The sequence below is a fragment of the Microbulbifer variabilis genome (genome assembly GCF_056232115.1).
Genome location: NZ_CP174325.1, coordinates 4564029 through 4621699 on the forward strand (window position 1 = coordinate 4564029; position 57671 = coordinate 4621699).

53 protein-coding genes, 3 tRNA genes and 1 pseudogene (2 of these 57 cut by a window edge) are annotated in these 57671 nt (G+C 51.1%); 26 read left to right on the plus strand and 31 right to left on the minus strand.

Going from position 1 to position 57671, the window contains the following annotated elements; all coding sequences use genetic code 11:
* A protein-coding gene (locus ACJJI7_RS20535; RefSeq protein ID WP_444901325.1) for a D-Ala-D-Ala carboxypeptidase family metallohydrolase crosses the window boundary here: on the minus strand, positions 1-368 show its 5' portion. The gene continues 10 nt to the left of window position 1, outside the view; only the first 368 of its 378 coding nucleotides appear in the window; its start codon is at positions 366-368; its stop codon lies off the left edge, out of view.
* A gap of 330 nt (positions 369-698) precedes the next feature.
* Here ACJJI7_RS20535 and ACJJI7_RS20540 point away from each other — a divergent pair, with 330 nt between their 5' ends.
* Positions 699-1238 (plus strand): hypothetical protein, encoded by a 540-nt coding sequence (locus ACJJI7_RS20540; RefSeq protein WP_444901324.1) that lies wholly within the window; start codon positions 699-701, stop codon positions 1236-1238.
* 45 nt (positions 1239-1283) lie between these two features.
* Here the strand turns inward: ACJJI7_RS20540 and ACJJI7_RS20545 are convergent, their stop codons facing one another.
* From ACJJI7_RS20545 to ACJJI7_RS20555, 3 genes are read right to left on the minus strand one after another with little or no spacing between them, the layout of a single operon-like run.
* Positions 1284-1673 (minus strand): hypothetical protein, encoded by a 390-nt coding sequence (locus ACJJI7_RS20545; RefSeq protein ID WP_444901323.1) that lies wholly within the window; start codon positions 1671-1673, stop codon positions 1284-1286.
* 50 nt (positions 1674-1723) lie between these two features.
* Entirely contained in the window at positions 1724-1969 is a 246-nt protein-coding gene (locus tag ACJJI7_RS20550; protein ID WP_020413144.1) for a hypothetical protein, read from the minus strand.
* 26 nt (positions 1970-1995) lie between these two features.
* The gene (locus tag ACJJI7_RS20555; RefSeq protein ID WP_444901322.1) at positions 1996-2715 is read right to left on the minus strand and encodes a helix-turn-helix domain-containing protein; all 720 of its coding nucleotides are present in this window, start codon (positions 2713-2715) and stop codon (positions 1996-1998) included.
* Positions 2716-3044: 329 nt separating this feature from the next.
* On the opposite strand from ACJJI7_RS20555, the gene ACJJI7_RS20560 reads away from it, so the two are divergent.
* The 11 genes from ACJJI7_RS20560 (at position 3045) to ACJJI7_RS20610 (ending at position 8262) form a co-directional block, all read left to right on the plus strand.
* Entirely contained in the window at positions 3045-3707 is a 663-nt protein-coding gene (locus tag ACJJI7_RS20560) for a LexA family protein (protein WP_444901321.1), read from the plus strand.
* A 267-nt stretch (positions 3708-3974) separates the two neighbouring features.
* A complete protein-coding gene (locus ACJJI7_RS20565; RefSeq protein WP_444901320.1) occupies positions 3975-4316 on the plus strand; it encodes a response regulator transcription factor in 342 nt (113 codons plus the stop codon).
* Positions 4313-4504 carry a hypothetical protein gene (locus ACJJI7_RS20570; protein ID WP_444901319.1) on the plus strand — a complete coding sequence of 64 codons (192 nt, stop codon included), beginning with the start codon at positions 4313-4315 and terminating at the stop codon, positions 4502-4504. Before ACJJI7_RS20565 ends, ACJJI7_RS20570 begins: the two co-directional genes overlap by 4 nt.
* Positions 4501-4803 (plus strand): DUF7673 family protein, encoded by a 303-nt coding sequence (locus ACJJI7_RS20575; protein WP_444901318.1) that lies wholly within the window; start codon positions 4501-4503, stop codon positions 4801-4803. The genes ACJJI7_RS20570 and ACJJI7_RS20575 overlap by 4 nt, the downstream gene beginning before the upstream one ends.
* Positions 4804-4971: 168 nt before the next feature.
* Positions 4972-5136, plus strand: a complete 165-nt coding sequence (locus tag ACJJI7_RS20580) for a hypothetical protein (protein WP_282953187.1) — start codon at positions 4972-4974, stop codon at positions 5134-5136.
* Positions 5133-5420, plus strand: coding sequence for a phage antirepressor KilAC domain-containing protein (locus tag ACJJI7_RS20585; protein WP_282953186.1), 288 nt, complete (start codon positions 5133-5135; stop codon positions 5418-5420). The genes ACJJI7_RS20580 and ACJJI7_RS20585 overlap by 4 nt, the downstream gene beginning before the upstream one ends.
* Before the next feature lie 88 nt (positions 5421-5508).
* On the plus strand, positions 5509-5733 hold the full coding sequence (locus ACJJI7_RS20590) for a hypothetical protein (protein WP_444901317.1): 225 nt from the start codon (positions 5509-5511) through the stop codon (positions 5731-5733).
* Between the two features lie 78 nt (positions 5734-5811).
* Positions 5812-6051 carry a hypothetical protein gene (locus ACJJI7_RS20595; RefSeq protein ID WP_444901316.1) on the plus strand — a complete coding sequence of 80 codons (240 nt, stop codon included), beginning with the start codon at positions 5812-5814 and terminating at the stop codon, positions 6049-6051.
* The gene (locus tag ACJJI7_RS20600; RefSeq protein ID WP_444901315.1) at positions 6051-7088 is read left to right on the plus strand and encodes a tyrosine-type recombinase/integrase; all 1038 of its coding nucleotides are present in this window, start codon (positions 6051-6053) and stop codon (positions 7086-7088) included. The genes ACJJI7_RS20595 and ACJJI7_RS20600 overlap by 1 nt, the downstream gene beginning before the upstream one ends.
* Before the next feature lie 114 nt (positions 7089-7202).
* The gene (locus tag ACJJI7_RS20605; protein ID WP_444901314.1) at positions 7203-7955 is read left to right on the plus strand and encodes a hypothetical protein; all 753 of its coding nucleotides are present in this window, start codon (positions 7203-7205) and stop codon (positions 7953-7955) included.
* 136 nt (positions 7956-8091) lie between these two features.
* Positions 8092-8262 carry a site-specific integrase gene (locus ACJJI7_RS20610; RefSeq protein WP_444901313.1) on the plus strand — a complete coding sequence of 57 codons (171 nt, stop codon included), beginning with the start codon at positions 8092-8094 and terminating at the stop codon, positions 8260-8262.
* A gap of 1 nt (position 8263) precedes the next feature.
* Here the strand turns inward: ACJJI7_RS20610 and ACJJI7_RS20615 are convergent, their stop codons facing one another.
* From ACJJI7_RS20615 to ACJJI7_RS20630, 4 genes are all read right to left on the minus strand, one after another.
* Positions 8264-9211 (minus strand): hypothetical protein, encoded by a 948-nt coding sequence (locus ACJJI7_RS20615; protein ID WP_444901312.1) that lies wholly within the window; start codon positions 9209-9211, stop codon positions 8264-8266.
* A 150-nt stretch (positions 9212-9361) separates the two neighbouring features.
* Positions 9362-9437, minus strand: a tRNA-His gene (locus ACJJI7_RS20620).
* Between the two features lie 115 nt (positions 9438-9552).
* Positions 9553-9629, minus strand: a tRNA-Arg gene (locus ACJJI7_RS20625).
* 18 nt (positions 9630-9647) lie between these two features.
* A tRNA-Pro gene (locus ACJJI7_RS20630) sits at positions 9648-9724 on the minus strand.
* 340 nt (positions 9725-10064) lie between these two features.
* On the opposite strand from ACJJI7_RS20630, the gene folD reads away from it, so the two are divergent.
* From folD to ACJJI7_RS20645, 3 genes are read left to right on the plus strand one after another with little or no spacing between them, the layout of a single operon-like run.
* Entirely contained in the window at positions 10065-10910 is an 846-nt protein-coding gene (gene folD / locus ACJJI7_RS20635; protein ID WP_020413159.1) for a bifunctional methylenetetrahydrofolate dehydrogenase/methenyltetrahydrofolate cyclohydrolase FolD, read from the plus strand.
* Positions 10903-11607 carry a 16S rRNA pseudouridine(516) synthase RsuA gene (gene rsuA / locus ACJJI7_RS20640; RefSeq protein ID WP_020413160.1) on the plus strand — a complete coding sequence of 235 codons (705 nt, stop codon included), beginning with the start codon at positions 10903-10905 and terminating at the stop codon, positions 11605-11607. Before folD ends, rsuA begins: the two co-directional genes overlap by 8 nt.
* A 5-nt stretch (positions 11608-11612) precedes the next feature.
* Complete coding sequence (locus tag ACJJI7_RS20645; protein WP_020413161.1) at positions 11613-12626, plus strand: class I SAM-dependent methyltransferase; 1014 nt, start codon at positions 11613-11615, stop codon at positions 12624-12626.
* Between the two features lie 54 nt (positions 12627-12680).
* Here the strand turns inward: ACJJI7_RS20645 and ACJJI7_RS20650 are convergent, their stop codons facing one another.
* From ACJJI7_RS20650 to ACJJI7_RS20700, 11 genes are all read right to left on the minus strand, one after another.
* Positions 12681-13136, minus strand: coding sequence for a hypothetical protein (locus tag ACJJI7_RS20650; protein WP_020413162.1), 456 nt, complete (start codon positions 13134-13136; stop codon positions 12681-12683).
* Between the two features lie 170 nt (positions 13137-13306).
* Complete coding sequence (locus tag ACJJI7_RS20655; RefSeq protein WP_444901311.1) at positions 13307-14053, minus strand: methyltransferase domain-containing protein; 747 nt, start codon at positions 14051-14053, stop codon at positions 13307-13309.
* Positions 14053-14523: a free L-methionine (R)-S-oxide reductase MsrC gene (msrC, locus tag ACJJI7_RS20660; protein ID WP_020413164.1), complete on the minus strand. Its 471-nt coding sequence runs from the start codon at positions 14521-14523 to the stop codon at positions 14053-14055. The genes ACJJI7_RS20655 and msrC overlap by 1 nt, the downstream gene beginning before the upstream one ends.
* A 140-nt stretch (positions 14524-14663) precedes the next feature.
* Positions 14664-15116: a hypothetical protein gene (locus ACJJI7_RS20665; protein ID WP_282953147.1), complete on the minus strand. Its 453-nt coding sequence runs from the start codon at positions 15114-15116 to the stop codon at positions 14664-14666.
* Positions 15117-15284: 168 nt separating this feature from the next.
* Positions 15285-16487, minus strand: coding sequence for a Wadjet anti-phage system protein JetD domain-containing protein (locus ACJJI7_RS20670; RefSeq protein ID WP_444901310.1), 1203 nt, complete (start codon positions 16485-16487; stop codon positions 15285-15287).
* 42 nt (positions 16488-16529) lie between these two features.
* Complete coding sequence (locus tag ACJJI7_RS20675) at positions 16530-20177, minus strand: ATP-binding protein (RefSeq protein ID WP_444901309.1); 3648 nt, start codon at positions 20175-20177, stop codon at positions 16530-16532.
* Positions 20178-20332: 155 nt separating this feature from the next.
* On the minus strand, positions 20333-21097 hold the full coding sequence (locus ACJJI7_RS20680) for a DUF4194 domain-containing protein (protein ID WP_444901308.1): 765 nt from the start codon (positions 21095-21097) through the stop codon (positions 20333-20335).
* Positions 21090-22517: a Wadjet anti-phage system protein JetA family protein gene (locus ACJJI7_RS20685; RefSeq protein WP_444901307.1), complete on the minus strand. Its 1428-nt coding sequence runs from the start codon at positions 22515-22517 to the stop codon at positions 21090-21092. The genes ACJJI7_RS20680 and ACJJI7_RS20685 overlap by 8 nt, the downstream gene beginning before the upstream one ends.
* A gap of 15 nt (positions 22518-22532) precedes the next feature.
* Positions 22533-22721 carry a DUF3012 domain-containing protein gene (locus ACJJI7_RS20690; RefSeq protein WP_020413170.1) on the minus strand — a complete coding sequence of 63 codons (189 nt, stop codon included), beginning with the start codon at positions 22719-22721 and terminating at the stop codon, positions 22533-22535.
* A gap of 104 nt (positions 22722-22825) precedes the next feature.
* Positions 22826-24202: a cysteine--tRNA ligase gene (gene cysS / locus ACJJI7_RS20695; RefSeq protein WP_026305071.1), complete on the minus strand. Its 1377-nt coding sequence runs from the start codon at positions 24200-24202 to the stop codon at positions 22826-22828.
* Between the two features lie 91 nt (positions 24203-24293).
* Positions 24294-25967 (minus strand): glutamine--tRNA ligase/YqeY domain fusion protein, encoded by a 1674-nt coding sequence (locus tag ACJJI7_RS20700; protein ID WP_282953142.1) that lies wholly within the window; start codon positions 25965-25967, stop codon positions 24294-24296.
* A gap of 208 nt (positions 25968-26175) precedes the next feature.
* Here ACJJI7_RS20700 and ACJJI7_RS20705 point away from each other — a divergent pair, with 208 nt between their 5' ends.
* Both ACJJI7_RS20705 and ACJJI7_RS20710 read left to right on the plus strand, forming a co-directional pair.
* Positions 26176-26685 (plus strand): peptidylprolyl isomerase, encoded by a 510-nt coding sequence (locus ACJJI7_RS20705; protein WP_282953141.1) that lies wholly within the window; start codon positions 26176-26178, stop codon positions 26683-26685.
* Between the two features lie 35 nt (positions 26686-26720).
* Positions 26721-27446, plus strand: coding sequence for a UDP-2,3-diacylglucosamine diphosphatase (locus ACJJI7_RS20710; protein WP_282953140.1), 726 nt, complete (start codon positions 26721-26723; stop codon positions 27444-27446).
* Here ACJJI7_RS20710 and ACJJI7_RS20715 read toward each other — a convergent pair whose 3' ends face one another.
* The 3 genes from ACJJI7_RS20715 to ACJJI7_RS20725 all read right to left on the minus strand — a co-directional run bounded on the left by ACJJI7_RS20715 (position 27447) and on the right by ACJJI7_RS20725 (position 30565).
* Positions 27447-28373: an NAD-dependent epimerase/dehydratase family protein gene (locus ACJJI7_RS20715; RefSeq protein WP_444901306.1), complete on the minus strand. Its 927-nt coding sequence runs from the start codon at positions 28371-28373 to the stop codon at positions 27447-27449.
* Positions 28370-29200: a glycosyltransferase gene (locus ACJJI7_RS20720; RefSeq protein WP_444901305.1), complete on the minus strand. Its 831-nt coding sequence runs from the start codon at positions 29198-29200 to the stop codon at positions 28370-28372. The genes ACJJI7_RS20715 and ACJJI7_RS20720 overlap by 4 nt, the downstream gene beginning before the upstream one ends.
* Before the next feature lie 63 nt (positions 29201-29263).
* On the minus strand, positions 29264-30565 hold the full coding sequence (locus ACJJI7_RS20725; protein ID WP_444901304.1) for a condensation domain-containing protein: 1302 nt from the start codon (positions 30563-30565) through the stop codon (positions 29264-29266).
* Between the two features lie 368 nt (positions 30566-30933).
* Between ACJJI7_RS20725 and ACJJI7_RS20730 the strand changes: the two genes are divergently transcribed.
* Positions 30934-32085, plus strand: coding sequence for a saccharopine dehydrogenase family protein (locus ACJJI7_RS20730; RefSeq protein WP_282953134.1), 1152 nt, complete (start codon positions 30934-30936; stop codon positions 32083-32085).
* 95 nt (positions 32086-32180) lie between these two features.
* Here the strand turns inward: ACJJI7_RS20730 and ACJJI7_RS20735 are convergent, their stop codons facing one another.
* Positions 32181-33473, minus strand: coding sequence for a condensation domain-containing protein (locus ACJJI7_RS20735; protein ID WP_444901303.1), 1293 nt, complete (start codon positions 33471-33473; stop codon positions 32181-32183).
* Between the two features lie 350 nt (positions 33474-33823).
* Between ACJJI7_RS20735 and ACJJI7_RS20740 the strand changes: the two genes are divergently transcribed.
* From ACJJI7_RS20740 to adiC, 4 genes are all read left to right on the plus strand, one after another.
* Complete coding sequence (locus ACJJI7_RS20740) at positions 33824-35503, plus strand: FMN-binding glutamate synthase family protein (protein ID WP_020413180.1); 1680 nt, start codon at positions 33824-33826, stop codon at positions 35501-35503.
* Between the two features lie 38 nt (positions 35504-35541).
* Positions 35542-37254: a thiamine pyrophosphate-dependent enzyme gene (locus ACJJI7_RS20745; RefSeq protein WP_444901302.1), complete on the plus strand. Its 1713-nt coding sequence runs from the start codon at positions 35542-35544 to the stop codon at positions 37252-37254.
* A 90-nt stretch (positions 37255-37344) separates the two neighbouring features.
* Positions 37345-39651: an Orn/Lys/Arg family decarboxylase gene (locus ACJJI7_RS20750; RefSeq protein ID WP_444901301.1), complete on the plus strand. Its 2307-nt coding sequence runs from the start codon at positions 37345-37347 to the stop codon at positions 39649-39651.
* A 68-nt stretch (positions 39652-39719) separates the two neighbouring features.
* Positions 39720-41153 (plus strand): arginine/agmatine antiporter, encoded by a 1434-nt coding sequence (adiC, locus tag ACJJI7_RS20755; protein WP_475717149.1) that lies wholly within the window; start codon positions 39720-39722, stop codon positions 41151-41153.
* A 1-nt stretch (position 41154) separates the two neighbouring features.
* Here adiC and ACJJI7_RS20760 read toward each other — a convergent pair whose 3' ends face one another.
* Both ACJJI7_RS20760 and ACJJI7_RS20765 read right to left on the minus strand, forming a co-directional pair.
* Positions 41155-41616, minus strand: coding sequence for a YpsA SLOG family protein (locus ACJJI7_RS20760; protein ID WP_353376735.1), 462 nt, complete (start codon positions 41614-41616; stop codon positions 41155-41157).
* Positions 41617-41799: 183 nt separating this feature from the next.
* Positions 41800-42099: a hypothetical protein gene (locus tag ACJJI7_RS20765; protein WP_282953130.1), complete on the minus strand. Its 300-nt coding sequence runs from the start codon at positions 42097-42099 to the stop codon at positions 41800-41802.
* 608 nt (positions 42100-42707) lie between these two features.
* Between ACJJI7_RS20765 and ACJJI7_RS20770 the strand changes: the two genes are divergently transcribed.
* Positions 42708-43163, plus strand: coding sequence for a DUF2269 domain-containing protein (locus tag ACJJI7_RS20770; RefSeq protein ID WP_282953129.1), 456 nt, complete (start codon positions 42708-42710; stop codon positions 43161-43163).
* Between the two features lies 1 nt (position 43164).
* On the opposite strand, the gene ACJJI7_RS20775 is transcribed toward ACJJI7_RS20770, so the two are convergent.
* Positions 43165-43626 carry a DUF3429 domain-containing protein gene (locus ACJJI7_RS20775; protein ID WP_282953128.1) on the minus strand — a complete coding sequence of 154 codons (462 nt, stop codon included), beginning with the start codon at positions 43624-43626 and terminating at the stop codon, positions 43165-43167.
* Positions 43627-43703: 77 nt separating this feature from the next.
* Between ACJJI7_RS20775 and ACJJI7_RS20780 the strand changes: the two genes are divergently transcribed.
* On the plus strand, positions 43704-43964 hold the full coding sequence (locus ACJJI7_RS20780; protein ID WP_020413187.1) for a DUF3081 family protein: 261 nt from the start codon (positions 43704-43706) through the stop codon (positions 43962-43964).
* 3 nt (positions 43965-43967) lie between these two features.
* Here ACJJI7_RS20780 and ACJJI7_RS20785 read toward each other — a convergent pair whose 3' ends face one another.
* Positions 43968-44585 carry a MiaE family protein gene (locus ACJJI7_RS20785; RefSeq protein ID WP_282953127.1) on the minus strand — a complete coding sequence of 206 codons (618 nt, stop codon included), beginning with the start codon at positions 44583-44585 and terminating at the stop codon, positions 43968-43970.
* Positions 44586-44810: 225 nt separating this feature from the next.
* On the opposite strand from ACJJI7_RS20785, the gene ACJJI7_RS20790 reads away from it, so the two are divergent.
* Positions 44811-45746, plus strand: coding sequence for a hypothetical protein (locus tag ACJJI7_RS20790; protein ID WP_444901300.1), 936 nt, complete (start codon positions 44811-44813; stop codon positions 45744-45746).
* A gap of 134 nt (positions 45747-45880) precedes the next feature.
* Here the strand turns inward: ACJJI7_RS20790 and ACJJI7_RS20795 are convergent, their stop codons facing one another.
* Entirely contained in the window at positions 45881-46336 is a 456-nt protein-coding gene (locus tag ACJJI7_RS20795; RefSeq protein ID WP_282953125.1) for a DUF1289 domain-containing protein, read from the minus strand.
* 310 nt (positions 46337-46646) lie between these two features.
* Between ACJJI7_RS20795 and acnB the strand changes: the two genes are divergently transcribed.
* Positions 46647-49262 carry a bifunctional aconitate hydratase 2/2-methylisocitrate dehydratase gene (gene acnB / locus ACJJI7_RS20800; RefSeq protein ID WP_282953570.1) on the plus strand — a complete coding sequence of 872 codons (2616 nt, stop codon included), beginning with the start codon at positions 46647-46649 and terminating at the stop codon, positions 49260-49262.
* A 329-nt stretch (positions 49263-49591) separates the two neighbouring features.
* Here acnB and ACJJI7_RS20805 read toward each other — a convergent pair.
* The 3 genes and pseudogenes from ACJJI7_RS20805 to ACJJI7_RS20815 all read right to left on the minus strand — a co-directional run.
* A pseudogene (locus tag ACJJI7_RS20805) lies at positions 49592-50761 on the minus strand (MFS transporter); the annotation flags it as partial.
* A gap of 980 nt (positions 50762-51741) precedes the next feature.
* A complete protein-coding gene (locus tag ACJJI7_RS20810; RefSeq protein WP_444901299.1) occupies positions 51742-52089 on the minus strand; it encodes a hypothetical protein in 348 nt (115 codons plus the stop codon).
* 836 nt (positions 52090-52925) lie between these two features.
* A protein-coding gene (locus ACJJI7_RS20815; protein WP_444901298.1) for an OmpA family protein crosses the window boundary here: on the minus strand, positions 52926-57671 show its 3' portion. The gene runs 465 nt beyond the window's last position; the window shows 4746 of its 5211 coding nt (coding positions 466-5211); its start codon lies beyond the right edge, outside the window; it ends in the stop codon at positions 52926-52928.

Sequence of the window (57671 nt, forward strand, 5' to 3'; positions counted from 1 at the left end):
CATACCGTAGGGCGCACACGCTCGCCAGGAATTGAATCAAGGTCATCCAAATGGATAAACCGCTTTTTGATCGGCCCCTTCTGCTTCACCCCTATACCGCTGAAACCCTCTTCTAAGGCAACTTTCATAAGCTCATGTGCTCTGTCTACAGCCACAGAAATATCAACAGCCTGCCCGGTGGTATGGGTCATGGTGGCATTTAATCGAGCATTATGAGCTGGGCAGCGGTAACCGGAGTTAACAATCATCGATTTGCCATAGCGCTCTCTAACTTGGATCAGGCGCCTAAGCGTTTCATCTTTGAAATGATTTTTGCCACAACATCGGCAGGCCAATTCCGACTCTGTGAAATAGTCGTTTTTAAACATGAGGCCTCAGTTTATTCAGGCACAAAAAAACCGGCTCAGAGGCCGGTTTTAGGGGAATTCCTTATTCGCTGCATGAGAACTTGACAGCTTGCCAGAGATTACTTATTTCATGGCTAGCTGTCAACACGTGCAATTTCTGATAAAAACCCCACTTCCAAATATCCACAAATATTTTTTACTAAAACTTACGTGCCACATCTGTAATAGTTTGTACTGAGAGCCAATTGAGCATAAGGGTAGCGTTCTATAATATGCCGATTGGTGCCGTTTTAGCTTGGTGCCAAATTGAACTTCCTATTTATACAAACAATAATTAATAGGCATAAAATCATGAGAATTAATAAGTATTTCCAATGCTTGGCAGTCTTAACCCTTATTTTAGGTTTTGCTCAATTCAGCCACGCAATACCTCAAGGTCCTGGCGATTGCTATATTCAATTACAATGTCCAAATGACTCTACGATTGTCAGTTGTTCAGGAGAAACTTCCTCATGCCATGTAGGTTCCGACTATGTAAGCTGTAATGGCCAACGCCATGAATGCCCAGTTATTATTGTTGATCCGGAACCCTGTGTTGCCCCTCCTGTCATGGATATTGTAGAAAGTATTCCAACTTATTACCCACCTATGCATCCTTATGGTCGATACTATTTAAGTGGAAATTCAGTAGACAATTATAGTTATGCTTGGTCAGTCAATTATGGCGAAATTTTGAGTGGTAGTACTAGCGGATCTGCAGTTATAAAATCGCACTCCTTGGGCTGGTTCACTATTACTATTACTGCAACCTCAAAGGTTCCAGGCTGCACTAAAACCACGCAGTTTTCAGAAAATTTTTATGTTGATGAAGATTTTCGAGCGATTAAGTAGGTGACCTATCTGCCTCCTTTTAGTAGAGGAGGCAGAATTCAATTTCTATTTCGCCCTCTCCCACATACTGAATGCTATCTCAATACTCGACTCAATAATCTGACAAAGAGTTTTAATACTGGCCACCGACTTCTTAACCACTCTAGAAACATCCCGCAGCTCCCATCTTCGAAAATAGCGGAGCCAAAATACCTCTAACTCAGCCTCTACTTTACTCTGGCTCTTCCGCCCCTTGACTGCCCGAAGATACATACCTACAACCTGATCAGTTTCTTCTGCTCGTGCCTCATTCACCGGTATAAGGCTCTCCCTATGACCCGATACCATCTCCCTCGCAAAAGCGGACTTACGCGGCCAGGATATGGAATCCCCTGCTCTCTCCGGGTAGGCTCGGGACCACTCCCACAACAGTTCACGTATGCCTAATTCAGACATCGCCCCTCCCCCTTCAAATCTCTAAAACCAAAAACCAGCCAAGCACCCCATCACGCCGCCTGCGGCATGCTCTCGTAGTAATCCTGAAATCGCCTTTCGGCTGCGTGCAGATTGTCTCGGTGATACGTGCCCAGGTAATTTATATGGCCCTGGTTTATCCAGAATTGGGTAACCACCGTATTCGCGAACACAACCTCCACGAGGTGAGCGTACTTGGTGCGGAATACGGCCAGCGGACTGCTGGGGTTGGTGGTGGAAATCCTTTCGATGGCTTCTGGGATGGTGACTGTGCACATGGTGAGCTCTCCTTGGTGATTGGGTTTTACCAGTTGGTATCCGTTGCGATTTCTACTGCGCTGAGGTTTCGCGTTAGCCGCTGCCCTGACCCCCGAGGCTGGGGTGCAAAGTACTTCTCGCGTTTAAGCCAGTTGCGCCAGGTGGCGAGCCAATCGAGTTTTACGCCCCGCTGGCCGGGCTGGGATATCCAGTAATCGCGGAAGCTTTCGGCAATGTCGTGGATTCGGGAGATCAGGTCTGGGCGGAGGCGCTGGGCTTCGGTGCGGAATTTGTCCGTGAGAACCCAGTTTCCAGGCAAGCGAGTGCCGCGTTTGGGGTTGGCGCGATTTGGAACTGTGCCTCTCTCTACTGGTTTCTTATTGGTTCTTACTGGTTCTATAGAGAAGGACGTGTTGTCATTTTCACCGGTTGGGTGCACAGATTTCACCGGTTCGTGTTTTATTTTCACCGGTGAAGATTTTTCACCGGTGAAATCATTGCACCGGTTTACGTGTAAAAAGAGGTCATAATTGGTTCTGCGCCCGTTGGATTTTTCGGCACTCAAGTAGCCCAATTCTTCCAACTCTTCGATGGCATTAATCACCGAACGCTTTGTACATTGCGCAACGTCGGCCAGGTAGGCATTACCCGGATCACACTGCCCCGTGTCACTGTTATGGCAATCGGCCAACGCAATCAAAACCAGCTTTGCTGTTGGTGTTCTAGTCCTGCGTTTAATGGCCCATGCCGCAGCTTCAAAGCTCACCACCCACCTCCTGTATAAATTTCCATATAGCGCACCGGATTACCGCCCTACTCCACAAGCAGCAGAATTACCAAGTCACAACAGAGGAATTTGAAAATGATCGTTCTTCAGGCATCTCATCTAAGTTACCCAAAGGTGGAATTCTGATGCCTGGCTAGAACTTCTCTAAGACCGCCTTCCACGGGTAAATACAGGCAAGTTGCACGCTTTCCCAGGCAAGAGGCGGCTAAAGCCTCAGTATCCATGCGAACAAACGATAGCAAACGCTATTATCGATAGCAATAGCAAAGTGCAATTTACTTTTTGCTAATGTTTGAGACGATTACTGGATGGATATAAGAGAAGTCAGGCGTGAGAATCTCCGCCAAATAGTTGAAGGGTATGCCTCTAAGGCTGAATTTGGCCGCGTGTTTGGTGTAGACCCTACATACATCTCGCAGCTCTTAAATGGGCATCGAAATCTTGGAGAGAAAGCTGCCAGGAAGCTTGAGAATACTCTCGGGCTTGATCAGGGCACCCTAGATAACACCGACTCCTCACCGGCAACACCATCTAAATCCCACGCTAACGTACTTCCTGGCCCAAAGATTCATGGCCGCGTACCTCTAATCAGCTGGGTTCAGGCAGGTGAATTCTGTGAAGCAGTGGACCTATTCGAGCCTGGAGATGCAGAGGACTGGCTACCCTGCCCCTGCAATCACTCAGATAGCAGCTTTGCCCTTAGAATACAGGGTGATTCAATGACAAGTCCCTATCCGGGACAACGGTCATATCCTCCAGGAACAATTATTTTTGTTGACCCAAATGTCACCCCAACAAATGGCTGCAGAGTGATTGCTAAATTGGATGGCGAAGTGACATTTAAATCTTATCAGGAAGATATGGGGCGGAGATACTTACGCCCAATCAACCCAAGTTATGAATCTAAGGATATCACTGATCTTGCAGTTACTATTTGCGGGGTAATAATTGGATCATTCCTTCCTGAGTAATTACTGCCGGCCGCAGTTCCTTAGCTGAAAACATAACCTCAGAGGCCTAATTTAAATTCCCATTTTAGGCCTCCTCGGCGTGCACAGAAAAGGCACACCGAAGATTGATCCCCCCAAATCACCTCACTACAGATATTCAAAGCTTACCTTCCACTACTAAATTACTGTCACCAAAATCTACTTGTTCTTCAATTTTATTAGCATTTGCTATTGCAATTAGGCGATAGCTATTGCTATCGTGTTTGTATCGGCACAGGGAGAACGCCAATGCATATCGTCAGCACCTTAAAACCTCTGGCCCCACGCCAGGCAGAAGCATTAGCGCATCGCGCCCGCGGCCTCTCCAACAAAGAGACCGCCGAAGCTATGCAGTGCTCAGTGGCAAATGTCACCAACCTGCTGGCGGAATGCTTTTACAAGCTGCATGCCCGTAACAGCACTGAGGCGGTGGCCAAAGCGGTAAAGCACGGATTAATTCAGTTCGCCCTGATCGCTTCAGTTCTCAGCAGTATTGGTACGGATGCACAGGAGCAATTACGCACCCGCATCCAACGCCGCCCCACTATTAGAACACTCCGCATCCGCAATAATCGAGAGGGCATCGTATGACCGTCAAAGTCTATGTACTCCCAACAGCTCAAACTCAACGCGATATCAAACACCCCAGCGGTTATAGCGGGCCAATCGTTGCTGCAAATCATAAAGGCAGCAACACGATATCCGCGCAACCAAAACCTGCTTTGGTTCGACCTGTGCAGGGCGATGATTGCCCTTCGTTTGGAGGTGATGCGGCATGAACACTTTCAGCCCAAAACAGAGCGTGGAAACTCTTCTCACAGTGGCCAATGGCTATTCCGGCGCTAGTGCCATTGCCGCCCAGGTATTGCTTTCCGCCTGGAATAGCAGTGATTTCGCGGTCCCTATCGCCGAACTCGCGTTACTCGATGGTGACAACTATCAGCACGCACTTAACGTAATCACGCTTCGCTACCAGGGCAAAGAACCCCACAGCGTCATTGCTCATGGAGAGCAAAAATTTCGCGCCCTTAGCGTCGAGTGGTCTCACCTTGAAACGCAGAGGAAAGGTGCAGTGTGAAACAGATTCAGCAGCTCCCAAGAGTACGTTGCGTGCGCTGCAGAAAACCCGCAGAGCCAGTATTTAACGGGAAGCTGTTATTGCGCGGCTGGAGCTGCCAATCATGCAAATACTGGGAGCCGGCAATAGGTAGAGAAAGAAAGTTCAAGAAGCTGATAGGAACAAACCATGAATGAATTCTCCCAGCTGCTGCACATCACTCAAGACCTAATGGCCACGGTAGAAGCCCAACAATTACAAATAAACGGCATGCGTGAACAAATCGCGGCACTCTCCGAAGCCATCCAAGGCCAGCCACCAGAACAAAAATTGAAGGACCAGGAGGCAGCGTGAAAAAGGAAAAACTCTTCACCATTACCCAGGCCGCCCGCACGCTAGAAATGGGCAGGAATAGCCTACTCAAATTGCTACGCAACAATGGCCTGTTACATAGCCGAGAACCCATGCGCAATTCGCCGACAAAGTTCGCTGCGACACAGGGCCTACTAGTAGCGGAAAATGCAGAGTTTGAGCGTGGTCCGGTTAAGGTGCCGTACATCATCACCAAGGTTACATCGAGAGGCATGGTCTGGATTCGCGATCTTATTGAAGATAAAAGCGCATCCAAGGCCAGCTAGTAGTTTTACGCGCCCCGGCGCAATCAGTCAGTAGTACCTCTCTGGGGCTGCCTGTAAGGAGCCCATTTTTAAAGTTAAGGAGAATCCAATGAATAGATATGCACTATTTTGCGGCACGTACAACCTGATGATGGGTGGAGTAAAAGATTTTCAGGAGTCTGCCGAAACCCTTGAAGAAGCAAAGGAAAAGGCCGCCCAAATAGCCAAAGAGGAACTCTTTAAATATTGGGTTCAAATCTTCGACAAGGAAACCGACCAATTCACCACTTACAGCATTATCGACGGCCAACTAAAGGAAAGAGATGACGAGTAGTCACCCTCCCCTAAACCACTTCATAGCCCGCCTAGTGCGGGCTTTTTGGGTAGAAGACAACAACGCGAGGGATGTGCGATGGGTAACTTGCTGACCAAGCATGAAATAGCCCGCCTAACCGGTGCTGCCGCCGAAAATACCGAAGAGCAAAAGCGTATTCTTGATGCCAACCGGATTCCCTACGTGCTGAAAAAAGACAGATCCCCCGCGCTAACCTGGGAAATGGTCAACCAAGCCACCCTGGCCCGCGGAGCCACAAAATCAGGCTCGCCAGGTGTTAACCTACCCCCAGGCTTTAATCTTGGAGCAGCAAGCTGATGGGCAGGAGGCGCAACCCCGAAAATGCATGGATGCCACCGCATGTTGAGCGGTACAAGAATGGCTTCCGAGTAAACCGAAGGGGCTATCCAACCAAGCATTTAGCTAAACAGGATGCCAGCAAAGCAGAAGTTTGGACCGCATACGAGCGCTACCTTGCTGGCTTGGTCGAGAAGGAATTCACCCTTAAAGACCTTGTTGAGCTGTACTTCGCATCACCTCAGTACACCAAGCATATCAAACCACAAACTCAAAAAGACTACTACCGCTACAGCCAACGTATATTGACAGTGTTTGGAGAGATGACACCTGATTCAATCACTTCACCACTGGTACAGATGTTTTTGGATGCCCGCGGGGCAGAACACCCTACCGCAGCAAACCGAGAAAAAACCTTTCTAGGCATTGTGATGAAGTGGGGTAAGGCCAGAGGGTTTGTAAAAATCGAAGATCCTACAGTGGTAGTTAAAGCACTCAAGGAAAAAGCTGGCGGTCGCTATTTGGAAGACTGGGAGTATGAAGCCTTTTGGCAATGGCTTGGTGAACGCGGCCACATCATGCACCAGTGCGCCATGGAAATTAGCTATCTGTGTGCCGCCAGGCAACAGGATGTACTCGCCCTCACCCGTTCAGATATCCAAGAAGACGGCCTACTGATTGTGCAAGCCAAAACAGGCAAAGCCCAACTAAAGCTATGGAGCTCAGCCCTCAGAGAGGCAGTTGATCGCGCAGCAGCCACCAACACCGAAGCACAAATTCAAACCACCCACATTATTCGCAGCCGTACCGGGCGCCCCTTCACCCGCATGGGCTTTAATGCTACCTGGTTAAGAGAGCAGCGGGCTGCGCTGGAAGCGGGGGTTATTAAGGATCGTTTTCGCTTTCATGATTTAAAGATTAAAGCTGCCAGTGATTTTGAAGGGGATGTTCAAAAATTCACCGGGCATAAGACGCGGTCTATGGCTGAGCGGTATAACCGTACTGCTGACCGAGTAGCTATCTTAGAAAAAAATAGAAATACGGATAAAAAATCTTAAAACGGGCAAAACTTTCTCAACTTGATTTATGAAGGAAGTCAATTTACATTTCGCACTCATTCTGAGACATTGAGTCAAATCACACACCAACCCCTAACCCACACCGGGATACGAATGACAATTGCAGACCCAAAGGTTTGGACAGCGATAATTGCCCTAACCGCCCTAATTCTCTCACAGTTACCACCCATTAGTGTAATGATAAAAAAACCCAAGCTTGAGCTGGAGATCCATCAGCGCATATTCCTGACACACTACATAGGAAACCCCACCTTACAAATCCATCTAATTATTCATAATATCGGAGGCAAACCTATAAAAGTAAAAAAAATAGATGCAAAAATTAAAAGAGATGAAGAAGAAATATTAAACCTTCCAGCACAAACATACGTAGCGGACCCGAAGGACGGAAAGTTAATTAATTTAACCCGCTTCATCATCAAGCCAGATGAAGAGTGGAACCACAACACTGCATTTATAAACAACCTTAGCAGAACAGCGGAAAAAGAGTTTTGGGAAAATGAGCTATCTTTAAAGAATGAAATTGATAAAATAAGGGCGCAAAAGGAAGAAGAATTTGGCGGTAAAATGAATGAAATAATTGAAGCTCCAGATGAATTTGTTGCCCCATTTCTTGACCTCTTCAACAACCTCTTCGTATGGACGCCTGGGGAATATACCTTAGATCTAGCCATTAGAACAAACACACCAAAAGCCGATATAGTAAAGTCTTTTCGATTTACTATTTTTGAAACACACACAGAATCACTTAAAAAATATGCTGATGACTACAAGAGTGGAGCTGGTATCTATTGGATCAATTCTCAGCATAGAGGGATTTGGTTAGAGACACTAGAAATAGCTTAAAGCAAACATCCAGCCCTGAGCTACCCCAAAGGATAAACACATACTTTTGGGCAATGTTGATGTACAGATTAATACTCGAATGGACTTTAATGTTACCCAACTTATAGGGCGGCCAGTCGCCCTGAATACGGGAGTTATGAAGGAACGTTTTCGGTTTCACGATTTGAAAATTAAAGCCGCCAGTGATTTTGACGGCGATGTGCAGAAATTTACCGGACATAAAACCCGCTCGATGGCAGAGCGATACAATCGAACAGCAGATAAAGTTGTCAGCCTAGACCGGAAGCGCCCAAAAAAAGGCAAATAATTTAGTTTGCCTTTTGCTCAACCTCCTCTTTGGTTTCTACAACACCAATACGAGCACTACTTTCAAGCTCAAGTCTCAGTACAGCTCTCAAGTCTTCGATTGATTCAGGCGATAAAGTGACCTGCCCACCTTTTGCTTTAGCTATCTCGACTGAAATTGCGTGAGTTAGGTTATATATTGATTTATCAGAGACTACTCTAAGGTCTTCAATTGATTCAGGCGATAAAGTTACAATCTCGCCTTTTGTTTTTGTAAGCACAACTGCAATCGAGCGAGTTAGGCTATTGATAGAATCATCGGAAAGAGTGATCGGCTGTAAATCTACAGGGGAGTTTAGATTTACTGAAACAGCATTATTTTGGGAGTAAATTTGGTAACAAAGAGCAAGGGCCGCGATTAAAGCAGAGCCCGCAGCAACCCAAACCCCCCATCTAGTATGCACTGCACCTGTACGAGCAATTTCAGCACTAGCCTCTGCTGCTGTAGCACTTTTTTTTGCAGCTTTTGTACTTTCAGCGGCAACCCTCACGCCCTCTTTGGCCGCCTCAACACCAGTTTCAGCAGTATCAACGCCCCGTTTAGCTACATATAGATTCTTCCGGTCAAGTTGAGTGCGACGCAGCCACTCCAACGTCTCAAGCGTGAACTCCAACAGCGGCCGCAGATCACTAAAAGCCTGCTTTTTCTCCTTAGCCATCTCTCTCATTTGCGAGAGGAGGTCACTGCTATGCCCAGCAGCCGATTCCTCGACTTTTATTATTAGCTCATCAATAAGATCAGGGTTACTATCAAACTTCAGCTTCAAAGCGATGAGTTTGGCACAGATAACATCCAAATCAGAGCCAGCTTTTACCTCTGAACTAACTAACCCGATCTCCTTAAGGAGCTCATCCCGAGTCTCAATAGATCGAAGCGCCTCAACGGAAGTCACTGACTGGATTTCACTCACACCAAATTCCTTGTGGTATCAATCACTAAAACCCAAACCTCAACATAGATTAGGGCCAAAATTACCACACCAAATTACCACACTGAGGCCCAAAACGAAAAAACCCCGCACTAGGCGAGGTTTCAAGTCCTTGATAAACAAGGAAGAATCTGGGGTGGCCGACGGGGATCGAACCCGCGACCTCAGGAGCCACAATCCTGTGCTCTACCAACTGAGCTACGGCCACCATAGTAGTGATATACTTCAGCACCTTGTGGCAGTACTGAGTTCCGGATATCTCTTGCAGCCAATCTGGCTTCAGACTGAGTCCTTTTTGCCAAACCAGCACCATCTAGTGAAGATGGCACGCCCGGCAGGACTCGAACCTGCGACCATCCGCTTAGAAGGCGGATGCTCTATCCAGCTGAGCTACGGGCGCAAGGTGAACCCGGAAAATTGGTCGGGGCAGAGGGATTCGAACCCCCGACATCCTGCTCCCAAAGCAGGCGCGCTACCAGACTGCGCTATGCCCCGTTTTTCCAATCATTCGCACTTCTTTGATCTTGCTTACCGCCCTTGGGGTGGTTGTTTAGATCGCTGCATTTGCGAAGTGCGCGCATAGTACTGATACCCCAGGCCTGTGTCAACGCTTCTAAGCTATTATTTTTTAAGAAGTTTATCCTTTTGCCTCTCAAGGGCCTGAAGTGGCGAAATTATTTCCAACCTGTGCGAAAATGGCGCACTTCGCGAATCCGACCGGATAAAAAGTAAGCAGCTCGAAAGCCGCCTGCTTCCGCCCTTCTATATAAAGTAGGTGCTGGAGCAGACTCCGGTCTATTTAGCACTCGATTTTTTATTGTTAGAGATAGCATCTATGTCTGCATTGGTTCTGGACGGCAAGGCCCTGGCACAGAAAACTGAAGAGGAACTTTCGGCTCGGGTAGCCGCACTGAAGGAGAAGAGTGGTGGCCAAACGCCAATCCTGGCTACCATCCTGGTGGGTGATGACCCCGCTTCCGCCACTTACGTAAAGATGAAAGGCAATGCCTGCCGCCGTATCGGCATGGATTCCATGCAGGTGGAACTGCCCTCCTCCACCACTACTGAGCAGCTGCTCGCCAAGATCGAAGAACTGAACACCAACCCCAACGTCCACGGCATTCTGTTGCAGCACCCGGTACCGGCACAGATCGACGAGCGCGCCTGCTTCGACGCTATCAGCCTGGATAAGGATGTTGATGGCGTAACTTGTCTGGGCTTTGGTCGTATGGCCATGGGCGAAGAAGCCTATGGCTGTGCAACTCCAAAAGGCATTATGCGCTTGCTGGAAGCCTACAATATTGAACTGGAAGGCAAGCATGCCGTGGTTGTAGGTCGCAGCCCCATCTTAGGCAAGCCAATGGCGGCCATGCTGCTAAACGCCAACGCTACCGTCACCATCTGTCATTCGCGCACCAAAGATCTGGCCGATCATATCCGTCGCGCAGATATCGTAGTGGGCGCCGTAGGCAAGCCGGAATTTATCAAGGCTGAGTGGATTAAGGACGGCGCAGTGGTTGTCGATGCCGGCTACCATCCAGGCGGTGTGGGCGATATAGAGCTTGGCCCGTTGATTGATCGTGCTGCCGCCTACACCCCGGTGCCCGGCGGTGTTGGCCCTATGACCATCAATACCCTTATCTACCAATCTGTCGATTCCGGTGAACGTAAGATTGGCTAGTTTTATACGATTGGATAAGGCGGTCAGCCAGGTGACTGACCTCTCCCGCTCCGACGTCAAGCGCGCCGCCAAAGCGGAGCGCATCAGTGTGAATGGCGAGATAGTCACCGACCCAGCCGCCAAGGTACAGGCCGGCGATGCACTGTACCTGGATGGCGAGCCCCTGCACGAGCCGGGGCCACGCTACATTATGTTGAACAAACCTCTGGGCTATGTGAGCGCAACCAAAGATGGCGAACACCCTACGGTACTGGACCTGATTGACGAGCCCAATAAATCCAAACTGCATATTGCCGGGCGCCTGGATATCGATACCACCGGGCTGGTCCTGCTCACCGACGATGGCCAGTGGTCCCATAAAGTGACCTCACCAAACCATCATTGTGATAAAACCTACTACGCCATGCTGGCAGAGAGGATTGAGGAGGATGCGGTGGCAAAGTTTGCCAAGGGCATCTGGCTCAACAACGAAAAGAAGAGAACCAAACCGGCCAAGCTTGAGATTCTCTATGCTAACGAGGTCCGCCTCACCATTGGTGAGGGCCGCTATCATCAGGTAAAACGTATGTTCGCCGCTTTGGGTAACCGGGTACTAGAGCTACACCGGGAGAGAATCGGCGACATCTCCCTCGATGAAGAACTCCAAGAAGGCGAATATCGCCTCCTAACCCCTGAAGAAATCGCCTCGGTACAATAAACAATATGTCTGCCCTTCTCCTACAGGAACTCCTCCAGGCACCCAGAGAAACCCTGTGGATCGCCGATGAAAACAGTAAATCCCTGCTGCAGCCGGGATTTCACTTTGATGGTGACCTGCTCAGTAATCGCTGGGATATTGCTGAGCAGGCAGAGGGCAAAGTGGCCCGCAGCTTCTTTAACGACTTCCACTTTGGGGAACTGGACCGCAACTATCGCCGCATCGTTTATTCGGTCTCCAAAGAAAAGGCGGTAGTTCATCACATCATCAACCAGGCTCCACACTTTCTCGGTGAAGGCGGCGAGCTGGTATTGCTTGGGGGAAAACAGAGCGGCATCAAAAGCTATGCGGCTAAAGTAGCTGAGCGCCTTGGCACTGCTAAACAACTGCAAAAACACGGCAATGACTATTCCAGTACTAACCGAGTGGATCACCCAAGTGCAGAGGAGCTAGTTGGCGAACTGGATTACCCACAACTACGCAGTCTGCCGGAGCTCAACGGCCTGTACAGCAAACCTGGCCTGTTCGGCTGGAACAAGATCGACAAAGGTAGCGCGCTGCTGGCCCAACAATTCACCACCGAACTGCCGAAACCTGGCGCCCGCGTCGTGGACCTGGGGTGCGGCTACGGCTATCTCAGTGCCCAGCTGGCCCCCTTAGGCGAATTCCACTTTACCGGCACCGATAACAATGCCGCTGCTCTACTGGCCTGCGAAAAGAATTTCCGCGAGCTGGGTATAAAGGGCGTGGTATTGCCTTCAGATGCCGGTTCTGAGTTGGAAGGCGGAATCGCAGATTTGGTGCTCTGTAATCCGCCCTTTCACCAAGGGTTCCAGGTTGAAGGCGACCTCACTGACCGTTTCCTACAGCACAGCGCGCGGATACTTAAAATTACCGGCTCAGCACTTTTTGTGGTGAATGAGTTTATTCCTTTGGCAAAGAAGGGACCGCACTACTTCTCTGATGTGCGGCTAATCACCAAAGAGAAAGGGTTCTGCGTGTACCGCCTCCGCCCTTAGAGCGCAGGCGATACGGATAACAGGAAAAGCAGTCGCCAGGGCAGGATTGCGATCCTAATAATCGCGTAAATTGAAGAGGTTCATCGAAAGCGTGTGTTCCTCGAGCTCCTCAAGCTGGCGCAAACGTTCGAAAGCTTCCCGTGCCGAGGGCGTTTCTGCACCCTGCGCCAAGTCACGATATTGATCCGCCAGGTAAATCTCGATATCCATAGCCAATTTGGCAATGTCGTCGAGGTTTTCAATATCGATACTTCGCAGTCGCTGCAGGAATTCTTTCTCGCGCCCTTCGGGAGCAAATTGCACCCAAGTATGCAGAGCACCTGGGGGAAGATCTGCATGGAAGTTCTCCAGCGAGTGCTTCATGGAGTCTTCCCGTCGTCGAAGCTGATCCAAAAGTAGCTCGACCCGTTTATTGGTGGCGAGCTGCTCATACTCTTCATATTGCAGCGCCAGCTTGGCATGAAAGTCCCTTCCTTCCTGGATCACTTCCTCAACAGTTTTGTACCGCATCGACCGGTCCCAAAAAAACTACGTCGCTGACTTAAGTATAGGCAGCCGGTGTCAAAGGGCGCCAATCAATATCAGTATTGAGGTGACAGCGTTTTAGGTGACTGGTAAGTATTCCCATATTTGTCACCCTAGTGCCGGAATTGAGTCCTAAGGCGGGCAAAAATTAGTTGTCAACGCAGCCGGCTCATCTTGAAATTGAGGCGTCGGTTGGGGTTGGTTGGATTAATCTTATCTGGTGCGCGGCACTGCAGATCCGCCAAAGGCAAAGCTTTGCGACTGACTGCCAAAATATGATTCTCATACTGAGGCATATACGCCATCCAGGCACCTTTTAATCTCTGGCGCATAGACTGCTGGCGCCAAGCACTGCCCTGCAATTCGTGTTTGTCACCAAAGTTACTCACCAGCACGCCATCCCGGTGTAACAGGCACATCAGGCTGGAGCACCATTGTCTATTTGCGGGCACCGCGCGCTGCGCCACTCCCTGAGTGTGGCCAAATAAGTCATCGATAACCAGATCAAATGGTTCATTGGAAGGATCATTTAGGTGATCCGCCACATACTCAGTGGCGTCGGCACACACCAGATCGACATTACTCACACGGAAGAAACGCCGGGCAATCTCTAAATGCACAGGGTCCAGATCAACCCCAATAATACGCTTTGCCGAGGTATAAGCCTGCAGTAAGCGAATCAGGGCGCCACCTCCTACACCAAGCAGCAGCACCGAGTTCAAGCGCTTTTCATCAATGAAAAATGCCGGCAGCAGAAGCAGCTCCCAAAGGGAGCCCTTGAGAGGGTCTCGGGGGTTCCACTGGGAGTGAAAAACCCCATTACTGTAAAGGCGCACACTGGCACCATGGTTACGCACCTGATAACAGGTACCCCCTACCTGCTTCTGCCACAGTAATGCCATCAGCTTGGCAAATCGGAGGATTTCAGCAGCACCTGTGCAAAGGACTGCAAACCTGTCAGGTCTTCTCGCGTAAAGCGGGCAACGGTGGGGCTATCAATATCCAACACACCGAGACAATGGCCATTATTATCGTAAAGCGGAATGACCACTTCAGAGGCAGAAACCGCATCGCAAGCGATATGCCCGGGAAACTGGTGCACATCTTCAACCAATTGGGATTCGCCAGTGGAAACTGCAGTGCCGCAGACACCGGCACCTACCGGGATGCGAGTACATGCCGGTTTGCCCTGGAAGGGCCCCAAGCGCAGCTCTTCGCCATGCAGAAAGTAGAAGCCCGCCCAGTTGATATCTTCCAGCTCCATAAAAAGCAATGCACTGGCATTGGCAGTATTGGCCAGCCAGTCTCTTTCAGCTGACAGCAGGCCTTCCAGCTGTCCACTCAGAGATGCATAAAATTTATCTAACGACATTGGCCGTATCGCCTCTCACAAACCGTGGCTACATATTGAGTCTGCTACAAACAGCAAACCTGCGAAATACCTAGCGCTATGCGCGCCAAGACGCAGGTATTTTGCGGGCTTTCAATCTGGAATCAATAGCTGAGAACAAATTACTGGTAAGGGTCCAGTACCTCCTGCCCCCCGGATTCCTCCTGATATTGGTCTGCATCTATGGTCGGGCGGGACCACTCGCTGCCCTGCTCTGCATTACCATTATTAGATTGGATGGCGGGTGGTGCTGTAGTGACATCGGAGGTAATCAAGCCGCTGGACTTTCTTTCATATCGTTTTTCCACCACAGGCTTAGGCGGCGTGGAAGGTGTGCTCTCTCGGCGGATACGACTGGCCATAGTTCTCAGATTCGGGCGGCGACGCTCGGCAAGCTTCACTGCCTCCAGCTCGCTGTTAAGTCGATTGACCTCCGCTTGCAAGTCGCCCATCTGCGCCTGTAGCTCAGTAATCTGGGTCAGGACGCCTTTTACTTTACGACTTTCCTTCTCGTACAAAACAGCGGCGCCGCCAAAGGCCAAAACGAAAATGACCAAAATGGAAAACTGACGCATAAAATCTCCAGAAACATCCCTTCTTATTTTAGAAGGGCATTTTTACAGCAAATTTTCTGTATCTTCCGAGATATTGCGCATAAAAAACAAGTTCAAAAGCCTGCCAAAGCCTTGATAGTCACCATTCCATAAAAACGAGCAATTAAAATTTATCGGATAGCGACATATTCACACCAATGTCCCGGCCAGCTCCCCAATCTCAACCGCCTCCTGATCCACATAGCGATTGCTGTCTGAAATTGCTGGCAACAGCGTGCTATCTGCGTATTGGCAACCAATCGCTTGCACCAGCTTTTGCCCCACCTTTTCTGCCTGCTCCGGAGCATGGGCTTTTCCCGTGCGCAGAAAATACAGTAACAGATCGTAGCCCGGGCGCCAGCACTGCAAGTCGGGAAAGCTCTTTCTCAGCGCTGCGGCAATCCGCAATCCCTCATAGTCCAGATCCCCCCAGAAAAATGTTGGAACCGTTCGGGACTCCCCATCGTGCCACCAGTTAAGGAATTGCTGCCGGATATTTTCACCAACCACATTGATAGTGCTGAAGCGCACCCTCTCCCCATTGCGAATCCGTTCTGCGCCGCCCTGGTAGCCCTCGCTATAAACCAGCGCTGCACGACTGGGTTGCAGCTCCGCCAGGCTAATAAAAGTGTCCTGGTTTTCGATAAAAATGACCTGCTCAAATTGCCTGGGCAGGTAGGCGTGGAGTAAAAGCTGGCGCTCCTGGATTTTACGGCTCAGGTCAGGATAGAGATTGCGCACCAGAGATTGACGGCTGGGTAATTCCAGGTATTTGGAATCCCCTCTAAAGCAGCGCGCGGCCAATTGTCGCCAGGAAATTTTATCGGCAAAGATCAGCTCTTTGCCGACAGACACCCAGCAAGCAATAATTTCTTCGACGGACTCAAACCCCGGTTGGAGTTCCAACCCTTCGAGGGGAAAAGCAGAGGGATTCTCAAAGCGATCGACATAGGGTTCCAGCAGGCTGGTCCAGGCGGACTGGCGAACGGTGGGGGATGGGCGATTGAGCCACAGGCGCAGCTGTTCCTCGCTGGCATCCCGAAAAATTAATTGGGCCCCCTGCCACTCGGCAACACCCGGCCGCCTTTTCGGATTCGGTTTCACCGTAAAACACTGGTATTCCCGCGCAAAGTGCTGTAATTCATTCCACAGCTCCTGCTCGTCTTGGTCGGGGTCCCTGAGGGGCTCCAACACTTCCAGCCAACGCTTACTGCCAGCGCGCAAATCCAGCCTGAAACTAATGCGGGCTTCCTTGCCGCGTTCCAGCTGGCTGTCCCGCCGATCCAGAATAAAATTCAGGATGCCGATTAACAGCGGGTTTTCCTCTACCCAATAGGGCAATGCCTTTTCCATTGCTTGCCTCCCTGCCAATGGAGGGGTTTCCCCCGAAAATACCTATCCCTCTACTTCTACCAGGTCCATAAAATCCAGCGACGCCTGTTGGCGAATCGTGCGGCGGTGGTTGGCCCAGAGTTCGGCGATACGCTCCTGGTTGCACACCTTGCGATCGACATACACCCGGGTATTCAGCTGGCCGATGGGCTTGGCACTGGGGCACTTGCTGAATACAAACTGATTCGAGATCAGGTCCATAAAAGGCCCCGATTTACTGCTGGGCATAATAAACAGCAGCTGTAACCCCAGGGTTTCGGTCAGGTAACGGATCACTTCCTTGGAGCGGGACTCATCCATTTTGGAGAAGGCCTCATCCACCAGCACCATCTGCAAATGGCTGCCACTCTCACCAAAGCGGAAGGCCGAAGTGACCGCTGCGGAGCGGATAATATAAGCCGGCGTTTCCAGCTGGCCGCCGGAACCGGTGCCGTACTGACTGAGCGCAATCGGCTCCTTGCCCTCCGGTTCCTTATAAATCTCATAGCTGCGGTAGTTGCGATAGTCGCTGATTCGATCCAGCTCGCGCCGCGCTACCTGCTCGTCCTCACTCAGTAGCATACTCAGCAGGCGATCCCGCACCTTGCGGTGCTTGGGCGCCAAGTCTGTGTCGAACAGGCTCTGCTCTTCGCCCAAGTTCGGCAGTTCGATTACCGCCTTAAAGAAACTCCAATATTCCTTGAATTCCGCTACCCACTGGTAGTCGAAACGGAAGCGCTCGCGATCCGCACCAAAGCGGTGGTGCTCCAGCTCTTTGTTCAGATCATCCAACACGCGCTTACCATCGTTAATGGACTGGTAAATAGCGTGGCACAAGTGGGTTACAAAAGTGGTGTTAAAGGATTTTTTCAATCCCAGCAGTTGATCGTGGCGCTCCACCAGCAGGTTGTTCTTCAGGCGGTTGCGCAGGGTCTCTACCTGATCGCCGAGACCGCTGATCAACTTGAACAGGCCATCTTTATGGCTGCCACTCAAGTCGGGCTCAAATACCAGGGTATCGACGCTGGCACAGGTAGCGTTGTACTCCATCACCGCGCGATCGAGCTGGCGACTGTATTTCTCCAGCTGCCCCTGCCAACTTTCGATATCCGCTGAAAAGTCGAAGTTGTCGGCGGCGCGCTCCACCTGCTCATCGGCAGTAACCAGCACTTGCTCGGCATCGAAAGTGGGATCGATGGCGGTAATACGCCTTACCATTTCCTCGCTGTCACTGGCGGCATCGTCCAGGGACTCCAGCTCGCCAGACAGCGCGTATAAGAGTTTTTCGTTGCTTCTTAGCTTGGTCTCCAGAGAGCCATGCTTGCGCTGGAGGTCCGACAGCTGCTTCTGCTGGTCTTTAAGCTGGGCCTTGAGTTCATCGACCTGCTGCTCGAACTGCTCGAAGTCCTTCAGGTCCAGGTTTTCCAGAGCCCGCTCGGCGCTGCGCCATTCCCGCTGGGCCGCCAGGGCGGAATCCACAATGGACAACAGCTTGATATTCGCCAGTCCGCGCACCGCGTTGGTAACGCGGCGGTAGAGCTGGTGGCGCTCGTTGACGTGGGCGGCCTCTTCCAGCAACTGCTCCATAGCGCGCTGCTGCGCCGCCAGTGCGCGGGCGCGGGCGCCCTGGCCGAAGACCAACTCGGCATCGTCCATATCGCAGCGCCACATGCTGTAGTTGCCACTGGCCATACCGTCGGCAGTCAGGCCCCGGCGGGTGCCGCGCAGCTCGTGTTCATCCTCCACCTGAACCACTGCACCGTAAGAGGCGCGCAGATAGTGCTCGGCAGTTTTATGGGTGAACTCCATCAGCTCGATAATAGAGCCCGACGGCGTATCCAGGCGCTCCGCATCGCGGCGGGCTTTATCTCCCTGGATCACGCGGGCGCGGTTGTTGCGCCCGGGCAGGCTGCGCACGATACGAATCGCGCGGGCTTCATGTTCCGGCTCCACAATAATCGAGAAGCGCGCGCCGCCCAGATAGCCTTCAATCGCCATCTGCCAGCGCTCATCCAGCACTTCCACATAATCACACAGGACGCGGGGCTCCGCCTCAGGGCACTGCTCGCGAATTGCGGCCAGGGCCACTTCCACCGATTGGGGGTAGCGCACGCGATTGGCCTGGAGATGCTGAATGCGACTCTCCTGGGTGCGCAGCTGCTTTTGCAGTTGCTGCACTTTTTGCTCCCAGCGGGAGGCCTGCTGGGCAATCTGCTCTTTGGGGGAAACCTCATCACTGGCGCCAGCTTTACCACTGCTATCCAGCAGGTCGTAGAGGCGGTTCTGTAGAGCTTCGCTGCTGGCAGCGCGCTCGCGCAGTGGCTCCAATGCAGCCAGGTCGATCCAGTCCTTGCCCAATAACTTATGCAGATCCGGCAGGTCTTCCTCGCGGGCTACCTGCTTGATCGCCTGCACCAGTGCTTTATCGGAGAAAGCGGCAATTTCCAGCTCGGCAGAGGTGGAGTTGAGCAGGTTTAATAATTCTTCGGCGGCCTCACGGTTCTCGCGCCAGCGGGCCTCTTCGGCAGACATGGGAGTGTGCTGCTGGGACAGAAGGCTCAGGGCATTGTTAATACGCTGTTCCAGTTCGTCCTTATTGCGCAGCGCATCGATACCCAGGCGCTGGGCTTGTAGCTCTACCAGCTGACCGTTGAGCTGCTCGACACGCTCGGAAGCGACGCGCACTTCCCGCTCATTGTTGTCCAGATCGCTGCGCAGTTTTTTCTGGTCGTTCTTGCCACTCAGATAACTCTTTTGCACCCGCTGCTGGCGGTGGCGCGCGCACAAATATTCCTGCACCCGCAACTGCAACCACTGCTCCCGATAGAGCTCTACCGACTGGGCGATGGCCTCCAGGGAACTGACCCGCTCCACAATCTGGCGGGCTTCCTGCTCCATGCTGTGAATGGTTTTCATCAGCTCGGAGACGGAGCGGATGGCATCACCCAGATCGCGTTTTTCCAACACCTCTTGCGCGACAAAATCGTTGATGCTTTTTACTGGCTTGTAGGCCATAAAATTGGCAAAGGTGCGCGCGGCGTGCATAGCCTCTCGATCGGAGACCGCATCGCGGCGTCCGCGCAGGGCACCGTAAAGGCGGCGCAGGTAGGCCTTTTTCTTGTCGTACTGCTCTACTTTTTCGAACTGCTTGCTCAGGACCTGGTTGAATTTATCCAGCGGCAGCAGGTGTTTGCCATCGGTGTAATCCCGGACAAAATCCCCCATCACCAACTGCTCGCCGGGGAATACGAAAAAGCGCAAATCACTTTGGCGGGCCTGGGCGGGTTTGCTGCTGTTATCCAGGTGTGCGCGAATACCCATCACTGCAGTAAAAGGCTCAGCATCGTCTTCACCGCTGGTGGGGTGAAAAATACCGGCAATGTAACAGTCGGTGGGCTCGACACGGGCGTAACTGCCGTCGTCACAACCCAGCACATAAGAAGCTAGTGTCCGCACCTGCTTGCCACCACGCCCGCGCTGGGTGGTTTCATCCTGCCCCGGGTTAAAGGTAAACAGGGTGTCGTGGGCGGCAGTCATCAATGTTTGGATAGCATCGGCCGCCGTGGTTTTACCGGAACCGTTGCCACCGGAAAACAGGTTGATCGGGCCGAAATCATATTCCAACTGCGGGATATTGCCCCAGTTAATCAGGATCAGTTTTTTTAGGAACATAGTCTTTTCAAAAAAACGGTCTTTTCAAAAGCAGGGTCTTTTTACAGGCGGGAAGCCGACACCCCTCTCCGAGGCTACCGGGCGCGATTTACACAAACCCGGGCGGTCGAATGTTTTCGATTTTTTATAGCCGCTACTGCGGCCTCTATTTTCATCTAGGAAGCGGCTTCACTCTCAAACAGGCTGCTATCTTCGACTTCTGGAGTGATGCGTTCGAGCGCTTGCTCTTGTTCCGCCTCTTCAACCTCATCAATTTCATCAGCTTGAGTGGCCTCGCTCTCCACTGCGTGCGGGGCTTCGCTGTCGATCAGCTGGTGCAATACCGACTCGCTGACAAAGTGGGCGATGGTCGGGCGCACGCGCAGCCAGACTTCCGCACTGGTCTCCACTTCTTCACTGCTGAACTGCACCAAACGCAGCTGGCGCAATTTCTTCAGCAGGTTTTTACGCTCGGCGTGCTTATCTGGCAGGGACATTTTCAGCAGGTTGCGCATGCCCAGTTCCAGGGCTTCCATCGATAGCGCGGCGCAACCACTCTCATCCACCTGCCCTTCCCGCAGCGCTTTATCGTATTCCACTCGTAAGGCGAGAATCGCGGCCACTTCCTGCTGACTGAGGCGGGCGCGGAAGCCGCCGTGGTGCGGCTCTTCCTGATCCGGCAAACCCGGCACTTCGGCGCCGGGCGGATACACGCGGATAAACTGGAAACGGCTGTCGTGCTGCAAACGCAACCCCAGCGGGGCCAACCACTCTCGCACCAGCTGCTCGCAGCGCTGGAAGCGATCGTAAAGCGTGGTCTCAATTACGCTTTCATCCCGGCAGATAACGCCGTAATCCAACAGGCGCACCAGCAGCTCGGAAAATTCGCTGCGGTTCAGGCGACACTGCGCCAGGGCCTCTTCCAAAGCCTGTTCAATCACTGTTTTTCAGCTCCAGGATATATTCGTCAAATTCGGTGAAATAGTCATTGCTGGCGATTTCACCGGTAAATTTCACCTGCAGGTCGGCGGCGCCGCTCTGGTTCACCGCCGCTGCTTCGATCACATGGCTCATAGCGAGCAGATCACGCGCATCGCGCAATGGCAGGTTGCGGCTGTTGATCTGGCGGCCGGTGCCGAGGGCATCACTCAGATAATCGCGCAGGTTACTGTTGTTGAAATTAAACGCCTGGTCGAGCAATTGTTGCAGCTCGATCTCGCGGCGGTTCTCTTCACCGATGGGAGTTTCATCTTCGACCCGGGTATTTACCGGTTGGCGGCGATTGCGCTGCCACAGCTGGGTTTGTTTGGGGTCAAACAGGCGCAGCTGGAAGCCGCCTAACTGTTCGCCCAGCTGCTCGAGAATTTGTGTTTTTTGCTGGCTTTCACCGAGTCGCTGGCACAGGTCGGCAAATTCACCTTCGGCCTGGCTGTGCAGGTAGCTGAGCTGGCGAATAATAATATCCGCGCGCTTGGTAAAACCCTGTAACGCGCGGCGCAACGCGGGCAACTTCACCTCGCAGGCGCGGCGCATACGGTCCTCGATGGTATCGAGCATCAGCCACAACAGGGATTGGCCGGGCTGCATTAACTCCGGCAGCAGCTGGCGCAGGCGCTTCTCCCACTCCGCTTTCTGCACATCCTCCTTGCAGCGAATGCAGTCAATCACCCGATTGATGGAATCGCGATGTTTTTCCACGCTATCCGCAGACAAACGGATAGCCAGGTCCGGCTGGAAGCGGCTCTCCATAAAGGAGAAAAACTCATCGGTGGCCTGCTGCACCAGCAATTGGGCCTCTACTTCCCGCACCATTTCCCGCTTGCGCTCTTCCAGCTCGGCGATCATATCGGTGAAATCCGCCACGATACGCTCGGAGTATTCCCAGGCATCGATCAAGTCGTGGATTTCACCTCGGCTGGCAAAAGCTTCCAGGGCATTTAAGGTGTTGCGGGTATTGCGGTGGCGGGTGCGCACGCGAGTGCCGTTCACTTCAACCAGCGGCTGAGTAAAAAGGCGGCCCCGGCGGCTAAACGGATAGGTGGCGGTGAGCGTGGCGCTGTCCACCTGCTTCTCCAACCAACCGAACTCCACCAGGCTGTTCAGTACCCAGACGGCCTGATCGCGCAGGTTGCGGAAGCGGCCCTCGGGGTCCTGTACGCCATCTTCACTATCGAGTTGGGGCGCGCGGGTCAGGGCCTCGGCAAAAATTTCCAGGATCTGCTCGCGCAGCAAAGACTCACCGTAGTCAGCCTTGGCGGTGTACAGACGCTCATACAAAAGACGCAAGCACTCAACCACCTGCTCGCGGTACTTACCGGTCAGCGGGCGGAAGAAGTGCTGGTAGGAATCGACGAAGAACAACGACTATAGGCCCGCTTATTCCTCTTCCGGCTTTTGGTTGAAGACACAGTACTTGGTGTAGTCGCCCGCATCATTCATGGTCCACTGTCCCTTAGGCACACTGTCCATTTTTTTACACCAAGCATCGGAGCCACGCTTGGGTTCACAAGCTGTCAGGGTTACCACTGCAACAATAGAGATGATCAAGACAAATACTTTTTTCATAGTTTGCTTCTACAAATGAAATTCGGATGTTACCCCAACCCCAATTACCTATTTGAAATGAGGGCGGGAAAGAGCTTGAGTGTTCCTATTGATTAAGAGGCACCTTACTCTCGGCGCCACTTGGTACCTTCTCGACTATCCTCTAGTACTACACCCTTAGATTTTAACTCCTCCCGAATCTCATCGGCACGGGCAAAGTCTCGATTTTTCTTGCTCTGTACACGCTCTTCAATCAGCGCTTCAATTTCCTCAGCAGAAACAGACTCCTCTCCACCACGGGCCTGCTTGAACCAGGCTTCCGGGTCCTGCTGCAAAATACCGAGCATTTCACCGGCAGCCAGCAGTAAACTTTTTAAGCGCGCTTTGTCAGCATCTTCAGCCTTGTTCAGGTCACGAGCGATCTGATGCAGTTCACTGATGGCGATGGGCGTATTCAGATCATCTTCCAGCGCTTTGATAAAGGCGCTGCCACCCAAATCTGCAGCTCCAGCCTCAACGGCTTCGGTTTCACGCAGGGCACCGTAGAGGGTGTCCAAGGTTCGCCAAGCTTGATCGAGTAAGTCAGCACTGAAGTTCAGTTCAGAGCGATAATGAGCGGACAGCAACGCAAAACGCAGAACTTCACCGGGGTACAACTCAAGCAAATCTTTAACCATACGGAAGTTGCCCAAAGACTTGGACATTTTCTCGCCGTCGATATTGACGTAGCCGTTGTGCATCCAGTAGCGCACAAAGTCGACACCATTGGCGCAGCAGCTTTGGGCGCGCTCGTTTTCATGGTGAGGGAAAGTCAGGTCGCGACCACCGCCATGGATATCGATGGTATCACCCAGATGCTTCTTGATCATGGCCGAGCACTCCAGGTGCCAACCCGGACGACCACGCCCCCAGGGGCTGTCCCAACCGGGCTCTTCATCTGAGGAAGGCTTCCACAGTACGAAGTCACCGGCGTATTTTTTGTAAGGTGCCACTTCCACACGCGCACCGGCGAGCATATCGTCAAGGGAGCGCTTGGAAAGCTGGCCGTATTCCTGCATGGACTCCACTGCGAACAGCACATGCCCCTCTGCAGCGTAGGCATGGCCTTTCTCCAGCAGGCTTTCGATCATCGCGATCATTTCCGGCAAGTGCTGGGTGGCGTAGGGGACAATATCCGGCTCCAGGTTATTGAGCGCGGCCATATCCTCGTAGTAAGCCTGGGCATAGCGCGCCGACAGCACGCCGATTTCCTCGCCATTATCCCGCGCGGTTTTCATGATTTTGTCGTCAATATCGGTGATATTGCGCGCGTAAATCACATCGCTGAAGTTTCTTTTCAGCACCCGGTACAGGGTGTCGAACACCACCACAGGGCGGGCATTGCCAATATGCACACGGTTGTACACGGTGGGGCCACACACATACATGCGCACCTGATCTTCCACCAATGGTACGAAGGGTTCTTTCTTCCCGGAAAACGTGTTGTAGACCTGTAGAGACATCTTTTCTCTCGAATTCTTTTTGCTGCCTGGGGCGGGCCGCTCACTGACCCACCCAACGAAACTGCCGTTTAGACAGTTACTGGTTTTGCTACTACTTGCTTTGTTCTTTCGCCCAGCTGTCGCGCAGGCCAATGGTGCGGTTAAATACCGGTGCTTCCGCACTGCCATATTTGCTGTCGCGACAGAAATAGCCGTTGCGCTCGAACTGGTAGCCCTGCTCCGGCTCCGCCTTGGCCAGGCCGATCTCTGCCTTACAGCCTTTTAGGATTTGCAGGTTGTCCGGGTTTACGCAGTCGAGGAAATTCTTACCGCCGGCATCCGGCGATGCATCATTGAACAGGCGATCGTAGAGACGCACTTCGCAATCGACATTGTTATCGGCAGATACCCAGTGAATAACGCCCTTTGGCTTAACACCGTCGGCCGGGTCTTTACCCAAGGTATCGAGATCAACTGAGCAGATCACCTCAACAATTTCACCGGCATCATTCTTCACGACTTCTTCGGCAAAGATCACATAGGCGTTACGCAAACGTACCTTTTTGCCCAACACCAGGCGCTTGTACTTCTTGTTGGCCTCTTCGCGGAAGTCGTCTTTCTCGATATAGAGGGTGCGCCCAAACGGAAGCTCACGAGCCGGCAGGTCATCGCGTACCGGGTGGCCGGGTGCTGACAGCATCTCTTCCTGGCCTTCCGGGTAATTTTTCAGGGTGACCTTCAAAGGCTCCATCACACACATGGCGCGCGGTGCATTTTTATCCAGATCGTCGCGAATGCTGTATTCCAACATGCTCACATCTACGACGGAATCAGAGCGGGTTACGCCGATCATCTCGCAGAAATTACGGATTGAAGCTGGCGTAAAGCCGCGACGGCGCATACCGGAAAGTGTCGGCATACGGGGATCATCCCAGCCGTCTACATGCCCTTCGTCTACCAGCTGCTTGAGTTTGCGCTTGGATACCACCGTGTAGTTGAGGTGCAGGCGTGCAAATTCATACTGGCGCGGGCGTGAAGGCACCGGCAGATTCTCGATCAACCAGTCGTATAGCGGCTTGTGATCTTCAAACTCCAGGGTACAGATAGAGTGACTGATGCCCTCAATCGCATCACATTGGCCGTGGGCAAAATCGTAGCTGGGATAAATGCACCACTTGTCACCGGTCTGGTGGTGGGCCATTTTCTTTATACGATAAATGATCGGGTCGCGCAGATTAATATTGGGCGCTGCCATATCGATCTTGGCGCGCAGGCTGCACTGGCCCTCTTCCATTTCACCATTGCGCATCTTTTCAAACAGCGCCAAATTATCTTCCACAGAGCGATCGCGGTAGGGACTATTTTTACCCGGCTCCTTGAGCGTGCCACGGTAGTGGCGAGCCTCTTCAGCAGACAAGTCACAGACATAGGCCTTGCCTTCTTTAATCAGGTGCAGGGCCCATTCATATAATTGGTCAAAATTATCCGAAGAGTATTTAGCTTTACCGTTCCATTCGAAGCCCAGCCAGGAAACATCGCGCTTGATTGCGTCGACAAACTCTTCCTCTTCCTTGGCAGGGTTAGTGTCGTCAAAGCGTAGATTACAGGTACCGCCAAACTCCTGTGCCAGACCAAAATTCAAACAAATAGATTTGGCGTGGCCAATGTGCAGATAGCCGTTCGGCTCAGGTGGAAAGCGGGTTGCCACTTGAGTCACCCGACCCTCGGCCAGGTCTTCGCGGATAAGGTTCTGTAAAAAGTGAGCGGGCTTGCTCTCGGATGTCATAGGTTTCTCGTTACAGCTGTGCGAATGTAAACGGCCGATTATAGCCTAGTTGGGCCACAGAATATCGAATTTGAAAAGGCTGCTACCAATCAATTGGTTGGCGGCGTTCACTTTTTAGGCAATCGGCACCGATCTGCTATCGCAGCATTTTACAGCTACGGACTACAAGGTATCATGCCGCCCCAAATCAACCCTTATAGGACACTTTATGATCACCCTGCACACTACCCACGGAGATATCTCTATCGAACTGGATTTCGACAAGGCCCCAAAGACTGCTGCCAACTTCCTGCAGTACTGTCGTGATGACTTTTATACTGGGACCATTTTCCACCGGGTGATCGACAACTTCATGATCCAGGGCGGCGGTATGACCCCCGAAATGGAGCAGAAGGAAACCCGCGAGTCCATCGAGAACGAAGCCGACAACGGCCTGAAAAATGATACTGGCACCCTGGCCATGGCACGCACTATGGATCCACATTCCGCCAGCTCACAGTTCTTTATTAATGTTAAAGACAATGATTTCCTGAATTTCCGCAGCAAAGATGCACAGGGCTGGGGCTACTGCGTTTTCGGCAAGGTGACCGATGGTATGGACGTTGTAAACAAGATCAAGAGCGTGAAAACCGGCAGCAAAGGCTTCCATCAGGATGTACCCATGGAAACCATTGAGATCACTGGTGTCAGCATTTCTGACGACTACGCCGGCAAGTAATTTCTCGGGTCCATTCAGACTCTAAGGCGGGGACATTGTCTACTTATTTAATTTCTGATTTGCACCTCGACGAGGGACGCCCAGATATTACCAGGGCTTTCTTTGATTTCCTGCGCGGTCCAGCCGCCGGTGCCGAAGCACTGTATATTCTCGGCGACTTCTTCGAGGCCTGGATTGGCGATGACGACGATGCCCCGCTGATTGATGAGGTTGTCCGGGAACTCAGCCACTACACTGATACCGGTGTAGAATTGTACTTGATGCACGGCAACCGCGATTTCCTGCTAGGTACTGATTTCGCCCAGCGTGTTGGTGCAGTGCTTTTACAAGACCCTACCGCTCTCTCCCTTGCCGGCCACCAGGCTCTACTGATGCATGGCGATAGCCTGTGCACTTTAGACGAGGAATATATGGCGTTTCGCCGCCAGGCCCGCGACAGTAACTGGCAGCAGGCGCTGCTGGCCAAGCCTCTTGAAGAGCGTCGTGCTATTGCCGCACAGATCCGCGCCGCCTCCAAGGCGATGAACAGCCGCAAAGCGGAAGACATCATGGACGTAACTCCTGAGGAGGTGGAAAGGGTAATGCGCGAGCACAATGTGGACACCCTGATCCACGGCCATACTCACAGGCCCGGGCGCCACAGCCTTGACGTTGACGGAACTCCGGCAGAGCGCATCGTACTTGGGGACTGGGACCGCAATGGCTGGTGCTTGAAAGCGGGCAAGGACTCGCTGGAGTTGATCCACTGGCCTATAGGCTGATCAGCACTGCTTGAGGCTATGCTCTTCCCGCACGGCCTCAACCAGCTCCCGCAGGCTCTCCCACAAACGCTTCTCTCCCCCGAAGCGAAATCCCTTGCATCTTAAATAGGCACAATCCAACACTGCCGGCTCCATCCCCTGTGCTGCTGATGGCAGTGGCCCACGCGCGCCCGAAATCGACTGGATAATTTCCGCCACTTCGCGATTGCTTATTATTCGGTCGCTGCAGTTTATCGCATGGCCGCGAGCATCTTTCGCCTCCAGTAATAATTCCACTGCCCTGGCTACGTCTGTGCCGTGCACCTCGGTGGCATTCCTTCCCTGGGAATAGCGCTTCTCTCTGATAATTGCACAAGCAATGTCATACCACTTACTGCGCACTAACGGATTTACCACACCGTAAACACCAGTCAGGCGCAAGGACACCGCGTGCCAATCTCTTTGCCCGGCCCAAGCAGATACCATAGCTTCTACAGCAGACTTATATGCCCCATAGAAAGTTTCCGGCTGGGTTGCACCATCCTCGCATAGGTCGCCACGTAACTGTCCTGTGGCATAGACTGCACGACTGGAAAGAAATATGAATTTTTTTACCCCGGCATCGTAGGCCATCTGCATCAATACCAGAGTACGATTCAAATTCGACTCCAGGAAGCCGGTAAGGTTGCCCCCCTCCCCACCACGATATCGCCCCGGCAAATGCTCGAAAGCCCCATGGACCACCGCATCGAGCCCTTCGACAAACCCGGAAAGTACCTGATCGCTCGACATAGTACCGCAGGTCCATTCAAGCCTGCTGTCACCGCCGAAAATCTCAGATTTCCATAAGGAGCGTGACAATCCTCTCACCTGGCACTCTCTCCGCAGGAAATGCCTGACAATAAATTGCCCCACATATCCACTGGCGCCGGTGATACCAATTCTCACGAGATTCCTCCATTAGGCTGAAGCTGTTGCGCACGACTCAATTGATCCAATTGACCGCTGATATCCCGTCCCTCATAAACCGCCCACCACAAATCAATCAGTGGTTTGAGCTGCTTAGCTTTAGGGTGTGCTTGTTGCCAAGGCTTCTCGTACTGGTAGTGAATCACATGGATACTGCTCCACTGCCATAGTTGTGGCAGATTCAGGTACAAATACTGCAGGGCATTGTAGATGTAAGGCAGTCCATGCCATCTGGAAAAGAAAGTCTCAAGAAAGGTTTGATCTGTGCGCCGCCAAAAAACACCGGGGCGATCCAGCTCTGCCAACATTCTCTGATAGGTTGCCTCACTCGGTACGGCAGTGAATGAACCTGAGTTCATTCGGTGGAAGCCATCCAACCCCTCATAGAGGTTGGGGGCCGCGCAAAACTCCGGGAATGTCATCAGGTGGTCGATATTACGCAACAACAAAATATCTGCATCGAGAAAAAAAACTTTTTCGTATTCAGTCAACCCCCACAGTGCCAGCTTGCAGAAATTATTCAAGGGATTATGAAACTCGGGCTTTTTCCCTTTATTAAAAGGAGCGCGCCTATGTAAGGCCTCACGTCCATGCTGAAGGGTAAATTCATCAGAAAGTGAAGGAGGGCGCACCTCCCTTACAATACAGCCCGCCTGCTCAAGAGGACGACTGTCACAACTGCCAGCAACCACCATGCATACCAGGGGATGAACACTGCCAACCCGATCCAGGGAGCGCTTCAAGGCAGTGGCGCCGATTACATAATCTGGACTGTTTACAAGGGTAACAAAGGCACATCGTGACATAACAACAACTGTCAAAACTTGAGGCAGTACGACTATTACGAGTACAGCTTGGGCACAAGCCAATTAAAGTGGGGGCATCCTATCCCCATCTCCACAGATCACACGGGCATGCCAACGATCCACGAAGCTTTCCATTTGCTCTTGGGTGAAGCAATTAACATTGTAGATAAAACTGGAGCGCAACCGTCCGCCATAGGCAGCCATAGACAGGTATATGCCATAAGGTGTCAGGCGTGTCGGTAGAGGTATTGTGTGTATTTTTAAGTCATCGCTGAGATCTACCCAGTCTGAATTCTCACCGGTATAAACACCGGTAAAACCCTCCTGATGCTCTTCTGCCTGCAGAAAGGTAATCAGATAGGCACGGGAAGCATTCAGGCTATGACCCAAAGAACCATGGGGACCAATAGAGTCGGCGGCATATACTGTACGAACCGCACGCTTTATTTCCAGGGAAAGCCGACTCAGTTTTTCATTCCAGGATTCATCTCTACGCACTCTCAAGCATGCATAGCGACACATTGGACCGAATACCTCTCTGTGTTCTCTTTTGAGGCGCAGGGATAAGTTCGTACTCATCCAGAAATCAAAATGCAGGAATTCACAGAGTGTCTGCTGGTAAGCGGCACATAAATAAGTAAAAAGGCTGACATTTGCCGAATTCGCCTGCTCCTTAATTCGGACTAAGTCCTCCCCTTCAATCATGTCACACACATCATCACAACTAAGCGAGACAATCTCTTGATGAGATGCCCGCTCAACAGCTTCTTGTTCCTCGCTAAGCATATTTAGCCAGTAGTAGCGCGCCTTCTGCCCCCGTTCGGAATCCAGATAGGCCTCCTCAAAATTGATGTAGTCGGCAAAATCCGTATCTTCCACTCTGGGATTAAACCCTTTTCCAGTAGCAAGGCTTAAGTAATTTTTCAGAGACTCTGCCCAAAGAAGCGACAAGCTAATTCCATCCGTAATGATATGGTGGCTTTTGGTCAGGAAAATATACTCGTCTTCACCTGTACGGAACAGACTAAGCCCCAGTAACTGGTCTGCATTGAGATCCATCGGAGAGCTGCTGAATTGACGTAAAAAACTGGTTATATGTGTTTCGCTCATATGGCGAATGTCTAAATAATCCAGTTCTATGTTTTTAAAGCTGCGAGTGGGGGATGAATCATATCGACAGCGAAAGATAGGGTAGGAATTAGCAACTCCTGGAATTGCCTTCTCGAACAGCTCAATATCGACGTCCCCTTTCACATACATCGCACGTGTAATCAGGTCCGCTAATGATTTGCGATGGTTCAAATCGTAGATGCGCTGCTCAGTTATCGAAAGCGGCACACTGAATGAGGAACTCCAGCCAGCCACGGTACTCTCCTGGCCTGTTCTTGTTTCGGAGCAACCAGCTGGCCCTTGGGCCGCAATCCGGACGCCCAGTACATTGATGACCGCTCACAAACATCTACACCAGAGCGATACAAAGCGATGGATCTGTCGTATAAGGCACCGTTGTCAATTGTCACTATGCGAGATTTTCCAATTGACTGCATACTGATACTTCCAGCGAAAGTATGAGTTAAGGATATACAAATCCCGCAAACTTACCGCTTGTATACCCCCGCCAGAAAATCGCACTGGCGGAAAAACAACCCCCCAGACGCATCAAGATCTACTTGATTTACAATGCTGGCCCATTGCATGATTCTTGTAGACCTCAAGGTAGGAGTTCGATCCAAGTGATCAACAACCTAAACAAACGTGTATTGATACTTGGCGGCTACGGCAATTTTGGCGAGCGTATTGCGCAAATGCTGAAATCCGAACCCAATATCCAACTGATTATTGCCGGGCGCAACAAGGGATTGGCAGACCGCTGTGCAGAGCAACTTGGCGGTCTTGCCGAGGGATTGCGCCTTGAGCGGGATTCCATCAACCTGGCTGCACAACTGAGGGCATTGCACTTGGATCTGCTGATCCACTGCGCCGGACCATTCCAAAAGGAAGTTGATTATCGGGTTGGCAAAGCCTGCATCGAATCCCACACACCTTATATCGACATCTCCGATGGGCGCCGTTTTGTATGTGACTTTCATCGGCTCTCGCCCGCTGCAGAAGCCGCAGGCATTGCCATGGTTTCCGGTGCCAGCAGCCTACCCGGGCTGAGTTCTGCGGCACTGATGGAAATCGGTCAGGAATTGCCGGTGATCCACTCTCTAGAGATTGCCATTGCACCGGCACATCGAATTGACCGGGGTCTGGCTACGGTATACGCGGGTTTTGAATCCCTGGGGCACAGTTTTCCGCAGCTTCAGGAAGGTCACTGGCGTGAATCCTTTGCCGGGAAGAACCTGCGCCCGATAACCCTGGCGCACCCGGTGGGAAAGCGTTGGCTGTGTGATTTCGATGTGCCCGACTTGGAGCTTTGCCCCAAGCATCTTCCCAGGCTGCGCAGTGCACGTTTTGCAACAGGGCTCCAGCCGCTTACTTTGCAGGTGGGCCTTTCCGCCTGCGCCAGGTTGGCTCGTATTCATCTGCCGGCCACCAGCGCACGCCTGGCTCAATTGGGTCACAAGCTGGCACCCCGTTGGCCCGGCGGCACGCCCCATGGTGGAATGATTGTTCGTGTAAAAGGTGAAAACCAACATGGAGAAACTGCTACGCGACAATGGCAGGTTCTCGGTCTAAATGGTGACGGCCCCTGGATTCCGGCTGCACCGGCAGCAGCATTGGCACGGAAATTCCTCGCAGGCAATGGGCCCTCGCCCGGCGCCCAGGCCTGCTGGCAACTTCTCACCCTTGATGAAATCCTGGTGGAACTGAATGATTATTCCATAGTCACTGCAATGGAAACACATTCCCGGGAACGAATGCCTGCAATTGCCCATTAAAAATATCCCCTCTGGAACTGAGGAACTGCCACTAGACATCGTACTAGGTACATTGACTCCAGAGGCAGCCCTTATAAATTTCTTGAGTACATTAACTACCCATGCAGCAAAAGATAGCGCCATCGCTCAAATAAACTCTCAATTTTCTCGCGGTTAAAGCAATTTACATTGTAAACGAAGTTGGCGCGCAGCATTTCCCCGTAACAGGCAAGAGAAAGATAAATTCCATAGGGCGTAATTCGTGCAGGCAAATTAATAGTACGAATTTTTATGTTTTCATTTAGGCGGACCCACTTAGAAACATCACCAGTATAGATTTCCTGAAAATCTTCTTGATCCCTTGCTACGTTGAAAAAATTGATTAAGTAACAAAAATGAGCCGAGAGGTTATTGCCCACACTACCATGAGGACCAATAGAGTCGGCAACATAAGCCGTCCGTATTGCATGATGGATTTCTCTGGATAGCCGAGCTAACTTCACCTCCCAGGTTTCCTCCCTCCGAACCAGTAGGTTGCCCAACCGAAACATTGGCCCGAGCACTCTCCTATGCTCACGCTTTATCCGCAGGGACAGACTTGTATTAAGCCAGAAATGGTTATCTAGCTTTTCAATCAGGACCTGTTGAAAACTAGAGCACAAATATGCGAAAAGACTAACTCCTGCAGCATCTGCCCGAGCACGAATTTGGGTAAGAAGATGAGCCTTTATATCGCTGCTCAGCACGTCGCAACAAAGAGAAACCATTTTTCCGCTGGACGCCTTCTCTATTGCATCGTATTCATTTGCTAGCTTGTCCCGCCAGCTATGTAGAGCTCTTTCACCGCGCCTGGAGAGAACGTATCTATTTTCAAATCTGATATAGTCAGCAAAATTGACGGAGTCGGGTGATGGCTGGTAGCTTTTCCCCTCCTCGAGCTGCCGATACTCAGTCAGTATTTCTGACCAAAGTAATGACAAACTAATACCATCAGCAATAATATGGTGGCATTTTGCCAAAAAAATATATTCGTTCTCTCCTGTACGCAGCAGACTAAGGTTTAATAATTGGTCGGTATCCAATGTCATTGGGGCATTACTGTATTGCCGCAAGAAGCTCTCTCTTTGAGAAATATTCAATTCGCGGATATCAATAGAATCCACTTCAAAATTTTCAAAAAAACGCGTCACAGGCTCTTTGGTATACCTACAAAGAAAAACTGGGTGCCGATTCACGGTTCGCCGAATAGCGTCCTTAAACAACCCGGTATTGATGGGCCCCTCTATGCACATAGCTCGTGCAATTATATCTGCCAAAGCCCTACGGCGATGAAGGTTGTAAATGCTCCTCTCGGTAATCGACAGAGGCACATTTTGATAACTTTCCCAATCCGGCATCTTTTGCTCCATTAAAGGACTCCACGGCACCTCATTTTTGTCTATTTAATCAGAAATATACTGCCAAAATTGGCCACAGCCAGGCTTAGATGTACCCCCTGAAAAAGTACAAGTTGTCCGATCGCTATTCACTAAAAAATTACCGCCAGTGGAAGCTAGCTTTTTATGGATCACGCAGGACACCTATTGTGATAAATCCGCCAAATTGTTTTCACTCTTAAGCCCATCATTAACTTTATACTGGCAACCGCTCTCTTAACTGCCTGTTTAACGTTTGATAGCTCGGGATAGCGGCAAAATACCCCAAGATGATCTAGGTTCAGTATCAGAACTCCCTGTAAAGATACCGAGCCGCACTCCCTATGATCATCATTAGTACTTGGCGTGCTTATGCCAGTAGAAACGGAATTAAGCGCGCAATTATTCCGCTGACGGGCCTGGTGCTCACACCTATTTTTCTGGTGCTCACCTTTTCCAGAAGCGCTTGGTGGTTAATCCCGCTGGCAGCGAGCCTGTTCCTGGTATTTCTGGGTCTTTACGACATATTCCAACGCCAGTGGACCCTTACCCGCAATTTTCCAGTGGCCGCCCGTATTCGCTGGATGTTCATGAACCTCCGTCCCTACTTTCGCGCCTACATAGTGGAGGGCGATGAGGAAGGCAGGCCGTTTAGCTATGAGGCCAGGCGATTAGTAAACGCCCGCGCCGAGGGAACATCTGATATGCACCCCTTCGGCACAGAGCAAGATGTCTATTCCGGCGAGCAGATGTGGCTGACGCACTCTATTACACCAGCAAAAAAAGCGGATATGAGTGTCCGAGTAAAAGTGGGTACTGAGCAGTGCTCTAAGCCCTATTCCGCATCCCTACTCAACATTTCTGCCATGAGCTTCGGAGCCTTATCCGCCGCAGCGATTGAAGCTCTGAACAAAGGCGCTGCAATCGGTGGCTTCTATCACGACACAGGTGAAGGCGGCATAAGTCCTTACCACAGAAAACATGGCGGTGACCTGGTATGGGAGCTGGGTTCCGGCTATTTTGGCGCGCGCAAGGATGATGGCAGTTTCGACCCCGACCTGTTTCGCGAGGCTTGCAATGACCAGGTCAAGATGACCGAAATCAAATTAAGCCAGGGCGCCAAACCCGGCCATGGCGGAGTCCTACCCGGTGCAAAAGTCACCCAGGAAATCGCTACCACCCGCAAGGTAAAGCCAGGGGTCGACTGTGTTTCACCACGCGCACACTCAATGTTTTCCACCCCCATTGAAATGCTGGAATTTGCAGAGCAGATGCGCACCCTCTCTGGTGGCAAGCCAGTGGGCATCAAACTTTGTGTCGGACATATCTATGAAGTCATGGCCATTATGAAAGCCATGCATGAAACAGGAATATTGCTGGACTTTATCGTGGTGGATGGCTCCGAAGGCGGGACCGGAGCAGCCCCACTGGAACTCTCCAACCGAGTGGGCATGCCCCTAATTGAAGGGCTGATCGTAATGCGCAATGCTCTGGTGGGCGCCGGGCTACGCGACAAAATACGTTTGGCTGCCAGCGGCAAAGTCTATTCCGCCTCAGGGTTGGCTGAGTGCCTGGCAGTTGGCGCCGACTGGTGCAATGCAGCACGTCCTTTCATGTTTTCCATCGGTTGTATCCAGTCTCTACGCTGTAACACAGATACCTGCCCGACCGGTGTCACCACCCAGGATCCCAAGCGACAACGCGGACTGGTGGTAGATGTGCAGAGCAAGCGCGCAGCAGCATTCCAAGCAAAAACCCTGGAAGCTCTCGGGGATATTGTTGCTGCCGCCGGGCTGACAGATCCTCGAGACCTGCAACCCTATCACCTATATCACAATATCAATGCGGTCGAGACCCTGCCCATTCATCACATCTGGCACTTTATCGAGGAAAACTCCCTGATTGATGCACCTGAGGAAACCCCTTACGGGCGCTGGTGGCTAGCCGCCCAAGCGAATTCTTTCCAACCTGCATTTAAGTTGGAGCACGGTCTGGACAGAGGCATCCGGCGTATTTCGGAATAAGCAACTCTATTACCACACCCTTTTTTGTGGAGATTAAAATGAAAACCGTTTCGGAGGTTGTCGTCGACACCCTGGTAAAAGCCGGGGCCAAGCGCTGCTATGGAATCGTCGGCGATACCATCAATCATTTCACTTCAGCCGTACGCACCTCAGATCTCGAATGGATACATGTACGCCACGAGGAGGTCGGTGCCTTCGCCGCCGGAGGTGAGTCTTACCTGAGTGGTGAACTAAGCATTTGTGCAGGCACCGCAGGCCCCGGCAGCCTGCACTTTATTAACGGTATTTTTGAAAGCCACAGAAATGGCGCGCCTGTACTGCTGGTCGCCTCCTGTATCGACCGTGCCGAACAGGGGCTTGGCTTCCCACAAGATGTGGACCAGAGAAAAATCTACGAGCAGTGTTCAGTTTTTTGTGAGGTACTGGCAGACCCAAACCAGGCCCGTCGTATTTTCAGCCAGGCAGCACAGGCCGCCCTCAATCACCGTGGCGTGGCAGTTGTGGTAGTCAGTGGCGATATGTTTAAAACCAAAGTGAAAGATTCGGTCCCCTGGTCTGTCCACCGTCCCCAATGGCTGACACGCCCCACCGATCAAGAGCTGAATGCCCTGGCAGAGAAAATTAACCAAGCTGGTAATATTGTTATTTATGGTGGCATTGGATGCCGCAACGCCCATGATGCAGTGGTAAATCTCGGTCAACACCTGGCCGCTCCGATAGTACACACCACAAAATCCAAGGAATTCCTGGAATACGATAACCCTTGTAATGTGGGTATGAATGGCATCCTTGGTAATCCCGCAGGCTATCGCGCAATTCAAACCTGTGATTTATTACTTTGCCTCGGGAACGATTTTGCCTACACCCAGTTTTACCCAGAGAAAGCCACCATTATCCAAGTGGATATCGAGCCAGCTCATCTCGGCCGACGCACTCCGGTTGATATGGGGCTGGTTGGCGACGTAAATACAACCATTGAAGCTCTGTTGCCAAAATTAAAAGCGCGTAAGCAAAGTAAATTCCTTTATGACCTACGTGCGCGCTACCAAAAAGACCTTGAGCAAATGCAAGAGCGCGGTCATGAACCTGACCCCAAACTGATCCACCCCCAGTTTGTAGCGCAGACACTCGATAAGCTGGCTGACGAGGACACCGTATTTACCGCAGATGGTGGCTCTCCCATGGTATGGCTGCTGCGCCAGCTGCGCGCCAACGGAAAGCGGTCATTCCTAACCAGCCTATCCCACGGCACCATGGCCAATGCATACCCACAGGGACTGGGCATGGCTAAAGCCTATCCCGGGCGCCAGGTAATCGCCATGTGTGGTGACGGCGGTATGACCATGTTGATGGGAGACCTGCTAACCCTGGTCCAGGAAAAGATACCGCTCAAGCTTCTGGTATTTAATAACCACTCGCTGGGCTTTGTAGAAATGGAGCAGCGAATCGAAGGGATACTGGACAGTTTCACCGGTCTGAAAAATCCCGACTTCGGTCGTATGGCAGAAGTGATCGGCCTTACAGGAGAAAAAGTCGAAGAGGCGGGAGAACTTGAGGGCGCTATGAAGCGCTGGCTGGCAGTAGAGGGCCCTGCGCTGCTCGACGTAACCGTAAACCGGCTGGAATTGGTGATGCCGCCAGAAGTCACTGCCCAGCAGGTATCCTCAACTGCCCTGTTTGGGCTTAAGGCCATTCTCAATGGACGCGCCGATGAAGTGGTCGACTTGTTAAAAGATAACTTCCTGAAGTAGGCCGGCGTTATCACACAACTCTATCTGTGGGAGAAAATTATATTTTTCACCCTCCGCCGTTTTGGGTAGGCGCCTAAGGGACAGGAAGTGATGCACAAACTTGGAGAAAAGGTCCCCAACTCTCTGCTGGCACTTCTCGCCAGTGGAGAAATCGCCAGCAACAGCGCTCCTGGGCGCGCAGCGGCACGTCTTGAGGAGGAGCTGGCTCTTCGTCGCATTGACTTAATCACCACTGTCTCCAGTGACGATGCCAGCGCCATGCTGCGAGCCAATCCCGCAATCCAGTGTCTGCTATTGAACTGGGAACTTCCTGGTGACGGCGACTACCCCGCCCTGCACGTGTTGGAGCAGTTGCGTGCGCGCAATCTGCAATTGCCTGTCTTTTTACTCGCCGACCGCGAGACAGTTGGCAATATGCCGCGCCGCGCACTGGAACTGGCCAACGATTTCATCTGGATGCTGGAGGACACTCCCACCTTTATCAGCGGGCGTATCCAAGGGGCCATAGAGCGCTATCGCCAGGCGGTATTGCCGCCCATGTTTTCTGCCCTCACTCATTTTGCCCGCGTGCATGAATATTCCTGGCATACACCGGGGCATACCGGCGGCACCGCTTTTTTAAAATCCCCCGCCGGCCGCGCTTTTTACGATTTCTTCGGCGAAAATATGCTGCGCTCCGACCTGTCTATCTCGGTAACCGAGTTAGGATCACTGCTTGATCACACAGGGCCTATCGCTGCAGGGGAACACTACGCAGCGCAGGTTTTTGGTGCAGACCGCACCTACTATGTCACCAACGGTTCCTCCACTTCCAACCGGGTGATAGTGATGGCTTCCGTTACCCGCGGGCAATTGGCGCTGTGCGATCGCAATTGCCACAAATCGGTAGAACATGCGATCACCATGTCTGGCGCCGTACCGGCCTACCTGGTGCCACTGCGCAATCATTACGGCCTGATTGGTCCAATACCGCCTGAGCAACTGACCAAGGGAGCGGTAGACCAGGCCATCCAAGAGAACCCACTCTCCAAAATGGCGGATGGCCAGCGGGCAGTGCATGCGGTGATTACCAATTCCACTTATGACGGCCTCTGCTATAACGTGCGTAGGGTGGAAGAACTGCTGGGGGAATCGGTAGACCGCCTGCATTTTGATGAGGCCTGGTACGCATATGCGCGATTCAATCCTATATACCGGAATCGATTCGCCATGTACGACAGCGACGACCCAGAGCCCAACCTGAAACCCACCAAATTCGCCACCCAGTCCACGCACAAATTACTTGCCGCGCTTTCCCAGGCTTCCATGATACATATTCGCGATGGGCGCAGTCCCATCGAGCACGGACGCTTTAACGAGGCATTTATGCTGCACGCCTCTACATCTCCGCTCTATTCCATCATGGCCTCCAACGACGTCAGTGCCGCCATGATGGATGGTCCTGGCGGCACCGCCTTAACTGGTGAATCCATTGCCGAAGCCGTGGCCTTTCGCCAGGTACTGGCGCGTCTAAAAAGGGAGTATGAGGACAAAGGCGAGTGGTTTTTTGATGGCTGGCAACCGGATCGGGTAACCGATCCCAGTAGCGGACACAATTATGCATTTCACGCAGCTCCCGCTGAATTGCTGTGTAAGGAAGCAGCTTGCTGGCTGCTAGATCCTGGTGAGTCCTGGCACGGGTTCGGCAACCTGGAAAAAAACTATTGCATGCTAGACCCCATTAAAGTCTCTATCACCACCCCCGGCATGCAGCGCAATGGAGAGCTGGATAAATGGGGCATACCAGCCAGTATCATTAGTAAATATCTTGATAATCTTGGAATAATCGTCGAGAAAACTACAGACTTCACCATTCTGTTTTTGTTTTCCATTGGCATCACCAAAGGCAAGTGGGGCACTTTAGTTAACGCCCTACTCGCATTCAAGCGGGATTACGACGCCAATCACCCCATCAGCCAATGCTTGCCAAATCTACTAGAAAAGCATCCAACCTATGGCGATATTGGCCTGCGCGACCTGGCCGACAAAATGTTCGCCGGCATGAAAAAGCTGCGTAGCACCGCAACAATGTCAGCAGGTTTTTCCGCCCTACCCGGTGCAGACTGCAGCCCCGTTCAGGCTTACGAGGCTTTAGTACGTGGGGATGTGGAGATGCTGCCACTGAACCAGCTGGCTGGGCGCACTGCGGCAACCGGTGTAACTCCCTACCCTCCCGGCATTCCGCTACTGATGCCGGGTGAGAACTTTGGCACAGCAGATAGCCCCGCTCTGAAATATTTGCAGGTACTGGAGTCCTTCGATCGCGAATTTCCCGGTTTTAGCCATGACAATCACGGCGTGGAAGTTCGCAATGGGCGCTATCATATCTATGCCCTGAGGCCGGAGGTGCAGCCATAGCCCAGCTCCCCAGCGAAGTAAGTAAGATCAGCCTGCTACCAGCCACACTCATGGTGGCAGGCAATATGATGGGCTCCGGGGTTTTTATGCTACCTGCCAATTTGGCAGTAGTGGGCAGCATATCCCTGATAGGCTGGCTGGTAACTGTTGTCGGCGCTGTAGCCCTGGCATTGGTTTTTGCACGCCTCGCCGCGTTAGATCCAGCCGCTGGCGGCCCGTATGCATATGCACGCAAAGCCTTCGGTGACTATATCGGTTACCAGACCAACCTGGTTTACTGGTTGGCCAACGTAATTGGCAATGTCGCCCTGATTACTGCTGGGTTAGGTTACATCACGCACTTCTTTCCCCCACTCAAAGATCCTCTTACGTTCGCCCTGGCCCAAGTAGCACTAATCTGGCTACTTACCTATGCCAATATCCTGGGGCCACGCACTGTAGGACGCATCCAATCCCTGACCACTAGCCTGGTACTAATCCCTATCCTGGGCACGGCCATATTTGGCTGGTTCTGGTTCGATAGCCAGACTTTTAGCTCAAGCTGGAACGTATCCGGCAAAAGTGATATCAGCGCAGTAATGACTACCCTCACCTTTACCCTATGGGCCTTTATCGGTGTTGAAACAGCTTCTGTATCTGCTGCTGTTGTTAAAAATCCTACTCGAAATGTACCTATCGCAACCGTAGGTGGCGTTCTGATTGCATCAGTGGCTTATGTGCTGAGTTCATCGGTCATTATGGGAATGGTCCCCAATAAAGAACTGCTGGCTTCCTCAGCCCCATTTGCCGACGCTGCCCGTCTGGCACTCGGTAACACCGCCGCGAATATAGTTGCGATATGTGCAGCCATCGGCTGTATCGGTTCTCTAGGCGGTTGGATTCTACTTGTGGGGCAGTCAGCTAAAGCCGCATCCGACGATGGGTTGTTTGCCAGTATTTTTGCCAGAACCAACAATAAGGGGGTGCCCTCCGCGGGCCTTACTCTTGTCGCAATACTGATGTCACTACTGGTACTCGCTACTATCTCCCCCAGCGCCAGCCAGCAGTTTGGCAAGATCGCTTCGGTAGCGGTAATAATGACGCTATTGCCCTATATCTATTCTGCAGTGGCACTCAAGATACTCGCATACGGCAAAATGCCACATCATGAATACAGTATTTTCACCGTTATCTTGCTTATAGCTGCAGTTTATTGCCTGATCGCACTGGTTGGATCAAACGCACAACAAACACGCTGGTCTTTAATTTTTGTCATCACCACCGTCATTTTTTATGCACTGATATTAAATCGTCGCCGCAGCGTGGAAGAAAAGCATTTGCTGCCTGGCGGTCCCGAACCCGCCTGGGTACATTACTTCACTTTGACTGTCACCATCGGTGCACTATGTATTTTCTTCTGGATATCGGTCGGGCAATATAAAAATTTGGATCTGCGCCTGCGGGCACCACAATCCATCGAGCGACTGATTCATTCAGACCATAAAACAAGCGAAAGTACTTAAGTCAGTAAAAAACCCGTTGAATTATGTCTGCTGTCTTATCAGCTAACCCAGGTGAAATAGACTCCCTGTTACCGGCAATGTTAAGAACTTTCGGCCTCACAGAATTTATAAAATCGCGGATTTCAACAATACAATTTCGCCATGGATTCACCAAAATACAGGGCTTACCCAATTTCTGGCAGTAATATAGAGTAAGGGCAGTTCCATCACTACTAGGCATTGTCGCAAGGATCAGAGTTGCATCAGAGTTTTTAACATTCTCCTCGGTGCGCTCCTCATAGTTTGCCGAATGACTTTCTACCAACCCATAAGATTTCAACATCTCTGGCCTGGCACCTTCCTCAGTCAAATAACCCAGTGGTGCGCAGCCTCCAGTAGGAATCCCTACACGTTTGGCGCCTATCAACCCACCAACATCTGCTCCGGTTTGCCCCCCACTGATAATTTTTTTTGGCCAAAACATAAATTTATCCTCCTCTCATATTCAGGAGCCAACAAATAACCACCGACATTTATAGCCATCTAATCGGTTACAAGTAAGGCGCAGCTTCGTATGAAATCCACATCCCCCAAAAGGAGTAAGAGATCACTCTCTTAGGGCTAATTCATACGCTAATTATTACTCTACCGTTACCCGCTGCCATCGCTACTCGACATAGCTACTCATTGGAGAGACCGTCATTGAGTTTTCAAATTCAATGGCTTCTAGTAAACTCACATTCTTCGTATTTACAGAAACTATATATGTAGGAGTAGATGGACCAGGCGTGTAACGATATAGAATAGTACCTTTCGGGAGAGATCCGACAGCTTCAGGTGCTTCTTGCAGCTTCAGTGACTCTGTGAGCATCATGGGATCATTTAGAAGCTCATGCCCACTCCATAACACACCTAAAACAAAACCAATCGCAACAAACACTACTACAAACAGTAGACGAAATATCACTCTGCCTCCCTATAAGCATAACCCTGCCACCAGGGTGCGACTTGATTTTCATACAACTTGCAGGAAACTAAATACGCGACGAATGCTAAAAGCATAGGAAAAAATAGTTCAATCACATGATTGTGCTTGGCATCAGGCGGGCGACGGTGACACCCAATCTAGCCCGATCATGTACGTCGCTCAAAATATACCCAGAGATAGAAAAAAACCTACCATTTTACCAATGGGAAAATTAAGCAGGCAAAAAACAGATTTCTACCTGGCTATATTTGTATACACGCAGTTTTTAAGGATAGATCGGGCCCCACTCAGGGTTATTAACAATCACAACCTTTATTGGCGGTTTCCGCATAGGTGAAATATAGCAGTATTAGATCGTCCTACAGGCGATAAAAAAGCCTGTGATATTGCTTATGTAAGAGACTTAATTTCATCGCCTAGAATCCATAATAGAAAAGGTGAACCTCTAAATAACCCCGCCAAGCAGATCTGAAAAACCACAAAGATATTGTGAAACTATTCAGAAGTTACTAATTTCAGATCTACCTCCCCATTGAAATCTTTATCGGCACCCCCTATGTTACGCGAGCATTACGCTAGGCAAACTCATGAACTACTATCTGATACTAAAAACTCTGCATATCCTCTGTGCGATTATCATCCTGGGTACTGGTACCGGCATTGCCTGGTATACCTTTCGCGGCTGGCTATCCGGAGACTCACAGGTCCTCCGCTGGGTAAGCCGGGAAACTGTAGCCGCCGACTGGATTTTTACCGGTAGTGCTGTACTGGGATTATTGGGCAGCGCTATTGGTATGCTGACAATCCATCCAGTCTGGATGCAGCAAGCTTGGTTGCAAGTTGCTGCGGGGCTCACTGCAGTTATGTTCCTGCTGTGGTTACCAGTGGTGTACTTGCAGTATCAGTTACGCGCTCATACAGACAGTGGGTCATGCAAGAGGAAAACCGGTAAAATTATGCGCATCTGGTGTTTGCTTGGGGCTACCGCATTTCCAATAACGGTAGCTATTGTCTACCTAATGGTGGCCAAGCCCGCGTTGTAATCTACTGCGCCCAAATCATAATCAAGTGACACCCAATCACCAGCCAGGTCACCCTGCTGCGGGTGCGAAAATACTGTTCGCGCCCGGGTAGATTTGGATTCAGCCGCGCCTCCATCCAGGCAACAAAAGCAAAGCCGATAGCCAGAACAGGAAGCCCCCAAGAAGTTTGGTATAGCAACATCCCTACCCACCCAAATAGGGCTACCAGGTTGCTGAGTAACACCAGGGCAATTCGGTGAGGATGGCCAGGGCGATTCAGTGCTCCTCCCCACCAAATACCGCAGAGGAAGCTGAGAATAACCACGCTATATGCGGAAAAAAACAGGCGCCCATCAATACCCAGCAGTGAAATTTCCAGCAACTGCAGCAATATGCCTATGACAAAGGGAGCAAGCCCCAAATATGCCAGGGCATCAAACAGGCGGGTATCCACTACAGGTTGTTGATAGCCATGACTATCCATGTTGTCTAAGCTTCCTGTTCAGTCCGGCAAGAAATCTCCAATTAGAACAACTAGTTTAGTGGCACGAGATCAAGCTTATGGAAGAAGAACACAAAGTCGACGTCAAACAGGCACTGCGGGTCTTCGATCGGGCCACCAAAGAAGGGCAAAAGGAGGCCGATGGCTGGCATTTCCAAGGGCTGACGATGAGCACCGACTTTGACGGTTATACGGTTTTTATCAATTCACCCAAGGTAAAACTAACCGTCTTTTTCCATAACAAATATTCGGTAGACTATGAAAACAGCAGAGATCTTGGGGAGTTTCTTAAATTAATCGCCAGCCTCGATAATAACTGAGAGTCAGTGCTCCGGCACTCCGCTGTGAAAGCGGAATTCACCATCGCTACTTTGGACCAAATCCCTCTCCACTTCCAACAGGGCCTGCACCCGGTGCTCGATATCTTCACCCGCGGCCTTCTTGGCAAGGTGCAGATAGTCACGGAAATGGCGGGCCTCAGACTTCAACAGAGACAGATAAAACTTCTGTAGCTCTTCATCCAGGAAAGGGGCAATCTTGGCAAAGCGCTCGCAGGAGCGCGCCTCAATAATCGCACCACAAATCAAAGTATCGACCAAACGATTCGGCTCAGTAGTGCGCACTTCCGCGCGCAGACTCGCCGCATAGCGGGAAGCGCTTACATGGGGATAGGCAATGCCACGCTTTTCCATGATGGCCAGCACCTGCTCGAAATGGCGCAACTCTTCGCGAGCCAAGCGCGACATTTTGTTCAGCAACTCAAAGTCATTCAGGTAGCGGAACATCAAGTTGAGCGCAGTGCCCGCCGCTTTCTTTTCACAGTTCGCATGGTCAACCAACATCATTTCAGGCTCGGCCAGCGCCGCTTCAATCCAGGCATCCGGGGTTGAGCACAGCAGGAATTCATGGATAGGGGAAAGGTCGGGGACTTGGGCACTCATAAGATAGATATTTCAACTGGAGTAAATCACTTGGCGCGGGATTATAGCGGCCTGCTCAAAGAAACGCAGGCTTATCCGCTAAGTCACCTTTGACTCCCCCTACTATTGACCACAACCGACACCGACAGAAGGTACAAATTGGTACCCAGCTCAGGATATTTAGATTGATAACGGTTTATTAAGTGAATTAATATAGATTTTCAAAAACCCTCCAAAACAATGTCAATGAAAGATCACCGCGAATTGGCCCGCACAATCGCCCCTTTACTGGAGCAGCTCCACAGTAGCGCAGGGCAACTGCGCGAATCTCTGGAGCAGCTGCAAAGTGCGGGCAAGCCCTGGCAGCATTACTTATTGCAACCTCAGTTCGCACAGGAGACAGCCCTGGCTCTAGGGCAAAGTTTCGAACGGCCATTTTCACTGGCTGGTGCTCTCTATACCCAGCTGGACTATGCAGAGCCAGTGGGTTCTGGCAGCGATGCCCGCGCAACCCTGCAGCTTCCCGGACTTCTCGCAGTACCCCAAAAGACATTGAGGCTGGCACAGCAGCTTAATACCCATAAAGAGAGCTTTAGTGCGGCTATTGCCGATTTCCGGGCGGTACTTGGGGAGCGACCAGTGGCAGAGAGAGATCGCACGGTGCGGGAGGTACTGGCAGATGCCGGTTTCCCCCGCGCCCACCTGCGCCAGTGCTATCGGCTGGTACTGCTTTGCGCCAGGCGGCCCGATGCCATCACCCTTTCCTGGATAAAGGCACGCAAATCGATTCGCAAGGTGAGTGTAAAGTGGTGTGAAAAGAAACTGGACCAGCTGGACCCGCTAGGGTCTGATCCCGGTATTCAATACCAGCGGCAGCTACTCGCTGGCCTGCACAAGAGCCAACAGGATGATTTGCGCCAGGTACAAGTGCAGAGCCGCCCCAACCTTCAGGTGGCAGAGATTTTTTATAGCCATGAACCTGGAGAAGAAGATGAATACCATCAGGTTGGTTATTCATCCATGCCGATCCTGGTGGAGGGAAATGAGGCCGGACAGCTGCCAGAGTTTACCCGGGTAGATCACCAGCCCAGCCTGAGTCGGCGCCGCCAAAGGCGCGATCTGGCGCTCTCTACCGAGGCATTCCTTCCCGCACTGCGGGTATTCTTGCGGGAGCAAAGGTAAAATCCTGGGAGGCCGCTTTTTCATTTTTAGAAACTATAACAACCCAATAGAAAACCCAGCTCTCAGTTTCGCTACAAGTTCTACTTGAACAGGCCGTGTATTTTCGAGAAGTACTGCCACCCCACCACGCAATATCAGCCCTTGATGACGCCGGGAGCAACAAAACGCTGGTAGTAGGCAACTGATAAAGCGTAAAAATCCTCATCAATACGCTGGCGCACCTCTACCAGGGGCACGCCACGTGCCTGGGGCGTTGGGCTCAGGCCGTATTCTCGTAAATCATTAATTTGGCTGGCGCCCGCACGCAACAATTCGAACACCCAGCAATAAGGGCTCTGGCTGTCATCAAATCGGATTTGTTGATGATACAGCTGCGCCACAAAGCGCTTTTCATCAACAATCTCTAACTGGCTGCGCACCGCATTCACCAAATAGCCCTCACGCCGCTCAGCAATAATACGGCGCTGCTCCTCGGTATAGGCATTCCAGTCGATCACTTCGTGGGCAAATCGCTTACAGCCTCGGCAAACATCGTCGCCTATTCCCGTTGAGCAAACCCCAATGCAGGGTGTGCGGACTTTTTTGTACATCGATTAACCAGTTGCAGCCATCCTGGCCCCCATGGCCTGGATCAATATTGCGCGTAGACTATTTTGTTTCGACCGGCAAGAAAAGTGTTAAGACGATTACTACCACACCTACTAAAATTCACTCCATTAATAGTCGTAATTCACTTAAATTATTGATTTTTCGATAAACTTAACAGCAGTAAGGCTTTCCTGTAGTATTCGCCACCCGCCTTCAGCGGCCTCGAAAAAAAAATCCCAGCAGCCTGTGATGCATAGACTGGGAATTACACCCGCTGATGGTGCCACCCCACACACCGAGAGGGACTTATCCGTGCTTGAAGCCTATCGTAAACACGTCGCAGAACGCGCCGAACAGGGCATTCCACCGAAGCCGCTCGACGCCGAGCAAGTAGCTGGCCTGGTTGAGTTGCTGAAAAATCCGCCAAAAGGCGAAGAACAAGAATTAGTTGAGCTGCTCACTCACCGCGTACCGCCAGGTGTTGACGAAGCAGCTTATGTTAAAGCCGGTTTCCTGTCCGCCATCATTAAGGGTGAAGCGGAAACCCCACTGATCGACCGCAAGCAGGCTGTAGAGCTGCTGGGCCAGATGCTGGGCGGCTATAACATCCACACCTTGGTTGAAATGCTGGACGACAAAGAGCTGGCTGAGCTGGCTGCAGAGCAGCTGAAAGGCACCCTGCTGATGTTCGACGCCTTCCACGATGTGGAAGAAAAAGCCAAAGCCGGCAACGAACACGCCAAAGCAGTACTGCAGTCCTGGGCCGATGCCGAGTGGTTCACCAAACGCAACAAAGTACCTGAGAGCATCAAAGTTGCTGTATTCAAGGTAACCGGCGAAACCAACACCGACGATCTGTCCCCGGCACCCGATGCCTGGTCCCGTCCAGACATCCCCCTACACGCGCTGGCCATGTACAAAATGAAGCGCGATGGCCTGGAGCCGGAAGAAGCTGGCGTTACCGGCCCGCTGAAGCAAATTGAAGAAGTTAAAGCCAAGGGCCTGCCCGTTGCTTTCGTTGGCGACGTAGTGGGTACCGGCTCTTCCCGTAAGTCCGCCACCAACTCCGTACTCTGGTACTTCGGTGAAGAAATGCCGGGCGTACCCAACAAGAAGGGTGGCGGTATTTGTATCGGCGGTAAAGTTGCCCCGATCTTCTACAACACCATGGAAGATGCCGGCGCGCTGGTATTCGAAGCTCCCGTTGACGAACTGGGCATGGGCGACGTTATCGAGATCCGCCCTTACGACGGCAAGATCCTGGCGGAAGACGGCAAAGTACTGTCTGAATTCCAGCTGAAGTCCGATGTACTGCTGGACGAAGTTCAGGCTGGTGGCCGTATCAACCTGATTATCGGTCGCGGCCTGACCGGCAAAGCCCGTGAAGCCCTGGGCCTGGCGCCTTCCGAGCTGTTCCGCAAGCCTGAACAGCCCGCCGACACCGGCAAGGGTTACACTCTGGCACAGAAGATGGTTGGTAAAGCCTGTGGCGTTGAAGGTATCCGTCCGGGCACCTACTGCGAGCCGAAAATGACCACTGTGGGCTCCCAGGACACCACTGGCCCCATGACCCGTGACGAACTCAAAGACCTGGCCTGCCTCGGCTTCTCCGCCGACCTGGTGATGCAGTCCTTCTGTCACACTGCGGCCTACCCCAAGCCCGTCGATATCGACACCCAGCACACCCTGCCGGACTTCATCATGAACCGCGGTGGTGTTTCCCTGCGCCCGGCTGACGGCATCATCCACAGCTGGCTGAACCGCATGCTGCTGCCGGACACCGTAGGTACCGGCGGTGACTCCCACACCCGATTCCCCATGGGTATCTCCTTCCCGGCAGGTTCCGGTCTGGTAGCTTTCGCTGCCGCAACCGGTGTTATGCCACTGGATATGCCCGAGTCCGTACTGGTGCGCTTCAAGGGCGAAATGCAACCTGGCATTACCCTGCGTGACCTGGTACACGCCATTCCTCTGTACGCCATCAAGCAGGGCCTGCTGACCGTAGAGAAGAAAGGTAAGAAGAATATCTTCTCCGGCCGCATCCTCGAGATCGAAGGCCTGGAAAACCTGACGGTAGAGCAGGCTTTCGAACTGTCTGATGCCTCCGCCGAGCGCTCCGCAGCTGGCTGCACCATCAAGCTGTCTGAAGAGACCATGTCTGAGTACCTGCGCTCCAATATCACTCTGTTGCGCTGGATGATCGCTGAAGGTTACGGCTCCAAGCGCACCCTGGAGCGCCGTGCGCGCGCCATGGAAGAGTGGCTCGCCAACCCGAAACTGATGGAAGCGGACGTCGACGCCGAGTACCTGGAAGTCATCGAAATCGATCTGGCCGAAATCAAAGAGCCGATCGTTTGCGCCCCGAACGACCCAGACGACGCTCGCCTGCTGTCTGACGTTGCCGGTGACAAGGTAGATGAAGTCTTTATCGGCTCCTGTATGACCAACATCGGCCACTTCCGCGCTGCCGGTAAGCTGCTGCAGGAACACAAAGGTGGCATTTCCACCCGTATGTGGATCGCTCCGCCCACCAAAATGGACGAGCATCAGCTGATGGAAGAGGGTTACTACAACATCTATGGTGCATCCGGTGCCCGCACCGAAATGCCCGGGTGTTCCCTGTGTATGGGTAACCAGGCACGTGTGGCCCCTGGCAGCACAGTGCTGTCCACCTCCACCCGCAACTTCCCCAACCGCCTGGGCGACGGTGCTAACGTATACCTGACCTCCGCCGAGCTGGCTTCTGTGGGCGCCATTCTGGGTAAACTGCCGACTCCGGCTGAGTATCAGGAATACGCGAAGAATCTGGATTCCATGTCCGGCGAAATCTACCGCTACCTGAACTTCGACCAGATTGAAGACTTCCAGAAGTCTGCCGAAGAAGGCAAGCGCATTGCCGCTACTGAGATCCAGGACGTTGCTGTTTAAGCAGTAGCTCTGCCTTATGGAAAAGCCCTGTCATTTTTGGCGGGGCTTTTTTGTTTGTGCCTACAGTACTAACAATCAGTAGCCAACAATGAGAGGGTGCTATTCAGGCAGCCACTGCTTATTCCCACTACGCCCTGCCACAGGCTATCTCTCCGCTTCCAATAACTGGCAGATCACCTCGGCTACAGAGGTCCACCTCAATATTCAGCAATACTCAAAAACAAGTAACAGCTATATATTGAATGAAACATCTAACTTTCAGTGAGAAAATCAAGAAAAGGGCGTGCCTGTGAGATGGTGAATTCTCCTTTCGCCATTATCTTAAACGACTATTCCCTGAAAATTTTTATAAATTGATTCTTATAGAAAACCAATGGGATAAGAAAACCGATAAAAGTAACAATTCCATCTACAAAAAAGGCCCTATAAATACCGGTTTCAAGGTCATGAGCAACGGCAAGAATAGTGGCATTGATACCAAGAGCAATTGCACCACCAAGAAACCTAAACATGTAAATTACAGCACCCGCAAGACTGGATTCTGCTGGATCGACAACGGTGACAGCGGCAGTTACTACCGCAGGGCTATAGATTCCCAAACTTGTACCTATCAAAAGCAACCCGGGCACAAACTGAAAGTAACTTATCTCCCCTTTGAGCGTTGACAGCCAGAAAAGGCCGATACTCATGCCTAAAGCTCCCACACATATCAACAGCCTTGCCCCCAACTTTTCATGCATGATTCCAGAAATAAAAGCAAAAACTCCCGAAGTTACCATCATTGGCAATAGCGCAACCCCCGCCTGAAGAGCACTGTAATGATGCACACTAATAAAAAGTAACGGAATATAAACAAGCGTTGCAAAGAAGGCTGCCGCCATTAGCAACACGCTAAATCCGGCCGATAAAAAGCTGGCGTTTTCAATTAAACTCAACGGCACAAGAGCATTAGTTTTTGCCCTTTTTTCTGTATAAACAAAAGCCAAAAATAACAATATGAAAGCCGACAGCAAAAGTAAAACCAGAAAGTTTTTAATACTGTATTGCGCCAACACATCCATTGCCAGCAGAAAACAAAACAGTGAAATGGAAAGTGCCAGCATACCTAAATAGTCGATATGACTATTAACCTTGCTAAACACATCCACTGGATACTTTTTCCACCCAAGAAGAAAAACTAACAATGCGACAGGTATATTAATAAATAGAATCCAGCGCCAACTCAAGTACTCTGTAAAAAAACCGCCCAACACAGGTCCACAAGCAGTAGCCAGGCCAAGCGCAGCCAGGATAAACCCCCCGGCAAAACTCGCCCGCTCCTGCGGCAAAAGATTGTACGCCATCCCGAGAACTGCGGACCATATCAGGGCTCCTGCAAGTCCCATCAGGGCACGACAGAGAAACAACACCCAAAGCTTCTCCACCAAGCCACCTGCCAGAGAAGAAATAGCAAAAATGAAAACTCCCACCAAAAAAATACGCCGGCGGCCATAAATATCTGCAAAACGGCCACTATTATTACGCCATAAATCAAAGAGTAGGCATTAACTACCCAATGGATTGTCGCAATATCACTAGAAAAGCTATGAGCAATAGCCGGGAGTGCTGGAGAGAACGCAGTGAAATCACCCGCCACAAGGACAACGGCCAGAAAAAGTACCGACAGCCCCCAATAGTGCTGCCGTGACAACGGACTATTATAACGCCCCATCACTTTGCTCTAGAAACCATTCAATATATCTTAAACATTTTACACCACCCTTTCCTCCCAGTTAAAAATAATTGCTTTAACTTTTATGTACAGATACCAACAACACGATATCTCGCCAATGGAAATTAAACAAACACATAAACTATGCAAATAACCCCCCCGCAGACAAGATATAAAAATCAACTTAGCGCTATAAATGAAAGCCACTACCGTTTTAAAATTTCACATAAAAGAACGACAAGACCCCACAGCGCATTACTGGAGATAAAAGAGAAGTTCACAAGAACAACACACCAACAGATTGAAATCAGGAAAACCTAGCGGCCTAATATAAAACCAAATAAATGCATTAACTATTCATAAATTTCGACGTGACACATCGAAGTTAAAATCGCTATGACTGTAATGCTACTCGCCGTTCACACTTAAAATGTCAGAATAACGGTTGCAGAAAACATGACTCACTCCCCTTGCATGCACACTCGACAGTATCACTGTGTTCATTGTCCAGGGTGTAATTGAGGTAACCACTGGTTCTGTCGATCACCCTTTATACGTCATCCACAGCAACCTGGCAGTTTTCACATGAGTACCGATCACTTCCACAATTAAGGCCAAAAGCAATTTGGCCGGGACCTGAGAGTCCACGTCAGCTTCTATCCAGTAATAGAAATCACGAGGCTCCCCAGGCACTCGAAGAAACAGCAAGAGCAGATTTCAAAGCATCGAACTTCTCTGCTTTGCTATAAAAATAATATTTGCCTTTCTTTAGTTTTCTTTAAGGCGAATATGGTATAGTCCTTGAGACCAAATCTCACCCCATGACTGTGAGCAGGAAGAGAACTTTTCTTCGTCAAACCATAAAGTCACATTCTTACCAGTTACATGAGCCGTGGTTAGAAGAGAAAAAGCAACCTTACACGATTCTTGCTTGAATCCACCCTCAATATCTTCTGTGACTCTGCAAAGTGCGACACTATGAAAATTTGTGCCATTTCCGCTATCTTTTATACCAGCATTAACATTTCCGTTTGCAGCAACTTCTACTGAAGTTACTTTACCAGTACATTCAGTGCCAGAGTAAGCACTTCCAGTAGCAAAAATAAATCCCAGCATGGCAAGCTTTCCAGGATTCACAATATATTTTTTTAAATTACTATTTATATCTACTTCGAGCTATGGGCAAATTCATCGTTAAGGGGGTCGAAAGATATACCGTATCTACTTGATGTTGTCTTCAAATAAAAAATCAGCTTTAGGGCACGCCCCATGGAAAAATACCGAGCTTTACACTTTAAGTCTATAAGAGATGGTCGATTGGTTAATAGAGCCAATACACTAAAAAGAGAGCTATTGCAGATTATCGAGAAAAGTAAACCAACCACTTTCTTGAAAGTATTTCGTGTGCGCTATTTAGATGGTGATCTCTAAATCGTAGTGCACAATGGCCCCTACCGGAGATTAATTTTCAAATCAGTAACACTGGCGGTGCTTATAGTGCGCAGTAAAGCTTATCAGACACTACTATGTAGTAGCTTGACAGGATTTTTGAGGATAACAACTAACCGCAAATTATGTAGTGTAGTAAAAATTAAATTAGGGTATAGAGGGAATTGCTTTGCGTACTTGCTAGTTGACCCTCTTATGACTTTTACGATTTAAATATCAATGAGTTCTCACCAATCAACACAATTATAGGCGAACCTATTTTATTTAAAGTAAGAGTTGGGAAATATGTAGTGACATCCAGTCGATAGCAAATTGCTCTCCAAACTCCTCTAACGAAGAAACTAACAGACCCTGCTACTTTTTAGGAGTATCTCATAAGTGGGTGGAGCCATTAAAAATCAAGTGAAATTAAATAAGTGGGCCCGCAAATGCGGGCTTTTCTAGCATCTTACTAGCGAACTAACCTCATTGAGAATCTGGCACTCTGTCAATACGCCCATTCTTTACAACTTCCCAATAATATTCACAAACATCCCCTGGCTGTCGTAATCCAGCTGAGTGAGATCATCAGAGAAATCTGTAAAGTTGTAGCCCACCCCCAGCTTGAGGTGATCACCGATATGGCGATATAGGCCAATCAGAGCACCACTCTTGCTATCTTGGGCGTCTGGAAGGTCAAGCAGGCGGCCCTCGATCAACAGATCCCAGCGCTTTACGAAGTGCCAGTCTGCTCGTAGAACATAGAGGCTGGCACGGCTGTCGAAGAACTCAGGGTCTTCTCTATCGAGGCTTAATTGCCCAAGGCGATAGGCATATTTGGCTCCCAGAGTCCAGCGGCGGGTAAGATCATAGCTGGTATCCACAGAGAAAATATGGCTCTTCTGTATAAATTCAGCTGAGGTATTTTCCACCGTAACCTGGTCTTGAGTCGGTACACTATAAAAATAAGTGTATTTCAATAACGTATTCAGACGGTCGTGATTTACCGGGCGATAAGCATAGCCCATTACGGCTTCGGTAAATTTGCCATCATAAAACTCTCCCTGGGAACTTTTGCTGTCGGAATAGTTTAACTTACCCACCAAACGCCAATCCGGGTTGAGCTGATAACTCAGGGTATTTTTTAGCAGCCAGGTGTCCCGCTCAGATTCCGTTACGGTTTCTTCATCTAATGCCGTTTCCATAATATCGGTACGGTACTCAAGCGCAGTTGCCAGGCGAATAGTGTCCAGGCTATAGCCCATATTAAAGCCCAGGGCATTGCGCTCGGTTTTGGCACCAGTACGCGGATCTTCCAATGTGCCCGCCTCTACCGTGGTGCCGTAGGTCCAGCGGTCGTTAGGTGCCAGATCCATACCCAAGGCGTGTGTCAGGCCGGTGGAAACATCGCCGTGGCTGTAACGCTCCTCGCCGTACATACTCAAAGTATCGGAGTAGCGGCTGCGGAAACCGGTACTCATATTCCCCTTGCGCGCACGCACGCCAGTATCACTGCGCTCATTATCCAGGGTGTAATTGAGATAAACACTGGTTCTGTCGCTAACCAGGAGATCTGTGCCCAAACGTGCTGCCATACCGGTATCGCCGCTGGACAGTTCACTATCCATTGTGAGTCGATCGCTCACTCTATAGGCGCCTCCCAGGCCAACACGGTTATTTTCCTCTCGAGTACCGGTGACCTCCATAGTGTTCTGTACAAAACCATAAGCACTCCAGTTTTCACCGGAATCGTAACTGGCCTCCACTGCCATATCGGTGCGGTCACCCTGGGTTTGGGTGGCTGCAACAACTTCAGAGAAATCTTCACGGCTGTCCGTCCTCACTCCGGAGCTGAGCCGCCAGTGATCGTTAAGGCGATAGCCGAGCATCAGGTCTGTAGCACTGGTATGCAGCCCAAACTCCTCTTCCTTGCTGTCCGCTTTGAGGCCCACATCAAAGCTCTCCCCAAGGGGTAGATTAATACCGGCTCCATACTGGGTGGTATCACCCTGTACAAATTGACCGGGACCCGAGAAACCTGCTTCCCGCTCCTGATGATAGAAATTTCCGGAACCGCGTAGGCTTTCAAAAAAATCCCCGATCTGCAGGCTACCCTCAACCTTGGTTGCGCCTGCTGTAGCTTCCGGGTCCAGGTTTTGCCCATCATCAAAAGTAAAACCGCCATCCAGAGAGCTAAAGTTATCCAGGTTACCGCCTTCGCTATCTGCGACTTCAACCTTTAACCAACTACCGGCACTTTTCCGCAGGGTGAGATCAAAGCCCTGGAGGGCCGTTTCATTATCATCCTCGTCCTGCTGAGTACCACTGATACCCAGCTTTACGTAATCCCCAAACCAATAGTGGGCGCGGCCACCAAATGCCAGAGTGTCCATCTTCTCAAAGCCGGGGGTATATTCGTAGCGGGCTACCAGGTATTGGGGGTTCCCGTTATAGGAACCATCCTGAATCAATAAATTATCATTGGCCAAGGCGGAAAGGGGCTTATTGAGTAAGATACGCCCCTGGATATAGTCGATATCGTAATCGATCACCGGAGAGAGATTTTTTACTCCTAAAACCAGGCCGGAATCCTTATCCCGCACTTCTATACGCAGACGCTCAGAGCCACTGAGAATATCCTGGTGACGAAGGGAATATAGTGAGCCGCCGGTACCACGATATTCATCGCGACCGGCAATAGTGCCGGGTTCCGCTCCAAAGGCATCTACCTGGAATCGCTTTTCCCCGAAGCTGGTCATGGCATCACTTTCAAAGTGGCCATTGGCCCCGTAAAGTGCCCGGTCTATTTGCGCCAGTTCGTTGTCAGAATAGGTCGCCTTGAAATTACCCCACAGGCCGTAGTCATCGTATTTGGATAACTTCACATAAAACTTGCCGGAAGTGGGCGCATCTTCAACTACCGTAGAATCATCACCGAAGGTGGGATAGTAAAGATCACTATCGAGCCGACGAAAAAGTGCATCCGGTGACTTTTCCATAAAATTGGAAAACAAATCATCGACAGGCCCCTCTTCCGTATCCGCACTGGCAGCCAAGCGCCAACCCTCTCCAAAACCGCCGCTGGTATAAAACGCCAGACGACCATCGTAGCTTACAGAGTTGTCGTAGTGGGTTTCATCGCCCGTCACCAGGGCCGCGGGGCCATTGGTTTTATCGTAACCGACAGTTAGGTCGGCTATCCCTACGGTAAACCAGTCATTTTTAGCAAATTCCAGATCACGCAGGAACAGTTCACCATTGCCCTCTTCATCCAGGATTGCCACTTCTACAGTGTGCATACCAGGGTCAAAAATCTGTTCAGCAACGAATTGACCTTGATCATTTACCGGTACCGGATTGCCCGCCAGCCATACAGTATGGCCCGGCGGCACCTGAGCGCCGTTGACAAGCACACTATTGCCGTCCAGGGGAATATTTCTCCGTGCGAGGCGGTTCTCACCATAGCCCACCAGTAGCTCTTGGGCTATATCCACCTCTTCATCAGACTCTTCGATACTATCTACCAGCCACAAAGTTTGCTCAGCGGTTTCATCGAAGCGGCCTTTTTTGTCATATACCCGCAGCACATAGTGGAGCTTTTTCAGTGGTGCCTGGAATTCAGTAAATTCTGCCTGCCAGTTCCCTTTTCCATATTGGTCTAACGGAACAATCGCAATGGGAGTATCGCGCAGGGATTGCTCCTCTTCAAACAGCCTCACTTCAGCCCGATCAACAAAAGATGGGTAATTGGTGTAACTGCGAAAAACTACACGATTCTCGCTAAGGTCAGTATCTGGATTATCCGCATAGCGAATGGTATTGGGCCACGCAGTGACATTTAGCCGTGGTTGCATTTTTTTGTTATCGAAACGGAATTGGATATTGGCACTATCCAGAGCCACGTCCGTACAGCGCTGCAGGTCAGCGGAGTTTTTATAAGGATCGTATTCCGGGCTGCCATCCACGGTAATACGCATCAAATTCAATGAGTAAGGATTATTGGCGATAGCCTCACGGTTAATGCGCTCGATTTCTAAGCGATCACTTTCTGCCAGTATTGCCAGCTCATCGTAGAGCACCTGCACTTCAACACGCGCTCCTTCCTCCTGGATAAAGCCGTTGGTCACCACATCGTCTGACTGCACATAACCACGCCCTTCAAACTCCACCTGTGCATCTTCGAGGCCTAGCAGTTCTTTTACCTGTTCCATTGCGCGTTGGGCACGGGCGCCAGATAAGCCAATATCATCCCCATAGACCATGGCCTCACGGCGATCCATACGCTTGTTTTCGCTATAGCCAATAAAACTTAAGCGCACATTGGCCTTGCTGGAAATTTCTGACATGGCACTGCGCATTTGCATCAGTTGCGACTGGGTAATGATGGGGTCGCCATTGTCAAAACGAATCGGTGCTACCGCACCGCGAAGGGATTCATAGGCAATAGTAATAGTTTCTGCGGCTGCAGCTTCCGGGCAGGCCTGCACACCATCCGCTGTAACTTCCAACGGGTCGTCATACCAAAATTCCACTTCCACCCGCCGGTTAAGGGCACGACCTTTAGGTGTGTCATTTGCGGCAATGGGCTGGCTGGCTCCTTTACCACTGCTAGTAATCATCGCATCTGGCAAGGCCAGTGCATCGCGCACGGCGAGGGCAACACGGCGGGCTTCACCGTGGGATTTTTCCAGGTAAGCTACCTGTTGATCTTCGGAACTTTGATTCACATCCAGCGGCAGTGCATCGGTGTGCCCAACAAAGTGCATTACCAGATTATTTTTATCTGCGAGATTTGACCGCACCTCGCCTAAACGCCGAATAAATGCTTCAGGCAAGTCTGTTTGTCCCGGCTCAAGGCGCAGGGGAATAACCAGGTTTTTCAAGCGTGCACGTTGCTCACTACCCGCAGTGTAATTAAGTCTACACACTGTTTCCTGGCGGCACACTTTTACTCGATTCAATGCCAAAGCTTCTGCTCGGGCACGTGCAGCCATGGCTTCCTCGTCTAGTGCGTCATAAGTCACCTGTACCTGAATACGACGATTTAATTCCCGCCCCGCGGTGGTGATATTATCGGCAATCGGCTCTACATCACCGCGACCTTCCACCACTATCATTTCTTCCGGTAATTCCAGCGCTTGCTGGAAGAAATCTGCAACAAATTGAGCACGAGCCAGGGTAAAATCTTCCTTACTCTCGAAATCTGCCACCAGTTCTTTTTGCATGGGATCAGAATCAGTATGGCCGATAAAGTACAATTTGAAGTTCGG

Coding starts and splice junctions, on each gene's coding strand:
- ACJJI7_RS20540 (WP_444901324.1), top strand. CDS start 699: ATGAGAATTAATAAGTATTTCCAATGCTTGGCAGTCTTAACCCTTATT.
- ACJJI7_RS20545 (WP_444901323.1), bottom strand. CDS start 1,673: ATGTCTGAATTAGGCATACGTGAACTGTTGTGGGAGTGGTCCCGAGCC.
- ACJJI7_RS20550 (WP_020413144.1), bottom strand. CDS start 1,969: ATGTGCACAGTCACCATCCCAGAAGCCATCGAAAGGATTTCCACCACC.
- ACJJI7_RS20560 (WP_444901321.1), top strand. CDS start 3,045: ATGGATATAAGAGAAGTCAGGCGTGAGAATCTCCGCCAAATAGTTGAA.
- ACJJI7_RS20565 (WP_444901320.1), top strand. CDS start 3,975: ATGCATATCGTCAGCACCTTAAAACCTCTGGCCCCACGCCAGGCAGAA.
- ACJJI7_RS20570 (WP_444901319.1), top strand. CDS start 4,313: ATGACCGTCAAAGTCTATGTACTCCCAACAGCTCAAACTCAACGCGAT.
- ACJJI7_RS20575 (WP_444901318.1), top strand. CDS start 4,501: ATGAACACTTTCAGCCCAAAACAGAGCGTGGAAACTCTTCTCACAGTG.
- ACJJI7_RS20580 (WP_282953187.1), top strand. CDS start 4,972: ATGAATGAATTCTCCCAGCTGCTGCACATCACTCAAGACCTAATGGCC.
- ACJJI7_RS20590 (WP_444901317.1), top strand. CDS start 5,509: ATGAATAGATATGCACTATTTTGCGGCACGTACAACCTGATGATGGGT.
- ACJJI7_RS20595 (WP_444901316.1), top strand. CDS start 5,812: ATGGGTAACTTGCTGACCAAGCATGAAATAGCCCGCCTAACCGGTGCT.
- ACJJI7_RS20600 (WP_444901315.1), top strand. CDS start 6,051: ATGGGCAGGAGGCGCAACCCCGAAAATGCATGGATGCCACCGCATGTT.
- ACJJI7_RS20605 (WP_444901314.1), top strand. CDS start 7,203: ATGACAATTGCAGACCCAAAGGTTTGGACAGCGATAATTGCCCTAACC.
- ACJJI7_RS20610 (WP_444901313.1), top strand. CDS start 8,092: ATGAAGGAACGTTTTCGGTTTCACGATTTGAAAATTAAAGCCGCCAGT.
- folD (WP_020413159.1), top strand. CDS start 10,065: ATGTCTGCATTGGTTCTGGACGGCAAGGCCCTGGCACAGAAAACTGAA.
- ACJJI7_RS20645 (WP_020413161.1), top strand. CDS start 11,613: ATGTCTGCCCTTCTCCTACAGGAACTCCTCCAGGCACCCAGAGAAACC.
- ACJJI7_RS20650 (WP_020413162.1), bottom strand. CDS start 13,136: ATGCGGTACAAAACTGTTGAGGAAGTGATCCAGGAAGGAAGGGACTTT.
- ACJJI7_RS20655 (WP_444901311.1), bottom strand. CDS start 14,053: ATGGCATTACTGTGGCAGAAGCAGGTAGGGGGTACCTGTTATCAGGTG.
- msrC (WP_020413164.1), bottom strand. CDS start 14,523: ATGTCGTTAGATAAATTTTATGCATCTCTGAGTGGACAGCTGGAAGGC.
- ACJJI7_RS20665 (WP_282953147.1), bottom strand. CDS start 15,116: ATGCGTCAGTTTTCCATTTTGGTCATTTTCGTTTTGGCCTTTGGCGGC.
- ACJJI7_RS20670 (WP_444901310.1), bottom strand. CDS start 16,487: ATGGAAAAGGCATTGCCCTATTGGGTAGAGGAAAACCCGCTGTTAATC.
- ACJJI7_RS20675 (WP_444901309.1), bottom strand. CDS start 20,177: ATGTTCCTAAAAAAACTGATCCTGATTAACTGGGGCAATATCCCGCAG.
- ACJJI7_RS20690 (WP_020413170.1), bottom strand. CDS start 22,721: ATGAAAAAAGTATTTGTCTTGATCATCTCTATTGTTGCAGTGGTAACC.
- cysS (WP_026305071.1), bottom strand. CDS start 24,202: ATGTCTCTACAGGTCTACAACACGTTTTCCGGGAAGAAAGAACCCTTC.
- ACJJI7_RS20700 (WP_282953142.1), bottom strand. CDS start 25,967: ATGACATCCGAGAGCAAGCCCGCTCACTTTTTACAGAACCTTATCCGC.
- ACJJI7_RS20705 (WP_282953141.1), top strand. CDS start 26,176: ATGATCACCCTGCACACTACCCACGGAGATATCTCTATCGAACTGGAT.
- ACJJI7_RS20720 (WP_444901305.1), bottom strand. CDS start 29,200: ATGTCACGATGTGCCTTTGTTACCCTTGTAAACAGTCCAGATTATGTA.
- ACJJI7_RS20735 (WP_444901303.1), bottom strand. CDS start 33,473: ATGGAGCAAAAGATGCCGGATTGGGAAAGTTATCAAAATGTGCCTCTG.
- ACJJI7_RS20740 (WP_020413180.1), top strand. CDS start 33,824: ATGATCATCATTAGTACTTGGCGTGCTTATGCCAGTAGAAACGGAATT.
- ACJJI7_RS20745 (WP_444901302.1), top strand. CDS start 35,542: ATGAAAACCGTTTCGGAGGTTGTCGTCGACACCCTGGTAAAAGCCGGG.
- ACJJI7_RS20750 (WP_444901301.1), top strand. CDS start 37,345: ATGCACAAACTTGGAGAAAAGGTCCCCAACTCTCTGCTGGCACTTCTC.
- adiC (WP_475717149.1), top strand. CDS start 39,720: ATGGGCTCCGGGGTTTTTATGCTACCTGCCAATTTGGCAGTAGTGGGC.
- ACJJI7_RS20760 (WP_353376735.1), bottom strand. CDS start 41,616: ATGTTTTGGCCAAAAAAAATTATCAGTGGGGGGCAAACCGGAGCAGAT.
- ACJJI7_RS20770 (WP_282953129.1), top strand. CDS start 42,708: ATGAACTACTATCTGATACTAAAAACTCTGCATATCCTCTGTGCGATT.
- ACJJI7_RS20775 (WP_282953128.1), bottom strand. CDS start 43,626: ATGGATAGTCATGGCTATCAACAACCTGTAGTGGATACCCGCCTGTTT.
- ACJJI7_RS20780 (WP_020413187.1), top strand. CDS start 43,704: ATGGAAGAAGAACACAAAGTCGACGTCAAACAGGCACTGCGGGTCTTC.
- ACJJI7_RS20785 (WP_282953127.1), bottom strand. CDS start 44,585: ATGAGTGCCCAAGTCCCCGACCTTTCCCCTATCCATGAATTCCTGCTG.
- ACJJI7_RS20790 (WP_444901300.1), top strand. CDS start 44,811: ATGAAAGATCACCGCGAATTGGCCCGCACAATCGCCCCTTTACTGGAG.
- ACJJI7_RS20795 (WP_282953125.1), bottom strand. CDS start 46,336: ATGTACAAAAAAGTCCGCACACCCTGCATTGGGGTTTGCTCAACGGGA.
- ACJJI7_RS20810 (WP_444901299.1), bottom strand. CDS start 52,089: ATGCTGGGATTTATTTTTGCTACTGGAAGTGCTTACTCTGGCACTGAA.